Genomic DNA, 56882 nt, shown 5'->3' with positions numbered 1-56882 from the left:
CGCTCAACCCGGTTCTGGCCATCCGCCCGGATACCCGCAGCGCGCATTTTCAGTGGTTCCACTTCAAGGCCAGCGGCCTGCATGTTCATCAAGAGCACTGGTTTCGCCTGGTCAACGCCAGCCAATCCTCCTACAACAAGGCCTGGACCGGCTATCAGGCTGTCGCTTCCTACGACCACGTCAACTGGTTCCGCATTCCCACCAGTTTCGAAGGTGACAGCCTGCGCTTTTGCCTTGAAGCCGAGCAAACCCACGCCTGGTTCGCCTACTTCGAACCCTACAGCCGCGGTCGTCATGACTGGTTGATCGAGCAGGCGCTGACCAAGGCCGGCACCGAACTGCTGGCCACCGGCAAGAGCGTCGAAGGGCGTGACATTCAGTTACTGCGCAAGGGCAGCGGTGCCGAGAGCCAGCGCAAAATCTGGATCATCGCGCAACAGCACCCGGGCGAGCACATGGCCGAATGGTTCATGGAAGGCGTGATCGAGCGCCTGGAACGCCACGACGATCCGGTGCTGAACAGACTGCTGGCCAGCGCCGATTTGTATCTGGTGCCGAACATGAACCCGGACGGCGCCTTCCACGGTCACCTGCGCACCAACGCCATGGGCCAGGATTTGAACCGCGCCTGGCAGAGCGCCAGTCAGGACGTCAGCCCCGAGGTACTTTTCGTACAACAGCAGATGGAAAAGTATGGCGTCGATCTGTTCCTGGACGTACACGGTGACGAGGAAATCCCCCACGTGTTCACCGCCGGTTGTGAAGGCAATCCGGGTTACACGCCGCGCATCGAGCAGCTCGAAGAGCATTTCCGCACGCACCTCAAGCACACCACCAAGGACTTCCAGACCCAGTTCGGCTACACCCGCGACGAACCGGGCCAGGCCAACATGACGCTGGCCTGCAACGCGGTCGGTCAGAAATACGACTGCCTGTCGCTGACCCTGGAAATGCCGTTCAAGGATCACGACGATCATCCGAACAAAGAAACGGGCTGGTCGGGCAAACGCTCGAAACAGTTGGGCAAAGACGTGCTGACCACCATCGCCGACATGGTCGACACCCTGCGCTGATTCCTCCCCGCTCCACCCAAAGATCGCAGCATTGTCTGCGATCTTTTTTTTGCGCGATCAAATGCCATGACCGACAAGGTTGCAAATTAAAACCAGAATGCTTACTTTGATTCGGGTTTTAATTTGAAACCCGAAAAGGAATCAGGGCATGCAACCTCAACCGCTCAAAAGCAGCGTGGTGCTGCTGTTTGCCATTGCCTGTGGTCTGGCCGTGGGCAACGTGTATTACGCGCAACCGCTACTGGACGCCATGGCCGAGGCCTTCGCCATGTCACCGGCAACCATCGGCATCGTCATTACCCTGACGCAGATCGGCTATGGCATCGGTCTGGTATTGCTGGTTCCTCTCGGCGATCTGCTCAACCGACGCCGACTGATCGTCACCCAGACCCTGCTCTCGGCAGTCGCCCTGCTGATGATTGCGCTGGCACCCAACAGTCTGTGGCTGCTGCTCGGCATGTCGTTGACCGGTTTGCTCGCGGTGGTGACGCAAGTGCTGGTGGCCTACGCCGCGACATTGGCCATCCCGGCGCAACGCGGTCGAGTGGTCGGCGTGGTCACCAGCGGCATCGTCGTCGGTATTCTGCTGGCCCGTACCGTGGCCGGTGCCATGGCTGATCTGGCCGGCTGGCGGGCGATTTATCTGTTGTCGGCGGGGCTGACGCTGCTGATGGCGCTACTACTGTTGCGCGTCCTGCCCAGGCGTGAGTCCGCGCAACCGTCCAGCGCTTACGGCGCGCTGATCGTCTCGGTGTTCCGCCTGTTCAAACAAGAGCCGGTGCTGCGCCAACGGGCAATCCTCGCCCTGCTGACCTTCGCCAGCGCCATGGTCCTGTGGACGCCGATGGTACTGCCGCTGGCCGCCCCGCCGCTGTCGTTGTCCCACAGCGAAATCGGCCTGTTCGGACTGGCCGGCGCCGCCGGGGCACTGGCTGCAGCACGCGCCGGACATCTCGCCGATCGCGGTCTGGGCCAATGGGTCAGTGGTGTGTCGCTGCTGCTGATGCTCGCCTCGTGGCTGCCGATCGCCCTCACCCAGTCCTCACTGTGGGCGCTGTTGCTGGGGGTGATCACTCTGGATCTGGGCTTGCAGGCCGTACACGTCACCAGCCAGAGCATGATCTACAGCGTGCGCCCCGAAGCGCAAAGCCGCCTCACTGCCGGCTACATGCTGTTCTATTCGATTGGCAGTGCCGTGGGTTCAATCCTTTCCACGGCGACATACGCGTGGGCCGGCTGGAGCGGCGTGTGCCTGCTCGGCGCCGCTATCAATGCGCTGGCGCTGGGTTACTGGTGGCTGACCCTGAAAAGTGGCGCGCCGCAGCGGTGCGCCACACAGGCCGGTTAATTACGCTGGCGACCGCGCAACATGCTGTCGAGCACTTCGTCGCGGCGCACCCAACCGTGGTACAGCGCCGCCGCCAGGTGTAACAGGACGGTCAGGAACAACAGGTACGCCAGATAACCATGCGCCTTGCGCAACACGGCAAACACCTGCGCATCGGCCGGCAGGATCGACGGCAACTGCAAGGTACTACTGAGCATCACCGGCTCCCCCGACGCACTGACCATCGCCCAACCGAGCAAAGGCAGCACCAGCATCAACGCGTACAACAACACATGCGACGCCTTGGCTGCCATCACCTGCCAACCCGGCAGATCCGCTGGCAGCGGTGGCTGTCGGGTGGAAAAGCGCACCAACAGGCGCACGACCACCAGCAGCAGAATCGCAATCCCCAGCGGTTTATGCAGGTGAATCAGCCATTCATGCCGCTGTGAAACCGAAGTGACCATGCCGGCGCCAATGAACAACATGGCAATGATCATGACCGCCATCAGCCAGTGCAGCAGCCGCGCCAACAGCGCGAAATGAGTCGGTTGCGTGCTCATGGGCGAGCCTCCTGTCTGGCGGCGGGCAATTGGCTGACTTCACTGGTACGCCGCAGGTAGGAATCGGCGTAACCGGCGGAACGCGCAGCGAGCAACGGGTCATCGGAGCCTTCGATACCGGCAGGCAGCACCAGCGGATCGTAATTGATGTCACGGCATTCACCGCTGAGCTGCGGCTGGGTCTTCTCCAGTACCAGCGTGCCGGCGTTGATGACTTTGCGGCCGTCGGGCCAGGTTTTGCTTGCATCGTTCACTGGGTCACCGGGGTTGGCCAAGGTGATGTTCAACTGCCAGCGCAACGGCCCTTCGGCCAGTCGCTGCACCAAATCCTTTTCCAGAAAATCCGCGCCCTCCGGCGCTGTTGCTCCGGCGGCATCGCGCGCCAGTGGCGTGACGCTCCAGCGCACCGCCTGCTTCTGCCCACTGGCGCTGACCAGATAGAACGCATTCACGCTGTTGTAGGTTTCGGTGGCATAGCTGGCCGAGGGTTTGGCGGTCTTCACCCACGTCAGGAACGGCACGGCTTCCGGGTGCGCGGCGAAGAATGCCGGCACCTTCGACGGGTCCGGTTTGCCCGTGACCGGATCCGGCGACTGCGCCTGCTGCAATTGATAGAACGCTTCGGGCGTGCCGACCGGGAACACCGGCATGCTGTTCATCCCGGTGCGCCATTGCTGACCGTTGGCCTGACTGAAACGCAGCGCCAGACTGCGAATCGGCACGCTGCTGTCCGGGGCGTAGGGATTGCCCGCCGGCAATGCGAAGCGCCCGACCACCGGAGTCCGCGCCTCGTTGAACACCTGCGCGGCAGAAAACGCCCGCGCCTCGCCGCTGCTCTCGAAATGCCCGATCACGCATACGCCTTTGGCGTGGTTGCGACGGAACCCGGGATGCACGCCGTTGTTTTTCTCCAGCACATCGACCAGCGCCTTGGGCGTCAGACGTTGTGGGTCAAGGTTACCGTGCACGTAGGCAAACGCCCCGGCGACAGCGGCAACCACCACGGCAATCGCCGTCAGACGCAACACTGTGCTCGCGGCACTCAAGGGTGGGCGCGACGGCCTGCCCGGCGGTGAAGTGCGATCAACCATGAATAACTCCAGGGCCATCGGCCACAAGTAGGAAGAATCAGCAAGACGCACCCCAGCGGGATTTATTCCATGGCCCGGTATTTATTTTTCCGAACGTGGAATAACCTCGAACGGCGGACGTCTCCCTAGTCCACAGCGTAGTGACTGGCAGAAACTCATGAGCGAAATCGACGAACAGTTGAGAGAAATCATTCCCAGATTGCGCCGCTTTGCCGTGTCGTTGACCCGCAACAGCAGCAGCGCCGACGATCTGGTGCAAGCCAGCCTTGAACGGGCCTTGTCCGGCTGGAGCAGCAAACGCGCCGAGGGCGACGTGCGTGCATGGCTGTTCGCAATCCTCTATCGGCAGTTTCTCGACGCCCATCGGCGCTCCCGTCGTTATGCGCGGATGCTCGAATTCTTCACCGGTCGCGATGACGCCGAGCCCTCGACCGAGCGCACGGTGATCGCCCAATCGACCCTGCAAGCCTTCGATCGCCTGCCTGATGAACAGCGAGCCCTGCTGTTGATGGTTTCGGTGGAAGGCTTGAGCTACAAGGAAGTCGCGCAAATCCTTAACGTCCCCAGCGGCACGGTGATGTCGCGTCTGTCCCGCGCTCGTCAGGCCTTGCGCCAGCTCAGCGACGGCGAAATCAGCAGCCCTTCCTTGCGGATACTCAAATGATCAGCATGCCCCCCAGCGAACGCGACCTGCACGCGTACGTCGATCACCAACTCAACGAAGCCGACCGGCGCGTCCTCGACGCCTGGCTGGCCAATCATCCGGACACCGCCGCACAGGTTCGCGCCTGGCAGCAGGATGCCCAACAATTGCGCGCTGCGCTGGGCGGTGCGTTGCAACAACCGACGAATCCGCAGTTGGATCCCGCGCAGATTCGCCAGCGTCTCAAGCGTCAATCACGGCGTCACCTGGCCAGCGCTGCAGTGTTGCTGATCGCGGTCGGCCTCGGTGGTTTCAGTGGCTGGCAGGCGCGGGAAATGACCCTCGTGAGGTCTTCGATGTTGCCGATGACCGACGCCTTGCAGGCCTATCGACTGATTGCACAGCAGGGAATATTGCCGGCAGACTACAAAGTCGACACTGACGGCGACATGCAGCATTGGCTCGACCGCTATTTCACTCAGGCCAGTCGCTTGCCGGATCTGAAATCCGCCGGCTTCGAACCGGTCAGCGGCCGTCTGCTCAGCACCGACGAAGGTCCGGCGGCGATGGTGATGTATGAGGATCGCAGCGGTCACAAGGTCAGTTTCTACGTGCGGCCACCGGGGCCGAAAAACACCTTTCTGCCACGCGGCAGCCGCAGCGACGGCGATCTGCAGGCCGATTACTGGTCCGGCGGCGGGTACAATTATGCGATGGTCAGCCCGACAGACTCGCCGGCGGCGCAGCAATTGAAACAATCAATACAATTCTGAAAGCCCCACTGTAGGAGCTGCGGCACGCTGCGATCTTTTGACCTTGATGTTAAAAATCAAAAGATCGCAGCGTGCCGCAGCTCCTACAGGGGACTGTGTTGGGTCAGAAACCCACGTCGAGCACCACATTGTCCAGGTAAGTCCCCGCCGGCGGCGTGGTCTGGTCGGTGTAGATTTTCGCGTTGTAATTGAAGATCTGGCTCCCGGTGCCCAGACCATTTCCTGGATTGACCTCGGCGTCAGTGCTCGACCGGCGCGCACTGCCGACACTGCCCCAACGAGTAGTCCCGGCGCTTTTGAAGATGTCGTAGGCCAGATAGTTGCTCCCGGAAATCATCCGCCGCCGGCCGCCGACACTGGCCGGGTTCTGCCCGTCGCTCAAACCGACGGTGTAGGCGCTGCCCTTGGTGCAGGCCAGATTGATCGTCTGCCCGGTCACCGGAGTAAAGGCGCTGATCACCGGCGCGCTGCCAAAGGCAATGTTTGGCGCGGTAATCGTGCAGTCGTTGGACACGGTCAGGTTCACTGTCAACGTCGCCGTACCGCTGTTGATGTCGCGCCCCAGGCAAATACTGCCGGCACCGATCCCGGAGCAGTAATTCCAGTTCCAGAAAATACTCAGGGTTTCCGTGTAGACCCCGGCGGCAACGTTGCTGCCAATAGTCGTGCTCAGGTACAGCGGCACGGTTTTCGGGGTGGTGCCGTTGAGCAGGCCCAAGGCGTCGATGATGCCATTGCGGGCGAAGTCGAAGGCGGTGCCGCGGGTCACCGGGTAGCTGGTGCTATTGTTGGCGTAGATCGTGTAGCCGATGACATCGCCGGTCGGCCCGAGCAAGCCGCTCTGGGTCGAGGTGATGGTGGCGTAAAAGTGATCATTGCTGGTCAGCAGGGTCAGCAGCGAACCCGTACAACTCAACCCGGCGTTAAGCGTGGAACTGGGCTGCGTCGTGGTGCGCACGGCAATCGAACTGATCGAACCGAACGCCGCCGCAGTGGTATTGACCACCGAACACAAGGCCTGTGCCGCCCCAGGCAGCAGTAGCGCCAGACACAGGCAAATCCGCGCCGCGTTCATTGGCACACCAACGGGCCGATCAGCGGCACTTGGCTTTGCTGCATATCCACGTCGAATTGCGTCTTGCAGGTCTTGCCGTCCGCCAGCGTCACCAACAACGAGTTCTGTGCCTGCAGGTTTTCCAGGTAGACCAGGCCATCCCAGCCAACCACCGTGTGCGCCCCGCTTTGCTCGTGCAACACGCCCGCGCCCAACGGCAGTTCACGTTGCTGCGCGTCCACCAGCACGATACTCGCAGCGATCACCCGACTCAGTGGAAACTCCAGCAAATAACCGCTGCCCCGGCGCACGGCGATGCGCTGCTCGACGTTGGGGCTGCGCACGTTGGCCGGCAGGTTCAGCGGATCGATTTCATATTTGCCGCGGTAATAGGCGCTGCTCCAAGGCACCAGCAGATGGCCGTTCTTGTCGGTTTGACCGACCTGTTGGTTTTCGTAGCGCACTGGAATGTCGGCAAAGCCGTCGGTACTGACCACCACAAATGCATCGTCGATACGATTGGCCGCGAACACCTGGCGATCCATCCACACCAGCGAGCCACTGGCATCAGCCCAACGGGTTTCGGCGTCTGAAGTGCCGTAGACCCCGGCCTGCAATTGCACCGATTGCAGACGCCAGGTCAGGTCGGCCTGACGATAATCGGGGCCATCACCCTCGGCGTAACCCAGATTGAATCCGACCCCGCCCTCGGTCGGCACCGAACGACTGTAATTGACCCGCTGCTGACTCTGCCCGGTCTTGCTGCGCTCGCTGCTGATCGCCAGGCTGCCGCGCAGATCGAACGGAATCACCAGTTGCGCCTGCACCGCCCAGTGGCTGTCGCCGATCTCGCGGTTGGCTGACAGATAGAAGCTGCTGTTGCGCCACAACGGCTTGCTCCAGCTCAGGTTGAGCAGGCGCGTGCGCGAATCGTCCGCCGCGCGCACGTCGAAATAGCCGGCACCGAGGCTGCCCCAACGGTCGAGGTTGACACTCAGGGTCGCCTGCTCGCTGCGCCGGCTGAGGCTGATGTAAGGCGTGTCGATCACACTCAGGTCGGCGTATTGGTCGCGGCGTTGCAAGCGTTGCCAGGAAAAACTGTAGCGCTGGCTGCTGTACTGATAACCGAGGCTGAACTGGTTGCCCCCCTCGCCTTCGAAACGGCTCTGACTGATGGCGCTGTTGAGCACGCCGAAATTGCCCAGGCGCAGGTTGCCGCCGATGCCGCCGAGGGTCAGCGAATCCGCCGCTTCGGCATGGCTTTCCAGAGTAAAGCTGTCACTTACGCCGTAGCGCAGGCTGCCAGAGGTGACACCGGTGCCGTAGCTGAAGTCCTTCAAACCATAATCGCGGCGCAACGTACCGGCAGCCACGGAAAAATCGCTCAGGCCTTTTTGCAGCAAACTGCTGGTGACATAGAACGGCACCGTCGTCGACACTTGCCGCCCCAGCGCATCGGTGGTCACCACCACCGCCTCCCCGGCGCCGTTGATGAACGGAATGTTGGTCAGGGTATACGGCCCCGGTTGCAGGTCGTTGCTGCTGGACTTGTAGCCGTTGATAAACAGATCTACCGAGGACGGCACCGCCGCTTCCCCGGCGAACTGCGGCAAGGGATAGGTCACCAGATCCGGACGCACGGCAAAGTCCCGCGAGAACTGCACACCGCCCAGACGCACCGAGTTGCTCCAGGGCAAGGCGCCGCTGATCACGTCGCCGCCTTCGTAGGTGAGCATTCGCTCGTCATCCGAGTAACGCCAGGTGGTGTCGTAGCGCAGATAGCCGTTGTCCAGCGTACTGAGCGAATCGCCGGACAAGGTGCGCCGGTACTGCCCGGTGTTGGACAGGGTGCCCCAGCCGTCGAACAGCCGCAGCTCGTTCCAGGCCGCCAGATAGGTGCCGGCGTCGTCGGTATCGTTGAGGTACAGGTCATAATTGAACAGCGCACCGAAGCTGCTCAGCGCCGGAGTGCGCGGATAGTTCTCGCGATTGCCGATGAACTGGTCCGGCAGCCACTGCGGCGGAACATCCAGCAGCAGGCGCTGACCGACACTGTCGTACTCGCTGTGCAGTCCCGGCAGGCCGTCAAGATCGACTTCGTCAGCACTACCGTCAGGCAGTTTCATCCCGGTTTCGCGTAATGCGCTGGCCGGCAGAAACAGATGCCCGTCACGCTGCTGTACCGCCACCACCCGCCCGGTGTTCATCTGATTGACCACCAACTCCAGAAACAACTGTGCATCACTGCCGGCCTCCATGCCGCTGGGAGGCGGCGGCAATTCGCCGGCCCCGGTGGGTTGCACGACCATCAGGCACCACGCGCCAGTCATCAGCCACAACGGACGCTGAATACGACGAGCCCATCCTGAGCTCATACACGTTTTACGTCCGTCAATGGACTGAATCCTCCTGATGCCACTATTGCCAAAGCCAGTTATCTTTCTCTGGAATTTTGACGACACGATGTAATCATTGTGGCGAGGGAGCTTGCTCCCGCTCGGCGGCGCAGCCGTCGTCAGAACTGTTTGAGCGGACTACCTGACACGGCTTGGGGCTGCTTCGCAACCCAGCGGGAGCAAGCTCCCTCGCCACTAAAGTCCACTCGGCATGGCTCCTTTTTCAGCGCTCCGGCGCAATGCTCTGCACCTGCGCCCCGCCATTGACCCGCACCTGCAGCGCCGACTCGCTCGCCAAGGGGCCCGGTGCCGGCCAGCGCATCACCGCCCCCGGCAGCACGTAACCCAACAGGCCCTCGGCCAACGGCTTGCTTTGCCCGCCCTGTTTGATCGCCACGTCAGTCAGCCGCGCATGCACTGCGCCCTGATTGCGCACTTCGACATACGGCCGGCCATCCACCGCCACCGTGCGCCAGCTCAATTGCGGCAGCCCCACGCCTTTGGGATCGCGCGGCCGCGTGCTGTCCTCCTTGCTCCACAGCCCCGCGCCGTAGGCAAACAGCGGCACCGAATAACGCATCTGGAAGCGAATCGCCGCCGCCGTTTTGCCGCCCTCGGCAGCCGGTGGCTGAGCGCCAGGGATTTCGTCGATGATGATCCGGTAAGCCAGTTCCTGTCCCGGCGGCACATCCTTGGTTCGGGTCAGGCGCACCAGTTGTTTCTGGCCCGGTTCGATCTTCGCCACCGGCGGGCTGCCGATCACGTCGCGCTGGTTCTGGTATTGCTCTTCAAAGCCGCTCTGGCTCCAGCCGAACACACGGATCTGCAGGTTGGCGGTTTCCGTGCCGCGGTTCTCCAGCCACAACGCACTGGCCTGTTGATCGGCCTCCAGCACCGGATCGATCGGCCAGATCAGCACCGAACTGGCGGCCTGCGCATTGCCAGCCCCAAGCATCATCAGCGCCAGCAACACGCGCTGCGCAACCGAATGCCGTGAAGTCACTGCCCCCATGAACCTGCTCCTTGTCGGCCATTCAAACGTCGCCTCACCACGACAGTTGCACCTGCAACACGTCGCTGTACGTCCCCCCAGGCTGATTGCCCGGCAACTGCACCTGCCCGTAAATCGGCAGGCTGATGTTGTTCGCATCGCTGTAAGCCACCGCCACGCTCTGACTGATGCCCAGGCTCTGGCTGTAAGCCGCATCGCGAAACAGCGCGTACGCCACCCGCGCACTGCCGCTGTTGAGCTGCATATGCCGACCACTGCTGTTGTACTGGCCGCCATCGACGCTCATGTTCAGCGTCACGCCCGGTGTGCATTGCAACTGCACGCCACCGGTCAGCGCCACTTGCACCGTGCCGGTGCCCAGAGCCGAACTCGTACCGAAATTCAGCCCACCGTAATTCGAGACACCGCCCACCACCAGGCACCCCGGGGTGATGGTGGCGCTGACCTGAAAGCTCTGGCTGGTGGCGGCCCCCAGTGGCAGCGGCACACTGCCCGCACAGAGCAGGAGCAGCGCGGCACAGCCTTGGCGGCGCATGGCATCAGAACGTCAGTTCGACAGCGACGGTGTCGGTGTACGTGCCCGCCGGCAAACCGGCCTTGCCCACCGCCTGACCATAGATATTCACCGTCTGCGCCACGCCGGTGCTGGTCGCCAGGTTGATCGTGCCGTCAATCGGCAGCAGCTGCGAATGCCCGGCATCGGTATAGAAATCGTACGGCACGTAGTTGGCGACACCGTCGTACAACGCACGTGCGCCGCCCGGCGATTGACCGTCGTGGGCGCCGGCGCGCACCTTGACCACCGGCGTGGTGCCGCTCGAGCAAAGAATCGACAGCGCCCCGCCACCACCGCCCAACACTTGCCCGCTGGCGGTGGTAAACAGGCTGTTGGCAGTACCGAAGTTCAGCGCACCGAAGTTCAGCCCGGTGGAGCCACCGGCGCCATTGACCTGACAACTGCTGATCAGGGTCAGGCTGGCGGTGATCTGGCCGGTGACCGTGGTGGCGGCGTGGGCACTGGAAACCAGCGTCAGGCCGAGCAACGACAAACCTATCCTTGATGCAAACGTGCGCATGGTGTCCGTCCTCTACGGGTTACCAGTCGAGCGTCACCGTCAGCGTGTCGGTATAGACACCTGCCGGTACCGCGCGGGTATTCGCCACCACCGTGCCAAAGACCGGAATCGGTATCTGCGCACCGCTGGTGACAGCGAAATTGTGTTGTTGGCCGATGCTGTAGCGTTGGCTGCCGGAGGCATCCAGGAACAGTTGATAAGGCAGGGTCTGGCGTCCGTTGCTCAGGCGGCGGGTGGTACCGTCGCCGTGGGTGCCGCCGTCGATGGTGACCGTGAAACCGGTGACCGAGGGATTGCAGGCCACATTCAGCTTGCCGCTGCTATCGCCGTCGAGACTGGCCTTGATGGGCGAAGTCCAGGTCGGCCCCTGCTGACCGAAATCAAGGGTGCCCAGATTGCTCACCGGGATCGCCGGGGTGGCGCTGTTGGTGACTTCGCACCCGGCGATCAGGATCAGTCGCGCGTTGATCTGCCCGCTGATCGCCGCCTGTGCGTCGTCAGCAAGCAACAGCAGCGTACCCGTGGCGATGACCATCCAGTGCTTGCCTGTCATTGCGTCCGTCCCTACTCCTTCAGGATGCTTGCGTCTCCCGCGTTCAGCATTGAACGCCCCTTCCCTGCGCAGCCCGCCTCCAGCGGATTGCCTGAAATCCTGCACTCACCAGGTCACGGTGACCTTCACCAGATCCGAATAACGCCCGACCTGTGGCATCTGGGCCAGACGCTCGATCCGCGCATACAGCGGCAGCTCCACGGTGCCGCTGTCCGGCACCCGACCGCTGACCGGCACGTTCACCATCAACGGCACCCGGCGCGCCGCGTCCTGAAACAGGTGGTACGGAATCGGCTTGCTCCCGGCCGCTCCCGCCATGTAGCGAACCTCACCGACGCCGCCGTGCAGGCCACCGTCGACACGCAACTGATAAGGTGTGTCGGGGTTGCACTCCAGGCGTGGCAACCGGTGGTTGGTCAGCGCCGCGCCCAAGGGCCCGGCCGGATCATCGAGGCGCGCGGTGTTGCCGAAATCCAGCACGCCCAGTTGTTCGATACCCGACTCGCGCTGCTGGCCGATCAATTGGCAACCACGCATCACGTCAACGCGGACTTCAACCTGAAGATCCGCCGCATATACCGCGCTCCCAAGCACCCCGAGCAGGCCCACCATCACACGTGCAATCACGGTCCCATTCCTTGGCAGGGAACATTCGGATGACGTTACTGTGTTTCAGGTTAGCAACAGTCGACGAATCCGCCAGTCGATTGGATCCATGGATCTTCCGGGATATGTTTCGAAAGGTTGGCAATACAACGAATTACATCGCTGCAAATAGCTGTACGTTCCACACAATGTTGTTCAGTAATCGCCCATTGTCGACAAGCCGCCATGGAGCCTGACGCCGCCTCTGGTTACACTACGGCGCCGCGCTCCCGGGCGCCGGCCTGATGACTACGGAGTGACTGCACTGTGCCCTCTCGAGCGCCCAAACGATCGCCACTGACCCAACGCTGGTCGGCGCTGCGCCGCTGGTTCGCCAAGGGCCGGCCAGCCAGTGCCGGGCATGACGCCACTGCCCGCTCGATCCACGAATACTTCCGGCACAAGGCTCACAGCCAGGGTTACACCCTCAGCCACAGCCAGCAGCGGGTGATCGATTGCATGGCACAACAAGCCAGCCTGTTGTTCGGTGCCAGGCCGCAAACGCCGCCGAGTCTGTACCTGCATGGTGCGGTCGGACGCGGCAAGAGCTGGCTGCTCGAAGGCTTTTTTCAGGCCCTGCCCACCGCGCAGAAACAGCGCGTGCATTTCCATGAATTCTTCGCCCGATTGCATCAGGGCATGTTCGAGCATCGCGAACAGGACGATGCCCTCGGCGTCACCCTCGATGAACTGTTACACGACTGCCGGGTGCTGTGTTTCGACGAGTTTCATGTGCATGACATCGGCGATGCCATGCTCATCACCCGGCTGTTCAACGCCTTGTTTCAGCGCGGCATTGTGTTGCTGGTGACCTCCAACTATCCGCCGGAGGGCTTGCTGCCTAACCCGCTCTATCACGCGCGTTTCAAACCGGTGATCGACTTGATCAACGCACGCATGCACGTGATGGAGGTCGGCGGCCCCCACGATTACCGCAGTCAGGCGAGCAATCATGCGCACCAGGTCTTCACTCAAGGCCATTATGTGTGGCCGGCCACAGCGCCCCAGCGCCAGGCGCTGAATCTGCCGCCCGAGGGTGCGCCAGCCATGGCTCTGCCGGTGGGCAGCCGCCACATTCAGGCACGCCTGTGCGAGGGTCGCCGGGTGGCTTTCAGCTTCAACGATTTGTGCGAGCAACCGACGGCGGTGATGGATTATCTGGAACTGTGTCGGCGTTTCGACCAGTGGATCATCGACGACCTGCCGGAACTGGACGAACGCTCGATCGCCGCGCAACAGCGCTTCATCAACCTGATCGACGTGCTTTACGACCAGGACAAACACCTGACCCTGCTCAGCCGCTTGCCGTTGCGCGAGACCCTGAGCGGCAACGCCATCGATCTGGCCCGCACCCGCAGCCGTCTGGGGCAATTGCAGGAAATCCACTGACCCACTCAAGTCCCTTGTGGGAGCGAGCCTGCTCGCGAATGCGTCTTGTCAGTCAGTATTTCGCCAACTGACACTCCGCCTTCGCGAGCAGTCTCGCTCCCACGGGAATTAGAGGGGCTTGCAGGTCAGATCAATGCAAACCCAGGCTTTGCCGTTATCATGTCGCCCATTCCGAGCGCCCGGCGCTTCTTCATTTGATAGTGAACCTGCACATGCACACCCTTGCTCAATTGCGCGCCGGCGAGTTGTCGGGCATTACCCGGCTGGACCTGTCCTGCGGCCTGACCGAGTTTCCCCGGGAAATTTTCGAGCTGGCCGATACGCTGGAGGTGCTCAATCTCAGCGGCAATGCCTTGAGCAGCCTGCCGGACGACCTGCATCGGCTGACCCGCATGCGCATTCTGTTCTGCTCGGACAACCACTTTACCGAGGTGCCGGAGTGCGTCGGCCAATGTGCAGCGCTGACGATGATCGGCTTCAAGGCCAACCGCATCCGCCACGTGCCGGGCGCTGCATTGCCGCCGCTGCTGCGCTGGTTGATCCTGACCGACAACTGCATCGACACCCTGCCCAGCGAACTGGGCGAGCGCCCGCACCTGCAAAAGTTGCTGCTGGCCGGCAATCGCCTGCAAGCGCTGCCGGCGTCGATGAGCCAGTGCCACCGTCTGGAGCTGATCCGCATCGCGGCCAACCAGTTGCGTGAACTGCCGCAGTGGCTGCTGACCCTGCCGAGCCTGACCTGGCTGGCGTATGCCGGCAATCCGCTGGAAACCGAAGCCGACGCCGCCGCGCTGGAGGCTACGCCGCAGATCGACTGGTCGACGCTGCGTCTGCAACAGCGTTTGGGCGAAGGCGCTTCCGGGGTGATTTTTCGGGCACAGTGGCAACGTAGCGCAGACTCGTCAGTGCCGGTCGCGGTGAAGCTGTACAAAGGCGAGATGACCAGCGACGGTTCGCCGCTGCACGAGATGAACGCCTGCATCACCGCCGGCCTGCACCCGAACCTGATCCGCGTGGAAGGCCGTGTTCACGGTCACCCTGACGGGCAACACGGGTTGGTGATGCAACTGATCGACCCGAGCTTTCGCAATCTGGCGGCGTTGCCGAGCCTGGCGAGCTGCTCGCGGGATGTGTATGCCGAGGACTGCCGCTTCAGTGCCGAAGTGGCGCTGAACATTGCCAAGGGCATCGCTTCGGCAGCCGAACACTTGCATCAACACGGCATCACCCACGGCGACCTCTACGGACACAACATTCTGTTGAACGATCAGGGCGACTGCTTGCTGGGGGATTTCGGCGCGGCATCATTCCATGCCACCACGGACAATCTGGAAACCCGCGCGCTGCAACGCATCGAAGTGCGGGCGTTCGGGGTTTTGCTGGGGGAATTGCTGGCGCGCATCGACTCAGGGCTGAGTGCCGAGCGGCGCGAAGTGCTGCAAGCGCTGGAACAGCGTTGCTGTCAGCCGGATGTGCTGGCGCGACCGGGGTTTGGCGAAGTGATTCAGGTATTGCACACACACTGACAAAAAGATCGCAGCCTGCGGCAGCTCCTACAGGGTTATGTGTACACCTGTAGGAGCTGCCGCAGGCTGCGATCTTTTGATCTTAGCCCGCCAGGCCGACAAACATGTCCTGCACGTCATCGTGGTTGTCGAGGCCTTCCAGGAACGCTTCAACTTCAGCCATCTGCTCGGCACTCAGGCCGCTGACCGGATTCTTCGGCTGATAGCCGAGTTTCGCCGACAACACCGTGAAACCTTGCTCAGGCAGGGCTTTCTGGACGGCATCAAGGTCGGTCGGATCGGTCAGGAACAGGGTCGCGCCCTCTTCACCCGGCTCGAAGTCCTGGGCACCGGCCTCGATCGCGGCCATTTCCGGGTCGGCGTCCGGGGTGTCCGGCGAAGCTTCGATCATGCCGACATGGTTGAAGTCCCAGGCCACGGAACCGGATGCTCCCAGTTGGCCCTTGCGGAACGCCACGCGGATTTCCGCGACGGTGCGGTTGATGTTGTCGGTCACACACTCGACGATCAACGGAACCTGGTGCGGCGCGAAACCTTCGTACGTCACACGGTGGTACTGCACGGTTTCGCCCAGCAAGCCAGCGCCTTTCTTGATGGCGCGGTCCAGGGTTTCCTTGGGCATCGAGGCTTTCTTGGCCTGTTCGACCACCAGACGCAGGTGTGCGTTGGTGGCGGTATCGGCACCGTTGCGGGCAGCGATGGTGATCTCTTTCACCAGTTTGCCGAAGATCTTGCCCTTGGCGTTGGCTGCCGCTTCTTTGTGTTTAACCTTCCACTGTGCGCCCATTACTCACTCTCTTGATCTGTGGCGCCGAGACATCTATTGGCCGACGCGTGGCGCCAAGTTTATACGGCCTAAAGTCGGCAATCGACCAAAAAAATTCTTTGTTGAATCGACATCTTCACCGCGACTTGTAGGGCGATTCTGAAAAGCCCACCAGCCACGACCATTAATGCTCGCGTTTTCGTACCCTCTGCCGTCCGTATTGCCCGACAGAGCCCGTATGAATGCTCAATGACCAGCAAAGCCCGTTCACCCTGACCCTGACCGATGGCCCACTGTGCCTGCCGGTCCTGTGTTTCAGTGGCAAGGAAGCACTCAATCAGCCGTTTCGTTTCGAGATTGAAGTGATCGCCCTGGCCCCGGCCTTGGCGCCGGGCAGCCTGCTGCGACAACCGGCGTTCCTGCGCCTGGGCGACGCTCACGGCATTCACGGCCTGATCCACAGTGTCAGTTGTGAGCATCGCGCCAGCCACCGCATTGGCTACCGATTGACGCTGGTGCCGCACCTGCAACGTCTGGCGCAGTCACCGCAGCGTCGGGTCTTCGTGCAAGCGAGCGTGCCGGCGATCCTTGCGCAACTGCTCGAAGAGCATGAGCTGCCAGCCGACAGTTACCGGATCGAAATGAGCGTCGGCCATTACCCACCACGGGAATTTTGCCTGCAATACGAGGAAAGCGACCTGGCCTTCCTTCACCGTCTGTGTGAGGAGGAAGGCATTCACTATCACTTCGAACATCGCCCGGACGGGCATGTGGTGGTATTTGCCGATGACAACCTGAGCCTGCCACAAACACCGCTGGCAGTGCCGTTTGCCGTGACCGACGACACGCCCTCACCGCGCATCAGCACGCTGTTACAGCGCCATGACGCGACACCGGTCATGGCCGCGCCCGGCATTCGCAATCGGGGCCAGGCAGTCATCAGCGCCGACGCGGCCAACCACCCCGTGCCTGCGCCCACACCGCTGAACCTGTCGAGCGACCAGCGTCACACCGAACAACGCAGCCGGCGTCATCTGCAGCGCCAGCGCTGCCAGTCGCGCACGATTCGCGGATCCGGCGATTGCAGCGCGTTGCGCAGCGGGCATCTGCTGCAGATCAGCGAACACCCGATCAATGCGTTCAACGAGCAATGGCTGATCACCGAACTGCACCATCAAGGCCGGCACCCTTCGATCCTTGATCCGACAACCGAGGTGCATGATTACCGAAACGACTTCAGCGCCCTGCCCTGGTCGAGCGACTTTCGCCCGCCCCTGGCGCAGCCGCGCCCGAACATCGGCGGCTATCACCAGGCACGAGTGCTGGGATCGCCTGGCCAGCCAGCGCCACTGGATGATCGCGGGCGCATCGGCGTCAGTCTGTGGCCGACGCAGATACCCGAGTCTGCATGCCTGTGGCTGCCGATCGCGCTGACCGGCGCCGGCCGGCTCGCCCTCCACCAACTGCCCCGCGCCGGCAGTGAGGTGTGGGTGAGCTTCCTCGACAGCGACCCGGATCGACCGATCCTCTGCCTCGCCCATCCACGCCCGGCGCCACCGAACGAAACGCCACCACCGCGCGACGACAGCCTGTTGCTCGACTGGCTGCTCCACGGGGCCGATCCGTAAGCACCGCAGACATTGGAATTGAGTACAGCTGCCGGAAAGTGGTTGGCCGTCAGGCCGCCATCGCTGGCAAGCCAGCTCCCACAGGTGGATTGGGTGTGGGCAGTGGGAGATTGGTCGGCTGTAAGGCCGTCTTTCGCGAGCAGGCTCGCTCCCACAGTGGGAATGGGTGTTAGCAGCTGGAGACTGGTCGGCTGACAGGCCACCATCGCTGGCAAGCCAGCTCCCACAGGTGGATTGGGTGTGGGCAGTGGGAGATTGGTCGGCTGTCAGGCCGCCTTCGCTGGCAAGCCAGCTCCCACAGTGGGAATGAGTGTATTCAGTTGGAAATTGGTCGGCTGTCAGGCCGCCTTCGCTGGCAAGCCAGCTCCCACAGGTGGATTGGGTGTGTTCAGTTGGAAATTGGTCGGCTGTCAGGCCGCCATCGCTGGCAAGCCAGCTCCCACAGTGGGAATGAGTGTATTCAGTTGGAAATTGGTCGGTTGTCAGGCCGCCTTCGCTGGCAGACTCGCTTCCACAGAAAAGCAAAGCAGTCCAGTCAGACCGCATGCTTTTCACCACTCAACAGGATGAGCGTTAGCTCGGCTGCAGCTCTTGATCTTGCCGTGCCGGCCCCATCGGCAGGCTGAGTGGAGGGGTTTATCCGGGGGTGGGAGCGCAGCGACCGTTCGACGCAGTCGAACACATCGAGAGGAGGTGCAGCGAAGCAAACCGGAGGCGATGCCCCCGGATGAACCCCGCAACGAAGGAACCCGAGCCTAAGCGAGGGCCGAACGCCGGGGCCAAGCCTTTTGCTTACTTTTCGGCGTCTGGAAAAGTGAGTCGCTGTAAGAGCGAAACCATAAGAAGCCGTTACCGCAGAAACGGATATGTACTCGGTAACCCAAAAGAACGCAGCGCTCGCCAGCCACCAATCACCCCTTGTCAGCCTTCCCCGCCGCCGCCGCAAACTTCGCCAACCGCACATCCAGATGCCGCGGCCGCCGCCCATGATCCTCAGCCCGCTCCTTGCGCCGAATCGCATTACGCACCATCAATGACCCCAGATACCGAATCGGCTCCGGCGGAAAATACCCCAACGGCCCGTTCACCAAGGGCGAACGGGTCCACGGGTTATCGAGCCCCTGCACCAGCGAGGCAAGAATCTGCCCGCCCATGTGACACGGCCCGACGCCACTGCCGGAATAACCAAAACCATAAAACACATTGCCACTGGCACTCATCTGCCCAAAAAACGGCAACCCGGTCACCGAACGATCCGACGGCCCGTTCCAGGTCGCATCCACCTTGACCTCGGAAAACGCCGGAAAAAACGCCCCAAGGCTGCGCTTGAGCAAATCCGCATAGGGCGATGGCTGATCGAACACCGGCAGCATCCGCCCGCCAAATGCAAACGTGTTGCCACCCTTGCCAAGCATGATCCGTCCGTCCGGCGTGTTGTGGTAGTAGTGCACGAAAATCCGCGAGTCGAGCACAGTGACGCCACTGGTCAAACCGATGTCCTGCAGCAGATCCGGGCGCGGTTCGGTGATCAGCATGTCGCTGGAAACGATCGCCACGCTGCGTTCGAATTGTGGGAACGCACGGGCCATCCACGCGTTCATCGCCAGCACCACGCGGTCGGCAATCACGCAACCATGGGCGGTGTGGATTCGCGCCGGGCGGCCCTCTTCCAGACCGGTCATCGCGGTGTTTTCGTGGATCTTCACGCCCAGTTGCAACGCCACCCGGCGCAACCCGCGCACCAGTTTGCCCGGTTGCACACTGGCGGCTGCCGGCGAGAACCAGCCTTCCAGATGTTGGCTGGAACCGGCCATACGCTGTACGTCGGCCACCGGCCGCTGGGTGAACGAGTTGATGCCGTTACGCTCCAGCGCCGCGATCACGGCGTCGGTCGAACCGACCTGCGCCTTGTTGGTGGCGGTGTACAACGTGCCGTCGAGGCGGTAATCGGCATCGACGCCGTACTGTTCGCAGAACTCGCCGATGGCGTGGATACTGCGCTCGGATTCCTTGACCAGGCGCACTGCCTCCTCGACACCGAACAGGCGCTCGAGGGTGAAATACTTGGCCGACCACGACAGCGCACAACCACCGTTGCGCCCACTGGCACCGGCGCCGCAGATGTCGGCTTCGATCATCAGCACGTCGAGCTCAGGGTTCTGCTGCTTGAGCATGATCGCCGTCCACAACCCGGTGTAGCCACCGCCGACGATGCACACGTCGGTGCGCACTTCACCTTGCAGCGGCGGGCACGTCGGGGATGGGTCGGCCTGCAAGGCTTGCTCGAGCCAAAAAGGTCGCATGGGATTCTCCAGTCAGATGGCCACGACACAGCCTGCCGCGAGCACCGCAGCAGGCCGCGAGGCAAGGGTTTTCAGTTACGCAGGGGTTTGATGGTCAACGGGCAATTGGGAATGGACGCGCGCGGTTCCATCACCCCGACCGGGCGGCTGTTCCAGTGCGGAATCAGCACCAGCGCCGAGAACAAGGCGCAGCCGGCGAAGACAATGAACACCGTCACCGAATCGAAGTAACCCGGCAGCAATCCGCCGAGCACCGCGCCAACCGAACCGCAACCGTTGACGAAACCGGCCGCCGTGGCGCCGGCCTTGGCCTTGCCGAAGTCGATGGCTGCGGCGCCGCTGATCATCGAATCCGGTCCGTACAGGGTCAGGCCCATGACAAACAGCAGCGCCACCACCAGCATCACGCTGCCGGTGTGCAACGCGCCCATGAACAACGCCAGGGTCACGGTCAGGGCCAGCAGACTGAGGACACAGGCCGGCATGCGCCGGGCGCCGAACAGCTTGTCCGAGGCCAGGCCGATCATGATCGGCCCGAGCAGACCGGCCAGTTCAAACGAGGTGGGAATGATTGCCGCGCCGACCTTGCCGACACTCGGCATCTGCTCGAAGACGATCACCGGGCCCCACAACAGAATCGCGTAACGCGCCGGTTTCAACATGAAATACGCCAGGCCCAAGACCAGCACCGTGCGGTTGCGCAGGATTTCCTTCAACGGCTCCCAGACGCTGAGCTTACTGTTGGCCTCGGTTTCTTCTGCACTGAGTTCCGGCTCCGGCTCCACGGCCGGCAGGCCGACGTCTTCCGGTTTGTTGCGCTGAAAAATGAAGAACAACAGCGCCACCGCCGCGACCACCGCGGCGCTGGATATGAACGCTGCGTGCCAGGTGCCGATCAGCGTATACGCCCACCAGCCGGCGAACGGCGAGGCTACCAGACCGCCGAACGCATAGCAGGAGCTCCACAATCCGAGCACCCGCCCGCGCTGCTGCGCCGGGAAGAAACTGCCGAGGTTCTTGCACAATCCCGACCAGCCGGTGGACTGCGCCAGGCCCTGAATCAGCATGCAAGTGGCGAAGATCGGTAGCGTGGCAAAACTGCCCATCACTAACGCCGCCGCGGCGGAAATCAACAGCCCGCCGAGCACCACGACCCTTGGGCCGAAGCGGTCGGCGAGCATGCCCCAGGTGAATTGGCCGATGGCGTAGGCCGCCAGATAGATCGCATCGAGGTTGGCCATGGCCATCTTGTCGAGCATGAAGGTCGGGTCTTCCGCGATGCCCAGTTTGGCCACGGAAAACGCTTTGCGGGTGAAGTAGAAAGCGGCGTACGCGAGCCAGGTGATAGCGAAAATCTGCATGCGCCAACGCGCAAGGGTGCCGATGTGCTTGTTCATTGTGGTTCTGACCTCAGGGTGTGAGTGTGCCGGCAGAATCGTTAAGTAAACGCCTGTGTTTTTTATTGTTGAGCACTGCGCCAGCGCCCCGTCCCTATGGCGATAGCGGTCAGATGAGTCCTGTTATTGCACGCACAGGCTCATCGCCAGCGTTGCTGTCCGAGCGGGCAGTCAGCGATGGCGTGAGCGGATCAAAGCAATTACTGTTTAATAAATAAAATCGATTTATCGTATTTCACACATAAGCTCAGCTTGTTATTGGAGGCTGCATGTCGGTGTCCCACGCCCAGCTCAAAGCCTTTCACGCCGTGGCTGTACACGGAAGCTTCACTAAAGCGGCCGAACGGCTTTTTCTCACGCAACCGGCGATTTCCGACCAAGTGCGCAAACTGGAAGAGCGCTTCGGTGTGTTGCTGTTTCATCGCAACAAGCGTTCGGTGCGCCTGACCGATCTGGGCGAGCGCCTGCTGGCGATCACCCAGCGGCTGTTTGTGATTGAGGCTGAAGCCCAGGAGCTGCTGCAGGAATCTCAGGCGCTGCAGACCGGCAGCTTGATTCTGGCGGTGGATGCCCCGGTACACGTGCTGCCGCTGATTGCGCGGTTCTGCGAGCGCTACCCGGGGATCAGCGTGAAGATCGAGACCGGCAACACCGATGAATCGCTGTTTCGCCTGTTCAACTATCAGGCCGATCTGGCGCTGCTCGGGCGTGATGTCAGCGACGAACGTCTGCTGTGCGTGCCGCTGCGCAATGACCCGATGGTGGCGTTCGTTTCGCGCCATCATCCGTGGGCAGAGCGTGAGTCGATCTGCCTGGCGGATCTGGATGACACGCCGCTGGTGCTGCGCGAGCACGGCTCGGTGACCCGGCAGACCCTGGAAGAAGAAATGGCCGGCGCCGGGTTTCGCATTCGTCCGGCAATTCAGGTCGAAGGCCGGGAAGCGGCGCGCGAGGCGGTGGTGGTGGGAATTGGTGTGGGGGTTGTTTCAGCGGCAGAGTTCGGCGCGGATTCGCGGGTGTGTGCGTTGCCGATCACCGACTGCACCCGGCGTTTGACCGAGACTCTGGTGTGCTTGCGCGAGCAGAGTTCGCGGCGGGTGGTGGCAACGTTTCTCGATATGGTGCGCGAGAGCCTGGTGTAAACCGGTCTGGCCCCTTCGCGAGCAGGCTCGCTCCCACAGTTGAAATGCATTCCAATGTGGGAGCGAGCCTGCTCGCGAAGGGCCATAACTCGGGGTATCAGGCCGGCGCCAGAGCGAAGAACGCCTGAATCAGGCGCAACTCCCGCCGCCGCTCCATGCAGCCGATCATGTGCCGGTTCACCAGCCCGTCCCCGACAATCGGCAGCGCCACCACCCGCGGGTCATGACTGACCTCTACCGACGACACCACGCCCACCCCCAGCTCCGCCGCCACCGCCTCGGTCACCGCCTCGCGACTGTCCAGCTCCAGCAACACTCGCGGATGCACCGCCGCCTGATTGCAGGCCTGATCGAAGGTGCGCCGGGTGATCGAACTCGGCTCGCGCAACACCATGATCACCTGATCCAGCTCCTTGAGCCGCACCTCGCCGCTACGCTGCGCCCACGCATGCCCGGCGGGCACCAGCGCGCAGATCCGCGATTCGCTCAAGGCTTGCAGATGCAGGCCCTTGCGCGGTTCGACCTCGGTCAGCACCGCCACGTCCGCGTGTTCCGATAACAGCGCGGCGAGGGTTTCCTGGGCATTGCCCAGACGCAGATTCACCGTGATCCCCGGATACCGCGCGCGCAGGCTTGCAAGCATCGGCATGACCATGTGCGGACCGTCCGCCGCCACTTCCAGACGCCCGGTGAGCAACTGACGGTTGGCCTCGAGCAGGGTCTGCGCTTCTTCGGCCAGGCCGAACATGGCGCGGGTGATCGCCGCCAGTTTGGTGCCCTCCTCGGTCAGCTCCACCCGGCGCGCGGTGCGGCGCAACAAAGTGATCTGGTAATGCTCCTCCAGCGCCTTGATGTGCCCGGTCACCGCTGGCTGGCTGATGAACAGGCGCGCGGCGGCGCGGGTGAAGCTGCCTTCCCGGGCCACGGCGTCGAAAGCGCGCAGTTGGAACAGATTCATGGATAACCCTCACTGATGACTGGCATAACAACAAACAATTTGATTGATGACTCGGCGAATTGCAACGTATGCCCCGTAGCTTCATCCCACAGCGCTATCGCGAGGACACACGAATGAGTACTGCCGCACCCATCCTGCTCACTCCCGGCCCGTTGACCACCTCGGCCCGCACCCGCCAGGCAATGCTGGTCGATTGGGGGTCATGGGATGACCGCTTCAATCAACTGACCGCCAGCCTCTGCGAGCAATTGCTGGCGATCCTCAACGGCGCCGCCACTCACCATTGCGTGCCATTGCAGGGCAGCGGCACCTTTGCCGTCGAAGCCGCCATCGGCACCCTGGTGCCACGTGACGGCAAGGTACTGGTGCTGATCAACGGCGCCTACGGCAAGCGTCTGGCGAAAATCTGCGAAGTGCTCGGCCGCTCGTTCAGCACCTTCGAAACCGCCGAAGACGAACCGACCACCGCCGCCGACGTCGACCGCCTGCTGCGCGCCGATGGCGACATCACCCATGTCGCGCTGATCCACTGCGAAACCAGCACCGGCATCCTCAACCCGCTGCCGGAAATCGCTGACGTCGTGCAGCAGCACGGCAAGCGCCTGATCATCGACGCCATGAGCTCGTTCGGTGCGCTGCCGGTGGATGCGCAAAAAGTCCCGTTCGATGCTCTGATCGCCGCCTCGGGCAAGTGCCTGGAAGGCGTACCAGGGATGGGTTTTGTCTTCGCTCGCAAGGAATCGCTGGCCGCAGCCGCTGGCAACTCGCACTCGCTGGCGATGGACCTGTATGACCAGCACACCTATATGCAGAAGACCGGTCAATGGCGTTTCACCCCGCCGACCCACGTGGTCGCGGCGCTGCACGAAGCGTTGCTGCAATACAACGAAGAAGGTGGCCTGCCCGCTCGCCATGCGCGCTACGCCGCCAACTGTCAGGCACTGATGGACGAGATGGGCAAACTCGGCCTGCGCAGCTTCCTGCCGGCGGCGATCCAGGCCCCGATCATCGCCACCTTCCATGCCCCGCAAGACCCGCGCTACCAGTTCAAGGACTTCTACGAACGGGTCAAGGCCAAGGGTTACATCCTCTACCCCGGCAAGCTGACCCAGGTGGAAACCTTCCGCGTCGGCTGCATCGGCCACGTCAGCCCGGATGAAATGCGCCAGGCCGTGGCGGCAGTGGGCGAAGTGCTGCGCGAAATGGAAGTGCTGGAGATCTAAGCCCAAACACAAATCCCCTGTGGGAGCGAGCCTGCTCGCGAAAACGGTCACACATTCAACATTGATGTCGACTGACACGACGCCTTCGCGAGCAGGCTCGCTCCCACAGTTTTGAATTGCATTGCCAACACAGGATTCTTATTGCCATGAACTACGTAAACCCAAGCAAGCTGCAAGCCGCGATCCTCGACTGGGCCGGCACCGTGGTCGATTTCGGCTCGTTCGCGCCAACGCAGATCTTCGTCGAAGCCTTCGCCGAGTTCGACGTTCAGGTGTCCATCGACGAAGCCCGTGGCCCGATGGGCATGGGCAAATGGGACCACATCCGCACCCTGTGCGATCAGCCGCAGGTCGCCGAACGCTATCGCAAAGCATTCGGCCGCACCCCGACCGACGATGACGTGACCGCCATCTACAATCGCTTCATGCCGCTGCAGATAGAAAAGATCGCCGAACACTCGGCGCTGATTCCCGGCGCACTGGAAACCATCGCCCACCTGCGTCAGCAAGGGATCAAGATCGGTTCCTGCTCCGGTTACCCGAAACAGGTGATGGACAAGGTCGTGGCGCTGGCTGCCACCAACGGCTACGTTGCCGACCACGTGGTCGCCACCGACGAAGTGCCGAACGGTCGCCCATGGCCGGCTCAGGCGCTGGCCAACGTGATTGCGCTGGGCATCGATGACGTCGCGGCCTGCGTGAAGATCGACGACACCGTGCCGGGCATTCTCGAAGGTCGTCGCGCCGGGATGTGGACGGTGGCGCTGATCTGTTCGGGCAACGCACTGGGCCTGGACTACGCCGGCTACCGTGCGCTGGGCAGCGACGAACTGGCCAGCGAACGCAAACGCATCCACGCATTGTTCGCCGATTCCCGTCCGCACTACATGATCGACACCATCAGCGACCTGCCGGAAGTGATTGCCGACATCAACAAGCGTCTGGCCAACGGCGAGATGCCGCAAAACAGTTAAAGCAGTATAAGAAACCGCCAGCTGACAAACAGCTGGCGGTTTCTTATTTGACTCACTTTATAGGCTCAGCCCGACACCTGCTTATTAATCCCAGACGCTCCAACAACATCTAAACAGCAACTATCACTCAGCAACAAGATTGCCCTCTGCGTCATATTTCAATCCGCTCGCATTACGAACCGAACCGTCCGCGAACAGTTCGGTGCCGTCAGCCCAGACGACACGACCGTCCGGATATTGAACAGTCTCATCCGGCCAGACGATACGTCCATCGAGATGTTCTACCCTGCCGTCAGCATGTTGAATGATGCCGTCCGGTCGGGTGACTCTATCCTGCTCGGCATTGACGACGCTGCCATCGATTAAAGTAGTCGACCCGTCAGGCTTGCGAATACTGCCCAAGGCGTTCACCAGATTGATCAGTGCCACGGGATCAATATTGATGTTCAAAGTAGGCCAAGGCATGGGCGGACGGGCGTTCACGGGCGGCTTGCCCCCAGGCGATACAGGCTTGACGGGGGCAGTGATGCCTGGCGAAACCGGCTTGACTGGAGGCTTTACCGGCTGTTTGACCGATGGTTTTGCGGGGGGGTTGACCGGCGGCTTGACCGGGGCAGGCTTGACCGGTACTACGGGGGGCTTGACCCCAGGTTTGGTGGGGGGCTTCACTGGCGGTTTGGTGAGCACGGGCTTCGGTCGAGATACCGGTGGTTTTGCCATCGCTTTTTTCACAGTGTTTTTAGTCTGTTTACGGTCCAGAAGAATACTGAAAGCCATCTTTAAATCCCTTTATGAACATACCCTGGCGTTGATACGCCACTTGTTAAATCAACCAACTTAAAAGTAACAACTGACCGCAACACTAACCCCTTCAACACGGCCAATCAAACTCACTACAGATTCAAAATATAAACAACAACCGGTTACACCCGAGCAACTAAAATCAGGCCACAGACACTAAAAGCACCAACACCAAGGCACATGAAAAAACTTCTGCTGCGCTCAGGCAGAAATGCTCAAGGGCGTTTACAGTTAACGCATGCCGTCGGAGAAACGGCACGCTGGAATCCTGAATCAAGAGGAATACCGTATGCCGTGGACAAGTTCCGAATCGCGCTACAGCACCGTGTCCGTGCTGCTGCATTGGCTGATGCTGATCCTGTTGATCCTGGTCTATGCCAGCATGGAGTTGCGCGGGATCTTTCCCAAGGGCAGCGGCGGCCGCTCGCTGATTCGTGAAGTGCATTACATGCTCGGCCTGACCGTGTTCGTGCTGGTGTGGTTTCGCCTGGTGGCCCGCAGCATCGGCCCGGCACCGAAAATCTTCCCGGCCTCGCCGCAGTGGCAAACCCTGCTGGCGCGGGTGATGCACTGGCTGTTGTACCTGTTCATGATCAGCATGCCGATCCTCGGCTGGCTGATCACCAGCGCCGAGGGGCACCAAGTGATGTTCTACGGCTTCGATCTGCCGTTGCTGGTCCACGAAGACAAGGCATTGGCCAAACAGGTGGAGCACTGGCACGTACTGATCGGCAACATCGGCTATTGGCTGATCGGCCTGCATGCGCTCGCGGGGCTGTATCACCATTATGTGGTGGGTGATAACACCTTGTTGCGGATGATGCCCAAGCGCGCGCCACGCTGAGGCCCGGTTTTGACCATTGTGGTGAGGGGATTCATCCCCGATGGGCTGCGAAGCGGCCCAGAACCTGTGCACGCGGTGGATCAGACTCAATGCGTGCTCAATGAGGGGCCGCTGCGCAGCCCATCGGGGATAAATCCCCTCACCACAGGGTTACTCATTCATCCTGTGGTGAATCCTCGCCGCCCTTGCAACCCACCCGTGTGCACGAAGATCAACCGTGTACCTGACGCGAATCCGCCCGCCTCGATCCGCTCCTTGAGCGCCAGCAACGCCTTGCCGGTGTACAGCGGCTCCAGCGCAACACCGCTACAGCGTTCAATGCTCTCGATGAATGCAAGTAGCTGCGTGTCAACCTTGGCGAAGCCACCGCGACTGGCGTCGAGCAGCTCGTAGTCGGCAGCAGCGACACCTGCCTCCTGCATAATCGCCTCCACCTGCGGCGCCACGCCATGATCTTCGGGCACCGCCAGTGCGCCATACACCGGATGCGCACCGGCCTCGACGAGCACCAGCCCTGCCAGCGTCGTCCCGGTGCCGCAGGCCAGCCACCAGCCGTGATAATTGCTCCAGCCCAGGTTGCCCAGTTGCGCGATCACCTGCTCCTTCAACACCTTGCAGCCCAATGCGCCCGCCAATCCGCCACCGCCTTCCGGCACCGCATGAAAATCTGGATACTGCGCCCGCCACGGCTCCCAGAACCCCGGTTCATGCCGCGCCCGATAGCCGCCGTAACCGAGCCAGTGCAGCTGCATGCCGAACGCTTTCAAGTCCGTCACAGTGGGCGTTTGTTGCGGATGGCCGCGCAACAGGCCAACCGTTTCGAAGCCAAGACGCTTGCCCGCCGCCGCGAGCGCATGCAGATGATTGGAATGCGCACCACCGAGGCTGATGACGCCCTGCGCGCCAGCGCGGTCGGCGGCCTTGAGATGCTCGACGAGTTTGAACCATTTGTTGCCGCTGATCAGCGGGTCGATCTGGTCCAGACGCAGGATCGCGACCTCGATTCCGGCGCGGGTGAGCCAGTCGAGTTCAAGCAATTCGAGGGAGGCTTGGGGCAGCCAGTGGGCGGGAGGAAGAAGCATGGGCGACTGATCGTTCTGGGCTGAGGCCCGCATTCTAGTCGCTGATAAGCAGCCATCGCGAGCAGGCTCGCGCCTGCATTGGTTCGATGTTGTTCACTGCGTCTGTAAACAACACAATCCCTGTGGGAGCGAGCCTGCTCGCGAAGGCGTCGTGTCAGTCGACATGTGTATTGGCTGACACTCCGTTTTCGCGAGCAGGCTCGCTCCCACAGGTCAAACGATGGGGCTTAGATCTCAGCCGCCAGGCGCGAACCCTGGTTGATCGCGCGCTTGGCATCCAGCTCAGCCGCGACATCGGCACCACCGATCAGGTGCACGTTCTGCCCCGCCGCGACCAGACCTTCCTGAAGGTCCCGCAGTGGATCCTGGCCGGCGCAGATCACGATGTTGTCCACCGCCAGCACTTGCGGCTCGCCGGTTTCGCCGATGCGGATGTGCAGGCCTTCGTCGTCGATCTTCAGGTATTCGACGCTGTTGAGCATCTGCACCTGCTTGTTCTTCAGACCGGTGCGGTGAATCCAGCCGGTGGTCTTGCCCAGACCATCACCGACCTTGGATTTCTTGCGCTGCAACAGGAACACTTCACGGGCCGGTGCGTGCGGCGCGGCCTTGATCCCGGCCACGCCACCGCGCGCTTCCAGGTTCGTGTCGATGCCCCACTCTTTCCAGAACGCGGTGCGATCCAGACTGGTGGCCACGCCTTGGTGCACAAGGAATTCCGAGACATCGAAACCGATGCCGCCCGCGCCGATCACCGCCACGCGCTTGCCCACCGGTTTGCGCTCAAGGATCACGTCCAGGTAACTCAGCACCTTGGCGTTGTCGACGCCAGGAATTGCCGGCACACGCGGCGCGATGCCGGTGGCGAGGATGATGTCGTCGTAACCACCTTCAACCAGTTTCGCCACGTCGACGCGGGTGTTCAGGCACACCTCGACATTCGTCGTCTGCAGCTTGCGCTTGAAGTAGCGCAGGGTTTCGAAGAACTCTTCCTTGCCCGGCACCCGCTTGGCGATGTTGAACTGGCCGCCAATTTCGCTGGCCGAATCGAATAACGTCACCTGATGTCCGCGCTCGGCGGCCACGGTCGCGGCGGACAGACCGGCAGGACCGGCACCGACCACAGCGATCTTCTTGATCTGCTGTACCGGCAGATAGTTGAGCTCGGTTTCATGGCAGGCACGCGGATTGACCAGGCAACTGGTGAGCTTGCCGCCAAAGGTGTGATCGAGGCACGCCTGGTTGCAACCGATGCAGGTGTTGATTTCGTCGGCACGGCCTTCAGCGGCCTTGTTGACGAAGTCCGGATCGGCGAGGAACGGCCGCGCCATCGAGACCATGTCGGCATCGCCTTCGGCGAGGATCTGCTCGGCGATTTCCGGGGTGTTGATACGGTTGGTGGTGATCAGCGGAATGTTCACCGACCCGCGCAGCTTGGCGGTGACCTTGCTGAACGCCGCGCGCGGCACCTTGGTGGCGATGGTCGGGATCCGCGCTTCGTGCCAGCCGATGCCGGTGTTGATGAGGGTCGCGCCGGCCTGCTCGATGGCTTTGGCCAGGGTCACGATCTCTTCCCAGGTGCTGCCGCCCTCGACCAGATCGAGCATCGACAAACGGAAAATGATGATGAAGTTCGGGCCGACCGCTTCACGCACCCGACGGACGATTTCCACCGGCAGACGCATGCGGTTTTCGTAGCTGCCACCCCAGCGGTCGGTACGGTGGTTGGTGTGCGCGGCGAGGAACTGGTTAATGAAGTAACCTTCCGAGCCCATGATTTCCACGCCATCGTACTCGGCCGTCTGCGCCAGTACCGAGCAGGTGACGAAGTCGCTGATCTGCTTTTCGATGCCCTCCTCGTCCAGTTCTTTGGGCTTGAACGGGTTGATCGGCGCCTGAATCGCGCTTGGCGCAACCTGTTTCGGACTGTAGGCATAACGCCCGGCGTGAAGGATCTGCATGCAGATCTTGCCACCCGCCTCGTGCACCGCGCGGGTGACGACGCGGTGCTTGAGCGCTTCTTCCTCGGTGGTCAGCTTGGCTGCGCCGGAGTACACGCCACCCTCGTCGTTCGGGCCGATACCGCCGGTGACCATCAGGCCGACGCCGCCACGAGCACGTTCGGCGAAGTACGCGGCCATGCGTTCGAAGCCACCCGGTTTCTCTTCAAGGCCAGTGTGCATCGAGCCCATCAGGGTGCGGTTGCGCAGCGTGGTGAATCCCAGGTCCAGCGGGGCCAACAGGTGCGGGTAATGAGCGGCGGTCATCGGTAACTCCACAACGAGCGATCACGGAAATTGCGGGAGCTCTGCGTCCCCCGTCAGTCATGTTCGACAGACTAAGAGTCGCACTGCTGTCACTCAATGACCGAAACTGACAACTTATTGATCCAAATGCGCAGCGCCCCTTGGCAAGCGCAGGCATGCGCCCTACCCTAGTCGCCACACCCTGTATCCGGTTGTTGTTGGTTTTCATGCGCAAACTTCTGTACCTGTTTTTCTCCATGGCCATCGTTGCCGCCCTCACCACCTACGCCATGTGGGCGGCGGACCGGCCGGCGGGACATTACCTGTCGGATCTGCGCATCAAACTGGCAGTCGATCAGGGCACGCCCGGCGACCGTGGCAACTTGCTGGGTATCCAGCCGGAACTGTTCCCCACCGACTACCAAAGCCCGGAGCGCCTGCACCGCAAACTCGCGGCTTATCTGCAGCAAGCGCAGGATCAGGGGCTGCTGAACGAAAAAACCGTGGTGGTGCTGCCCGAGCATGTCGGTACCTGGCTGATGATCAGCGGCGAGAAAGACGAGCTGTATCAGGCGCCGACCCTTGTCGAAGCGATGAATTGGCTGGCGGCGAGCAATCCGTTGCTGTTCGCCCGCGCCTGGCTTACTGCCAAGGGCGACAATCGCCTCGACGACGCGCACTTGCGGATGAAGTCCAAAGCCATGGCCAAGGATTACCAGGCACTGTTTGGTGGGCTGGCCAAGGAATTCCACGTGACGCTGGTGGCCGGCTCCATCGTCCTGCCCGAACCCAGCATTCGTGATGGCCAGCTCAAGCCCGGTAGCGGCGCGCTGTTCAACAGTAGCGTGGTGTTTGGCCGTGATGGTGTTCCGCTGGGCCAGCCCCAGCGGCAGATGCACCCGATCTTCGAACAGCGCGATGTAATCGAGGGCGAAGACGCCCACACGATCAACGTGGTCGACACGCCGGCCGGACGCCTGGGCGTGCTGATCGGCAGCGACAGCTGGTACCCGGACAACTATCGCCAACTCGACGAACAAGGCGCGCAACTGGTAGCGGTGCCGGCCTTCGTCGTGGGTCACGGTGCGTGGAATCAGCCGTGGGCCGGTTATAAGGGCTCAAGTACACCGGGGTCGGTCAGCCTCAAGCCCGGGGAAATCAGTGAAGGTCAGGCCTGGCATCGCCTGACGCTCACCGCACAGCCGCCGAGCAGCCGTGCGATCGCCGGCATGAGCGTGTTCCTGCGTGGGCAGTTCTGGGACAAGCCCGGCTCGGGGCAAAGCTTCCTCAGCAGCAACGGCCAGCAATTCGCCGATGGCGAAGCCCGTGGCGCGCGTCTGCTGAACATCTGGTTGTAAGCCATGAAACCGCTGCCGATGCGCCTTGGGGATCTGTCGGTAGGCTTCGTGCACAGCCTGGCTGATGCCGTGCGCAGCCACGGCGTCGAGCCGCAACCGCTGCTCGAACAATATGGCCTGGATGCCGCGCGATTGGCCGAAGCCGGCGCGCGACTGTCGATCCCGCGTTACATGCGGCTGGGGCACAGCGCGATCCAGTTGACCGGCGATCCGGCGCTGGGCCTGAGCATGGGCCAACTCAGCCGCTTGAGTCAGGCCGGGCTCGCCGGGGTCACCGCTGCACAGGCACCGACCGTGCGCGAAGCGGCCCGCTGCCTGATCCGTTTCGAGCCACTGTACGGTTCCAACTATCGCGGGCAGTCGAGCTTTCACGAGGATGCCCATGGCGCGTGGCTGCGCTTCTATTCGATCAGCCCGTACAACGCTTATAACCGCTTTGTGGTGGATTCGATCATCGCCGGCTGGCTGCATCAGCTGTCCAGCGTCAGCCGCGAGCCTTTGCGCGCCGAGCGCATCGACATCGAATTTGACGCGCCGGACTATCGCGACGCCTACAGCGTGCTGGGCGATTGCCCGATCCAGTTCGGCGCCGAACGCAATCAACTGCGCTTGAGCCTCGCCAGCCTCGCTTTGCGCAACCCGGAACACTGCCCAAGCACCTGGAAACACTTGCTTGTGTTGTGTGAACGGGAACTGGAGCAATTGACCCGCACCCGCAGCCTGCGCGAACGCATCACTCAGCTGTTGGGGCCGTTGCTCAATGGTGGCCGGGAACCCGACCTGGAAGAAGTGGCGGCGCGCCTGAAGCTGCCGACCTGGACCTTGCGGCGCAAACTGGCCGAGGAAGGCACACAGTTTCGCGCCATACTCAACGACACCCGCCGCGACCTGGCAATGACCTACATCCGCGACACCGAACTGGCGTTCGGCGAGATCGCCTATCTGCTGGGCTTTGCTTCAGCCGAGGCGTTTCAACGCGCCTTCAAACGCTGGAGCGGCCAGACCCCCGGCGAGTTTCGCCGCAGTCACCGCAAAACCGCCTGACGCCTTACAACTCGGTGGCGTCTTCGGCCGGTTCTGGCTGATCGAGTTCATACGCGTGGTATTCGAGCAGTTCTTCTTGATAATCGTCCATCGTCTCATCCCCCTACTGCCCGCTAAAAAAACAGCCCGGTCAAGTGACCAGTGCCTCGAGCGTATCGTGCCCGTATGAAGGGAAAGTGACACCCCGCCTTCATGAATAAAACGTAGCAGGTGGTCAGGAATTTATCGCTGGAATTTTGTCGGGGGAATGTAACGGAATTTGAGTGCGCCACAACACAAATGTGGGAGCGGGCCCCCCCGCTCCCACAGCAGAGCCCCGCGCGGCTCACTGCATCGCCGGAATCGGCTCCGATGGCGGCGGGATATTGGTCGGGTTGGCCGGCGGCGTGATCGTTTCGGCAGCCGGTGCAGGATCTGCACTCGGTGCCGGGGTGATCGGCGCGGACTCCGCAGGCGGCACCACAGGTTCGGAACCCGCTGGCGTCGGAGCAACCGTGGCCGGCGCAGGCGTCACCGCCGGAGTGGCCGGCGTCATGGTCTGGGCTGGCTCGACAATGCCGGCTGGCGGTGGCGCTGGCGCTGTCTCGACTGCCGGGGCAGGTGTTGTCGGCGCTACAGCCGCAGGCTTCGGCTCCGGGACACCCAGATCAGTCTTGGGTTTTTCTTCGATGTGCGCGGCTTTCTTCGCATCGGCTGGCAAAAACAGCTCAACCAGGGTGAAGAAACGCTCGTAGAACTTCTGCGACGTCACGGTCTCACTGGCCACCTTGACCATCGAATCATCGGACGAGCCGATCGGCATCGACACCGAACCCAACACGCCGACCCCGAGGCTGGCAGAGTTGTTGGTCTTCTTCAACGCGTAGCGATCCTGCAAGGCATTGGCGAACACCGTGGCATGGTGTTTGGAACTGCCGTCTTCGGTACACACCACGTTGAAACTGATTTCCAGGTGGGTTTCCCCGGTCTGCTGGAAACTCTTGTGGCCACTGACCAGTTTCGGGTCACTGCTGGTGATGATGTAGCCCTGGCTGAGCAACGCACGACGGGCCGCCTCGCAACTCGCAGTGTCGGCCACCGGATAATTGCGCGAGAACGTGCCGGAATCATCGAAGTTCTCATGCTCATAGATCGGCTTGTCCTTCGAACAGCCAGCGACAGCGGTCAACAACAGCGCCAACCCAAAGACACGCATGGGAATTGAAATCAACATTGAACATCCTGAGGAAAAACAGTCCGGGGCGTATTGTGCAACAGAACTTGGCCCTGCGGCGCATGGATTGTGTCTTAAAGCCGTTACAACCCTATTGACCCTTGTTTACCGGAAAAAGTCGCAGCGCCAAGTGATCGATGAAGACGCGCAATTTGGCCGTGGCATGGCGGCTGGACGGCCACAACACCCAGAACTGACCGACATGTTGCAGATGCGCATCCAGCACTCGCTGCAAGCGCCCCTGCGCCACATCCTCATGGGTCATGAAATCCGGCAGGCAGGCGATACCCATCCCTGCCAGGGCCGCATGATTGACGGCTTCGATGGAGGTGGTGACCAGCCGCGCCGGCAAGCTCGGCTCCGGCGCGCCCTCCTCGCCAATCAATGGCCATGGCTCCAGCTTGCCAGTGGCATGAAAGGTGTGCCGCAAGCAGGCGTGCTCCGCCAGATCGGCGGGGATTTGCGGCACGCCGTGCTCCCGCAGATACAACGGGCTCGCCACCAGCACCATGTGAAACTCGCCCAAGGGCCGCGCCATCAGCCGTGAATCTCGTGGTTGACCGGTACGAATCACCGCATCAAAGCCCTCCTCGACCACGTCGACCATGCGATCGGTCAGGTCCAGATCCAGCTCGATCTGCGGGTACAGCGCCATGAACTCATTCATCACCGGCATTACCAGCCCGTGCACCTGCGGCAGGCTGATGCGCAGTTTGCCATGGGGTTGTGATGCGGAATCGCAGAGTTCGAACTCGGCGGCTTCCACCTCGGCAAGAATTTTGCGACAGCGTGCAAGAAACAGCGCGCCCTCGCTGGTCAGGGTGATGCTGCGGGTGGTGCGATGAAACAGCCGCACGCCCAATCGCGCCTCCAGCCGGGCGATACTTTTGCCCACCGCTGAAGCCGACACGCCCTGCAGCCGCCCAGCCTCGGTAAAACTGCGGGTCTCGGCGACTTGAACAAACACCGAAATACTGCCCAGACTGTCCATTCCACCCCTCCAATTCACGACATCCATGTCCGATATGTTCGGAACCGTAACCCATTTTTCTCCAATGCGCAGCGCCCTAGCCTATGGCCTTCACCCACTTCGGCACATGGACGCTGACTCATGAACGACGCACAACTGACCTCGGCCCTCACTCAGCCAGTCGACACCCCCGAACGATTGCCCCTCGGCGCCCTGCTGGCCCTGGCCACCGCCGGTTTCATCACGGTGCTGACCGAAGCCATGCCCGCCGGCCTGCTGCCACAAATGAGCGCGGGGCTGAATGTCTCCCAGGCACTGATCGGGCAACTGGTCACCCTGTACGCGATTGGCTCGATGCTCGCCGCCATCCCGCTGACCATCGTCACCCGCAGCTGGCGTCGTCGGCCATTGCTGCTGTCAGCTATCGGCGGCTTCGCCATCGCCAACAGCATCACCGCCGTGTCGGAATGGTACTGGCTGACTTTGACCGCACGCTTGCTCGCCGGGATATTTGCCGGGCTGCTGTGGGCGTTGCTGGCAGGCTACGCCAGCCGCATGGTTGCCCCACACCTGCAAGGCCGCGCGATCACCGTCGCCATGCTTGGCGCGCCGCTGGCACTCTCGCTGGGCATCCCGGCCGGCACGCTACTCGGCACGCTGGTCGGCTGGCGCCTGAGCTTCGCCATCATGACTGCGCTGACGCTGTTGCTGGTGATCTGGGTGCGCTGGCAAGTGCCGGACTTTGCCGGAGAACACACAGGAAAACGCCTGCCTCTGCGTCAGGTCTTCACCCTGCCTGGCGTACGCTCGGTGTTGTTCGTGACCTTGACCTACGTGATCGCCCACAACCTGCTGTACACCTACATCGCGCCATTCCTGCAACCGTCGGGACTGGCCAGCGATATCGACCGGGTGCTGCTGGTGTTCGGCCTGGCCTCAGTGCTGAGCCTGTGGATCGTCGGCAGCCTGATCGATCACTGGCTGCGCGAACTGATGCTGATCAGCACGCTGCTGTTCATGCTCTCCGCCATCGCCTTGGGCCTGTGGCGGGAATCGGCGACCGTGGTCTACCTCGCCGTCGCCGTGTGGGGCCTGGCGTTTGGTGCGATGCCTTCGCTGCTGCAGACTGCCTCGGCGAAAACCGCTGGAGAGGCTGCCGATACGGCGCAGTCGATGCTGGTGACCCTGTGGAATGTCGGGATTGCCGGGGGTGGTTTGGCGGGTGGTTTGCTGCTGGGGAGTCTGGGGGTTGGGGGTTTTCCGTGGATTGTTGTGGGGTTGCTGGTTTTGACCTTGTATGCGGCGCTCATTGCGCGAGGTCATGGGTTCGCGGGGGTGAGGTGATGGGTTTGCCTGTCGCGGATTGGTTGACCGATCGACCGCCTTCGCGAGCAGGCTCGCTCCCACAGGGATTGAGGTGGGCAGGCAGAGATTGGTCGCCTGTCAGGCCGCCATCGCTGGCAAGCCAGCTCCCACAAGATCAAAAGATCGTCCGAACGCGGCCCGAGCCTTCGGCAACTCCTACACAGGATGAGCGTTAGCTCGGCTGCAGCTCTTGATCTTGCCGTGCCAGCCCCATCGGCAGGCTGAGTGGAGGGGTTTATCCGGGGGAAGGAGCGCAGCGACGTTTGGCGAAGCCAAACACATCGAGAGGAGGTGCAGCGAAGCAAACCGGAGGCGATGCCCCCGGATGAATCCCGTAACGAAGGCACCCGAGCCACGGCGAGGGCCGAACGCCGGGGCCAAGCCTTTTGGGTTACCTTTTCGGCGTCTGGAAAAGGTGACTCGCTGTAAGAGCGAGACCGCCAGAAGCCACACCCGAAGCAACGGATATTCACCCAATCCACAAGAGCATGGTCGGCCCGAAGGCCGCCAAGCTCAAAACCCAAGCCCCAAAAAAAACCCCGACCATAAGATCGGGGCTTTCCAGTTACCACTCAGTCAACCATCAATACCGCTTGATGTCCGCCTGACTCTCCAACTGCTTACGGAACGCCGCGAAATCCTGCTGACCTTCACGCGAAGCCAGGAAACGACGGTACTGCGCCTTCTCTTCATCAGTCGGCGCTACTGCTTCATTCACACCGTCCAGGCGCACGATCATCAGGCTACCGTCCTGCAAGGTCACGCTGCTGAACGTCGGCTTGCCCTTGGCCGCCGGTTTCGGCATACGGAACAACGCCTGCAGCACAGTCGGATCAACCCCTTCCTGAGCGCGAGTGGCCGCCGTGACAACCTTCCAGTTCTGCCCCTCGACAGCCTTGTCCAGCGGAGTCTTGCCATCGCGCAGACTGGCGATCAGCTGGTCAGCCTTGGTCTTGGCCGCAGCACTGGCATGCTCTTTGGTCAACTGCGCGCGAATCGCCGTATTGACGGCTTCCAGAGGCAACTGCTCAGGCTTCAGGTGTTCTTTGGCACGCAGCACGACCACGGTTTCCGGGTCCAGCTCGATGCCGGTGCTGTTGGCGTTTTCTTCCAGCACTTCCTGGCTGAATGCAGCGCTCACCACAGCACGGTTGGCCGCAATGCCTTCGCCACCTTCACGGCCGAACGGCTTGGAGGTGTGCACAGTCAGTTTCAGATCTGCCGCTGGCTGGGCCAGGTCAGACGCTTCGAACGCCGAGTCTTCCAGTTGCTTGGTCGCCTCGACAAAACGCTGCTCGACCTGTTGAGTCTTCAGCTCGCGGGTCAGCTTGTCTTTCAGGCTGGCCAGGGTCGGAACTTCCGGCGCTTCAACACCCAGCAGCTTGATCAGGTGGTAACCGAAGTCGGTACGCACCGGCTCGGACACCTGATCCTTGTTCAACGCGTACAGGGCTTTTTCGAAGGCTGGGTCATAGACACCAGGACCGGCGAAACCGAGATCACCGCCATTGTTGGCCGAACCCGGATCCTGCGAGAACTCCTTGGCCAGCGCTTCGAATTTTTCGCCCTTGGCCAGACGCGCCTGGACTTCTTCGATCTTGGCCTTGGCCTGAGCGTCGGTGGTCTTGTCGTTGACTTCGATCAGGATGTGCGCCGCACGACGCTGTTCCGACAGGTTGGCGATCTCTTTCTGATACGCCGCCTGCAGGTCTTCGTCCTTGACCGCAACCTGGTCGAAGAACGAAGACTTCTTCAGCTCGACATAATCGACGACCACTTGCTCAGGGGTCATGAACTCCTTGGCGTGCTCGTCGTAGTAAGCCTTGACCTCATCGTCGGTCAGCTTGACCGCGGCCGGATCGGCCTTGACGTTCAGCGAAGCGAAATCGCGGGTCTGCTTTTCCAGACGGGCGAATGCCAGCACTTCAGCGTCGGTGACGAAACCGCTGCCGGCAACACCGGCACGCAACTGACCGATCAGCATTTCCTGAGCCAGCATCTGGCGGAATTGCATGCGGGTATAGCCCAGTTGACGGATCACCTGATCAAAGCGCTCGGAGCTGAACTTGCCGTCCACCTGGAATTCAGGGGTCTGCAGGATCACCTGATCCAGTGCACCTTCGGAGAAAGCGAATTTCGATTGTTCTGCGCCTTGCAACAGCAGCTTGCGATCGATCAGCCCCTTGAGAGCCGACTCGCGGAGCATTTTTTCGTCAAGCAAGGAAGCATCGAAATCCTTGCCCAGCTGTTGCATCAGCTGACGGCGTTGCATGTCAACGGCCTGGCTCAGCTCGTTCTGGCTGATTTCTTCACCATTGACCTTGGCCGCATCGTTGGTGTGCGTCGTGGCCTTGAAAATAGCGTCGAAACCGGTCAGAGCCATCAGTGCAACGATGACCCCGATAATGGTCTTGGCAATCCAGCCTTGTGAATTGTCCCTGATATTCTGCAGCATGCGTCCCCCAGAAACGGTTGAACTTCAAAAATTTGGCAACCGTGGAGCGTGGGTAGAATCCGGATAGAAGAAAGGCGCATCCGAGGATGCGCCTTCTCGTAACTGGCGGAGCGGACAGGGCTCGAACCCTCGATCCCGGCGTTACAGGCAGCTGTTCCAGCGACCTGCTCTACCGCTCCGCTGCCAAGTCAGGCATGACCCCGACCCGGATGGGTAAAAACCTGAAACAAACTAACTTAGTTAACAGCTTCTTTCAGTGCTTTACCGGCTTTGAAACCTGGCTTTTTAGCAGCAGCGATTTGCAGCGTCTTGCCGGTCTGTGGGTTACGACCAACGCGAGCTGGACGATCAGTCACGGAGAAAGTGCCGAAACCAACCAGAACAACGGAGTCGCCGGCCTTCAGAGCGCCAGTGACGGATTCGATAACAGCGTCCAGCGCACGGCCAGCAGCAGCTTTCGGGATATCAGCGGATGCAGCGATAGCATCAATCAGTTCCGACTTGTTCACTCTAAGTCCCCTTATATCTATTTTGAGATGATTCTAAGTTTTTTGGTGAAAGCAAAAACGAGTGCTGAATGGCCTACAGACACTTAAGAGCCGCTTTATAACAAGGGCTCTAAAAAGCTGTCAAGGAAGCCCCCCAGGCAAAAACGTATTAATGCGTGCTAATTCTTTCCTTTGAATCAGACTCACGTTTTTCGTCCTTGGAAACTATCTCCGGAGCCACATCCGGCAAGGGCTCCGGCGCGTATTGCAGCGCAATTTGCAGGACCTCGTCAATCCATTTAACCGGTTTAATCTGCAGATCCTGCTTGATATTGTCAGGAATCTCCTTCAGATCGCGCACGTTCTCTTCCGGAATAATCACAATCTTGATTCCACCGCGGTGAGCGGCGAGCAGTTTTTCCTTCAGACCACCGATTGCCAGCACTTGACCACGCAGGGTGATTTCGCCAGTCATGGCGACATCGGCGCGCACCGGAATCCCGGTCAATGCCGATACCAATGCCGTGCACATGCCTACACCCGCGCTTGGACCGTCTTTCGGCGTCGCGCCTTCCGGCATGTGAATGTGGGTGTCGCGCTTCTCGTGGAAGTCCAGCGGAATGCCCAGACTCTTGGCACGGCTGCGCACAACAGTCAGGGCTGCAGTGATCGATTCGACCATTACATCGCCCAACGAACCGGTCTTGATCAGTTGACCTTTGCCCGGAACCACAGCCGCTTCGATGGTCAGCAATTCGCCGCCCACCTGCGTCCACGCCAGGCCAGTCACCTGACCGATCTGATCCTGCTGCTCGGCCAGACCGTAGCGGAATTTACGTACACCCAGGAAATGCTCCAGCAGATCAGCTGTCACTTTTACCGAGAAGCGTTTTTCCAGCGCATGCTCTTTCACAGCCTTGCGGCAGACCTTGGCGATCTGACGTTCGAGGCCACGCACACCGGCTTCCCGGGTGTAGTAACGGATGATGTCGCGGATCGCTTCCTCGTCGAACTCCAGCTCACCCTTCTTCAGACCGTTGGCGGCGACCTGCTTCGGCGACAGGTACTTGACGGCGATGTTGATCTTTTCGTCTTCGGTGTAACCCGGCAGACGAATGACTTCCATCCGGTCCAGCAGTGCTGGCGGGATGTTCATCGAGTTCGAGGTGCACAGGAACATCACATCGGACAAGTCGTAATCGACTTCCAGGTAGTGATCGTTGAAGTTGTGGTTCTGCTCCGGATCGAGCACTTCCAGCAACGCCGACGCCGGGTCGCCGCGCATGTCGCTGCCCATTTTGTCGATTTCATCGAGCAGGAACAGCGGGTTGCGCACGCCCACTTTTGTCATCTTTTGAATCAATCTTCCCGGCATCGAACCGATGTAAGTCCGGCGATGACCACGAATTTCCGCCTCGTCACGCACGCCACCCAGGGCCATCCGCACGAATTTGCGGTTAGTGGCGTGTGCAATCGACTCCGCCAGCGAGGTTTTACCCACGCCAGGAGGACCGACCAGGCACAACACCGGGCCACGGATCTTCTTCACACGTTTTTGCACGGCGAGGTATTCAAGGATGCGTTCCTTGACCTCTTCAAGGCCGTAATGATCGGCATCGAGAATGTCTTCCGCACGCGCCAGGTCGAGGCGTACCTTGCTCTGCGCCTTCCACGGCACCTGCACCAGCCAGTCGATGTAGGAGCGCACCACGGTGGCTTCAGCGGACATCGGCGACATCTGCTTGAGCTTGTTCAGCTCGGCAGTGGCTTTGGCCAGGGCATCCTTCGGCAGGCCGGCCGCATCGATGCGCTTTTTCAGCTCTTCGATTTCGTTGTGACCTTCGTCACCGTCACCCAGCTCTTTCTGAATGGCTTTCATCTGCTCATTCAGGTAGTACTCGCGCTGGCTGCGCTCCATTTGCTTTTTGACGCGGCCGCGAATGCGTTTTTCGACTTGCAGCAGATCGATCTCAGCATCCAGCAAGGCGAGCACGTGCTCGACACGGGCTGACAGGTCGATGATTTCGAGGATTTCCTGCTTCTGCTCGATTTTCAGCGCCATGTGCGCGGCCATGGTGTCGACCAGACGCCCCGGCTCATCAATGCTGTTGAGCGACGACAGGACTTCAGCCGGGACTTTCTTGCCCAACTGCACATATTGTTCGAACTGCGACAGCAGGCTGCGCACGAAAACTTCCGATTCGCGCTCGGCGGCGTCGACTTCGTCGATCAGCGAGACTTCGGCACGGCAATGCCCGTCGACTTCGCTGAAGCGCTCTACAGCACCGCGCTGCTCACCTTCGACCAGAACCTTGACGGTGCCGTCTGGCAGCTTCAGCAGCTGCAGCACCGTTGCAATCGTACCTACGCGATAGAGAGCGTCTTCACCGGGATCATCGTCAGCCGGGTTTCTCTGGGCCAGCAGCAGGATCTGCTTGTCGCCCGTCATCGCGGCCTCGAGGGCTTCGATGGATTTCTCGCGCCCCACGAACAGCGGGATAACCATGTGCGGATAAACCACGACATCACGCAATGGCAGGAGAGGCAATTCGATGGTTGTCTTCATGATTTCGCCTCTACGGCGGCCATATGGCCGTAATCAGATGGAATTAAGCTTGAAACCAAGATGGGGGCTGCCTTGAAAAAAAACAAGCGCAAAGCGGATGTAAAAAACGACATAAAAAAAAAGAGGCCCGAAGGCCCCTTCTTTGTTCCGGCAGTATGGACACTTACGCGTCCGGCGCTGCCTTGGCCGTCGGCTCACTGTTTTCGTAGATATACAGTGGCTTGGACTTGCCTTCAATCACGCTTTCATCGATGACGACTTTGCTCACTTCAGACTGCGAAGGGATTTCGTACATCGTGTCGAGCAGCACACCTTCGAGAATCGACCGCAGGCCACGGGCACCGGTTTTACGCTCCAGAGCACGCTTGGCGACCGATTTCAGTGCGTCGGTCCGGAATTCCAGATCCACGCCTTCCATCTCGAACAGCTTGGCATACTGCTTGGTCAGAGCATTTTTCGGCTCGGTGAGGATCTGCATCAGCGCAGCCTCGTCGAGCTCGTCCAGCGTCGCAAGCACCGGCAGACGACCGACGAATTCCGGGATCAAACCGAACTTGACCAGATCGTCAGGCTCGACTTCACGCAGGGATTCACCGACTTTCTTGCCTTCTTCCTTGCTGCGCACTTCTGCGTTGAACCCGATGCCGCCCTTGGTGGAGCGGTTTTGAATAACCTTTTCCAGACCGGAGAACGCACCACCGCAGATGAACAGGATGTTACGGGTGTCGACCTGCAGGAATTCCTGCTGCGGATGCTTGCGGCCACCTTGCGGCGGAACGGAAGCAACCGTGCCTTCGATCAACTTGAGCAAGGCCTGTTGCACGCCTTCACCCGAAACATCGCGGGTGATCGACGGGTTGTCGGACTTGCGGGAAATCTTGTCGATTTCGTCGATGTAGACAATGCCCATCTGGGCCTTTTCCACGTCGTAATCACACTTTTGCAGCAGTTTCTGAATGATGTTCTCGACATCTTCACCTACGTAGCCAGCCTCGGTGAGGGTGGTGGCGTCGGCGATGGTGAACGGAACGTTCAGCAGGCGGGCCAGTGTTTCGGCCAGCAGGGTTTTACCAGAGCCTGTCGGGCCGATCAGCAGGATGTTGCTCTTGCCGAGTTCGACGTCGTCAGCCTTCTTGTCACGCTGGTTCAGACGCTTGTAGTGGTTGTACACCGCTACGGCCAGAACCTTTTTCGCACGCTCCTGACCGATTACATACTGGTCAAGGATGCCGCTGATTTCTTTAGGCGAAGGCAATTTATGCGCGCTGCTTTCGGCCTGTGCTTCCTGCACCTCCTCGCGGATGATGTCATTGCACAAGTCGACGCACTCGTCGCAGATAAAGACCGAGGGGCCGGCAATCAATTTGCGTACTTCATGCTGGCTTTTGCCACAGAAGGAGCAATAGAGCAGCTTGCCGTTGTCCTCGCCGTTGCGGGTGTCAGTCATTCGTTCGATCCAAATCCGATAGGCTTGCAACACAAGATGAAGGCTATTGCGGGCTTTTTCAAGCCCGCTGGTGGTCGGACCTGCCGACCCACCTTATTTTGAGCTGCTTATTTTACGCAGGACGCTGGTTGATGACTTCGTCGATCAGACCGTATTCCTTCGCAGCTTCTGCACTCATGAAGTTGTCGCGGTTGGTATCGCGCTCGATTTCTTCAAGCGTACGACCGCTGTGCTTGGCCATCAGCGTGTTCAGACGCTCGCGGATGAAGAGGATTTCCTTGGCATGGATTTCGATATCCGAGGCCTGGCCCTGGAAACCGCCCAGCGGCTGGTGAATCATCACACGCGAATTCGGCAGGCAGAACCGCTTGCCTGGAGCACCGGCCGTCAGCAGGAATGCACCCATGCTGCACGCCTGACCAATGCACGTCGTCGATACGTTTGGCTTGATGAACTGCATGGTGTCGTAGATCGACATGCCCGCTGTCACCGAACCGCCCGGGGAGTTGATATAGAGATGGATGTCCTTGTCCGGGTTTTCCGCTTCAAGGAACAGCAATTGCGCACAGATCAGGTTGGCCATGTAGTCCTCTACAGGACCCACCAGAAAGATTACGCGCTCCTTCAGAAGGCGCGAGTAGATGTCATAGGCGCGCTCGCCACGAGCAGATTGCTCGACAACCATCGGGACCAGGCCGCCGGCGGCCTGGATATCAGAGTTCTGCTGAATATACGAATTACGGAACATGCTCTGCAGTCACTCCCAAATAGTTATGTCTTGAATACGCATAAGCCAGCTCGAAGGCTGGCTTATGTGTGTACTTCTTAACGCAAAAACAATCAGTCGGCTTTTGGAGCTTCTACCGGCTTGACCGCTTCTTCGTAAGAGACCGATTTGTCGGTCACGCTAGCTTTCTGCAGAACAGTATCCACAACTTGTTCTTCCAGCACAACCGAACGGACTTCGTTCAGTTGCTGCTCGTTCTTGTAGTACCAGGACACAACCTGCTCAGGTTCCTGGTAAGCCGAAGCCATTTCCTGAATCATTTCACGAACGCGGGCTTCGTCAGGCTTCAGGTCGAATTGCTTGACCACTTCAGCCACGATCAGACCCAGCACTACACGGCGCTTGGCTTGCTCTTCGAACAGCTCGGCCGGCAGTTGATCAGGCTTGATGTTGCCACCGAACTGTTGAACAGCCTGCACGCGCAGACGGTCAACTTCGTTGGACAGCAGAGCCTTAGGCACTTCGATCGGGTTGGTGGCCAGCAGACCGTCCATTACCTGATTTTTTACCTTGGACTTGATGGCCTGACGCAGCTCACGCTCCATGTTCTTGCGAACTTCGGCGCGGAAACCGTCGATGCCGCTTTCCTTGATGCCGAATTGAGCGAAGAACTCTTCGTTCAGCTCTGGCAGCTTAGGCTCGGACACGGTGTTTACAGTCACGGTGAACTCGGCGGTTTTGCCGGCCAGGTCCAGGTTCTGATAGTCCTCAGGGAAGGTCAGGTTCAGAACGCGCTCTTCGCCCGCCTTGGCGCCAACCAGGCCTTCTTCGAAGCCCGGAATCATGCGACCGGAACCCAGCACCAGCTGAGTACCCTTGGCGGAGCCGCCGGCGAATGCTTCGCCGTCAACCTTGCCAACGAAATCGATGTTCAGCTGGTCTTCGTTCTGGGCAGCGCGATCGGCCACTTCAAAACGGGTGTTCTGCTTGCGCAGGATGTCCAGCATCTTGTCCAGATCAGCGTCAGCCACGTCAGCGCTCAGGCGCTCGACAGTGATGCCGTCGAAACCGGCAACGGTGAACTCAGGGAACACTTCGAATACGGCAACGTATTCCAGGTCCTTGCCAGCTTCCAGCGACTTCGGCTCGATCGAAGGCGAACCGGCAGGGTTCAGCTTCTGCTCAACCACGGCTTCATAGAAGGAGGACTGGATGACATCACCAACAGCTTCCTGACGAGCGTCAGCACCGAAACGGCGCTTGATTTCGCTCATTGGCACTTTGCCTGGACGGAAGCCAGCAATCTTGGCCTTTTGGGCAGTCTGCTGCAGACGCTTGTTGACCTGGCTCTCAATGCGCTCAGCCGGCACGGTGACGCTCATGCGGCGCTCAAGAGCAGTAGTATTTTCAACAGAAACTTGCATGGATATTCCTCGTTGCACAGACGTTAGCCGGCCGTTTCCGACCCCAGAATCAAGGGCATGCATTCTAGTGGGTCAAACTCAAGAAGTCACCCTACTGAAAACGGGTAAAAAAACAGCAGGCCATTTATAGGTGTGAATGCAGCAATGCATTCCACCCCGAAGACGAATAAAGACCATCACGCCAGGGCTCTGCTTCAACCGCTTCTATATATAGAAGAGACTGCGAGCCATCTCCCTGACGGCCGATCCAGCGAACATGGCCGGTGGTCGACACGCAGGCTGCAAGCCCGTAAACACGACGAAACGCCCTGCCCTTCGACCTGAAACCCAGCACAACAAACCACAAACCGTAAAACAAAAAAGGCGCCAGACTGTTAAATCTGGCGCCTTTCGAAATATGGGGTGGACGATGGGGATCGAACCCACGACAACGGGAGTCACAATCCCGTGCTCTACCAACTGAGCTACGCCCACCATATTGCGTCACAAAAAAGCCATTCAACTTCTTTGCTGAACTTCATCAGGCCTGCGGCAAGAATGAAGCTTTAATTGGTGCGGATGAAGAGACTCGAACTCTTACGCCTCGCGGCGCTGGAACCTAAATCCAGTGTGTCTACCAATTCCACCACATCCGCAGATGAAGCTTTTAAAGCAAAGGCGCCAGACTGTTACATCTGGCGCCTTTCGAAATATGGGGTGGACGATGGGGATCGAACCCACGACAACGGGAGTCACAATCCCGTGCTCTACCAACTGAGCTACGCCCACCATATCGCGCTACTTGTGCCAAAGCTGCCTAATGGCGCACCCGGCAGGACTCGAACCTGCGACCATCCGCTTAGAAGGCGGATGCTCTATCCAGCTGAGCTACGGGCGCCTTATTAATCTGTACTCTTGGAGGACTACAAACTAAATGCTTTCCAGCCTCGCAGAACGCTAATTCCGCTCAACCTTCTTAACCAGTGCTAGGCTGTGCCCGACAAGTGCGACGAATAGTATAGAGCGCTCCCAAGGTCGTCAAATCCTTTTTGAAAAAAATTCATTTAATTAAAGGAGTTAGGGGAATTTGCTGACCAAGCGCCTTTGCCCTCACCGTCTGACATGCGAGAATGCGTTCTCTTTTTTTCCCCTCTCGATGGTTAATCACGCGCAATGACTGCACAACTAATCGACGGCAAATCGATCGCCGCCAGCCTGCGCCAGCAGATCGCCCAACGAGTTGCCGAGCGTCGCCAGCAAGGCCTGCGCACTCCCGGCCTCGCGGTGATCCTGGTCGGCAGCGATCCTGCCTCTCAGGTTTATGTCTCGCACAAGCGTAAAGACTGTGAAGAGGTAGGCTTCCTCTCTCAAGCCTACGACCTGCCCTCCGACACCACTCAAGAAGCGCTGACCGATCTGATCGATCGCCTCAACGACGACCCGGCCATCGACGGCGTGCTGCTGCAACTGCCCCTGCCCGAGCATCTGGACGCGTCCAAATTGCTGGAGCGCATCCGCCCGGACAAAGACGTCGATGGCTTTCATCCTTATAACGTCGGCCGCCTGGCCCAGCGCATCCCGCTGCTGCGTCCGTGCACTCCGAAAGGCATCATGACCTTGCTGGAAAGCACGGGGGTGGACCTTTATGGCCTGGACGCGGTAGTGGTGGGTGCCTCCAACATCGTCGGGCGCCCGATGGCAATGGAACTGCTGCTGGCCGGTTGCACCGTGACCGTCACCCACCGCTTTACCAAGGATCTGGCCGGCCACGTCGGTCGCGCCGATCTGGTGGTGGTCGCCGCCGGCAAGCCGGGCCTGGTCAAGGGCGAGTGGATCAAGGAAGGCGCGATCGTTATCGACGTCGGCATCAACCGTCAGGACGATGGCAAGCTGGTCGGTGACGTGGTGTACGAAACCGCTCTGCCCCGCGCCGGCTGGATCACTCCGGTGCCGGGCGGTGTTGGCCCGATGACCCGCGCCTGCCTGCTGGAAAACACCCTCTACGCGGCAGAAACCCTGCACGCCTGAGAGGTTTTTCCGCGATAAAAGAACCCCGCTTTGTGCGGGGTTTTTTGTATCTGAGAAAAAACACTAACCGTTCGCCGGAAACCCCTCTTTTTACAGGCCTTTTCACGAGATTTTCAGGTCATTCAAACAACCATCGACAGATCTTCAGCCATACTCCTAGAATGCGACGCTTTGAAGAAATAACCCGTTACAAACTAACGGAATATCCAACCTTTATGAGTTCGCCCGCGTGAAAATTCGTCTTTCGATCCTGAGCCTGGTTTTTGCTTTTTCAGGCACATTCGTCACGCCAACCGTCAACGCCGCCGAAACCACTGCTGCGCCACGCGATGCTTCGCAACTGAAGATCGCCTCCGGCAGCGCCCTGCTCATGGATTTGCAGACCAATAAAGTCATCTATTCGAGCAACCCGGACGTGATCGTACCCATCGCGTCGGTCAGTAAGCTGATGACCGGGCTGGTGGTCGTTGAAGCGCACCAGAACATGGACGAATGGATCGACGTCGACATCAGCCACACGCCGGAAATGAAAGGCGTGTTCTCCCGAGTCAAACTGAAGAGCGAACTGCCGCGCCGGGAAATGTTGCTGATTGCCCTGATGTCCTCGGAAAACCGTGCAGCCGCCAGCCTTGCGCATCACTACCCTGGCGGTTATGCAGCCTTCATCGCGGCGATGAATGCCAAGGCCAAGGCACTGGGCATGACCAACACCCACTATGTCGAACCGACCGGCTTGTCGGAACGTAACGTTTCCACCGCCCGCGATCTGAGCAAACTGTTGGTGGCCGCGAGCAAGCACCCGATCCTCACTGAACTGACGACCACCAAGGAAAAAACGGTGTCGTTCCGTAAACCCAACTACACCTTGGGCTTCCGCAACACCGATCACTTGGTGAACAAGGCCGACTGGGACATCAAAATCACTAAAACCGGCTTCACCAACCCGGCGGGTCATTGCCTGGTGCTGGTGACACGGATGAGCAACCGCCCGGTTGCCCTGGTGATTCTCGATGCGTTCGGCAAGTACACACACTTCGCCGATGCCAGCCGTATCCGCAGCTGGATGGAAACCGGTCGCAGCACCAACGTCCCGGCAGTGGCCCAACAATACAAGGCCGAGAAAAACCTCAAGGCGCGCCAGAGCGGCGTGGTCGAAGCCTCCAAGTAGTTCGCGAAACAAAAAAAGCCCCGACATTTCGGGGCTTTTTAATGCCTGCGTCTCAGTCATTGGGCAGCGGCATCTGTTCGTCATCGGGAATGCCGTCACCGGCACTCGGGTCGCGATGCTGCTCCGGGGTCAGCACATTAGGCCGGGCCAATGGATCACGCAGCGGGCTGTCCGGATCCAGTACCGGGTCTACGTCATCCTCAGGCGTGGTCGGCACGCTGTCCGGTTTTTTATCGTCAAAGCTGGAATCGGTACTCATACGCACCTCACTTAGGGTTTCAGGTCAGCCAACGGATCGTAAGGCTTGGCCGGACGCTTGCTGTCTTCGCCGGTTTCCACGTCCTTCGGCGCCTTGGCAGGGCCGACCGGATCAACCTGCGGGTCGTCGAGATCCGGGGAATCCGGATCGAAACCCAGATCATGACCGGACGAATGCTCGCTTGAGTGTGGGCCTTTCGGGGATGGGGAATCTGCCATGCTCGCCTCCTGATTCACCCGCACATTCGGGCTCTATCGTTAAGAGGCGTGCCGGGCGTGAGGGTGCCCGGCAAATGACGAACGGAGACTTAATGTGCAGCCAGAGCCTTTTTGGCTTGCTCCGCTTCACGTTCCTGCCCGGCCTGCGCCAACTCATCGGCCGCCTTTAGCCAGCGCTGACGATCAACCTCGGCGGGAATCTGCGAGGGCTTTTGGATCAGCACGGCCCAACCGCCCGACTTTTCGAACGCCGACTCGAAGGAACTGAAACTCATGAGTTCGCGGCGATTCATTCCGGCGCGCAACAATACTTTCTGTTTCAAGCGGTCGTAACCGGAAAGAATGGCGTAACGCGGTTCAGCCCAGAACGCCGAGCCTTCGCTAAAGCGCACCATCACCGGATATCCGGCCGCGACCTGGGTGAGCAAGGCTGGCAGGTTCTTGTCCAGCGGATAGACCACCATGCCGTAATCGCGGGCCAGGTTCTGCAGATTCTGCTGCAACTGATCCTGTGCACCCGGCAGCTGCAACGGTTTTTCCAGCAGCCCCGGCGTGATCATGATGCCCTGCTGCGACAACAGACTGGCCAGCACTTGCGGACCACTCTGATTGGCTTCACCGCGATAGAACGTACCGCTGAGTTCGACCCGCTCCGGCAGGCGCTTGACCTGCGGCGCGACAGTGCCCGCACACCCCGCCAATACAGCCGCGCAACCGGCCACCAGCAACGCCCCTCGCAATCGAGTCAATACCTGCACCATTGTCACTCTCTGATCAGACGCCGGTCATCGTGTTCCGGCAACGCCTGCGATCATAGGGCGACGCACGGCTGCGGTATAGCCTTAAACCGCAGACCGATCGATTGCATAGAGCGAACTGATTGGTCATCACCGACCTTTGGTCAATAGTCTGAAACACCCCATTGTCTAGACTGTCACTGAAACAGAGCGAATTGAAAAAGTGTGTGCCCGACGCAGGGCAAAGAGGAGGCACCGATGAGCCTGACCATGACCATCGTAATGTTGATAGCCGGCTGGCTGGCCGTTGCCAGCGCCATGCTGTGGGGCGTGCTGCGCATTGCGCGACGCCATCATCATCCGGTCGATTCGACCCCGAATCACAAGCCAGAAAAGCACCGCCACGCGACTGCGCACTGACAGGTCAGTTGATATAAAACCTCTGCAGGAGCTGCCGAAGGCTGCGATCTTTTGAGTCTTGCTCTAAAAAATCAAAAGATCGCAGCCTTCGGCAGCTCCTACATAAGGCACAAGCCGTATGGCATGAGGCATAAGCAAAAAGGCCGGCTGAACTCGATGAGTCCAGCCGGCCTTTTGGTTTGCTGCAGATTAAGCCTGCTGAGCCAGCTTCTTCTGCTTCGCCCGGCGCGACATCATGTTCAGCACTTCAATCGCTGCCGAGAAGGCCATGGCCGCGTACACATAACCTTTCGGTACATGGGCACCGAAGCCTTCGGCGATCAGCGTCATGCCGATCATGATCAGGAAGCCCAGGGCCAGCATCACCACTGTCGGGTTGTCGTTGATGAACTTGGCCAGCGGCTCCGCTGCGAACAGCATCACCATTACCGAGACCACCACCGCGATCACCATGATCGGCAAGTGTTCAGTCATGCCCACCGCAGTAATGATGCTGTCGATGGAGAACACCATGTCCAGCATCAGGATCTGACCGATTGCGGCAGCGAAGCCCAGGGTCACGGTCGAAGTCGCCGTTTTCGGGTCTTCCGGGGCCGGGTCCATGCTGTGATGGATCTCGGTCGTGGCTTTCCACACCAGGAACAGACCACCGGCAATCAGGATCATGTCTTTCCAGGAGAACGCCTGGCCCATGATTTCGATTACAGGTTCGGTCAACTGCACGATGAAAGCGATGGTGCTCAACAGGGCCAGACGCAGGATCAGCGCCATGCCGATACCGATGCGGCGCGCCTTCTGCCGATGCTGCACAGGCAACTTGTTGGTCAGGATCGAAATAAAGATCAGGTTATCGATGCCGAGCACGATTTCCATCACCACCAGTGTGGCCAAAGCAACCCAGGCGGCGGGGCTGGCGGCGAGTTCTAACAGATATTCCATGGGTCAGTCCTGACTCTTGTGTGACGGTTTAGATGGTCTTGGAGGAAGATTCGGATTTTTCCGCGTCTTTTTCCGGTGCTTCTTTTTTCTCGATCAAGCCGCCCGTGGCGTCGCTGAGCGCTTGTTCAGCAGCTTTGTGCGTATCGTCGATCGCCTGTTTGGCGCTTTCAGCGGCCTTGCCCATCAATTGCTGGGCACTTTTCTCGGCCTGATCGCAACCGGCCATGAGCAGTAAAGACGTAAACATCAATGCAGGGATTGTGTATTTCATGAGACTTCCTTCGAATGAACAGACAGGGTCACAGACCACCCGTCGATGGCTGGGCATTCTAGGGAGACAAACACTTCAGGAAAATTCGTATTTTTAGCGGCTATACTTCGGCTTTAACGAACTATGACCATCAGTGTAGAAGCTGCCGAAGGCTGCGATCTTTTGATTTTTTAAAGCAAGATCAAAAGATCGCAGCCTGCGGCAGCTCCTACAGGGGGGGGTAACCTTAGAGTGCTGAATTACCGACAACTGCATTACTTCTGGGTGGTCGCCAAAACCGGCAGCATCGTGCGTGCCTGCGAGCAACTCAACCTCACACCGCAAACCATCAGCGGGCAGATTTCGCTGCTCGAACAAACCTACGGTATCGAACTGTTTCAACGGGTCGGCCGCCAGCTGGAACTGACCGAAGCCGGACGCCAGGCCCTGCCCTACGCCGAGCAGATGTTCCAGTTGGGCGGCGAACTGGAGTTGATGCTGCGTGCCCAGCCCAACGAACAGCAGATCCTGTTTCGCGTCGGCGTGGCCGACGTGGTGCCCAAGTCCATCGTCTATCGGCTGATCGCGCCGACCATGGAGTTGCACGAACCGCTGCGCATCACCTGCCGCGAAGACAAACTCGAACGCCTGTTGGCGGACCTGGCCATCCAGCGTCTGGATCTGGTGATTTCCGACAGCCCGATGCCGTCGCACCTCGACATCAAGGGCTACAGCCAGAAACTCGGCGAATGCGGGATCAGTTTTTTCGCCACCGCGCAATTGGCGGCGCAATACGGGCAGGACTTTCCGCGCAGCCTCAACGGCGCACCTTTGCTGATTCCCGGCGCGGAAACCGTGGTGCGCAGCCGTTTGCAGCGCTGGTTTGCCGAACAGCAGATCCAGCCACAAATCGTTGGGGAATTCGATGACAGCGCCCTGATGCAGGCCTTCGGCCAATCGGGCAGCGGGATTTTCATCGGTCCGAGCGTGATTGCCGATGAAGTCAAACGCCAGTACGGCGTCGAGGTGATTGGCCAGACCGACGCGGTGACCGAGTCGTTCTATGCCATTTCCGTGGAACGCAAGGTCAAGCACCCCGGCATCGTGGCGATTACCGAAGGTGCCCGACGCGAGCTGTTTACCGCGTTATGAGGTCTGGGCGCAGTCTTCGCGCGGCTTGAGCGTCATCAAGACCATGGCGAGGAATACCGACAACAGAATGAATCCGGCAGCGGCGAAGCCGAGAAAGCTCAGGCCAGCACTGTCGATCACCCGCCCGCCGATCATCGCGCCCAGGCCAATACCGAGGTTGGCGCCGGCGATGTTCAGCGACGCGGCAAACGCAGGCGCTTGCGGCGCGGCTTTCATCAGGCGCACATGGCTGACCAGAAACAGCGCCGCCTGGGTGATTCCCCAGATGCCCATGGCCACCGCCAGGCCCAGCGTCGAGTGAATATTCGGCACCAGCGAGACCATGCCGGCAATCATGAACGCGCAGAACAGCACGGACGCCCCCAACGGATGACGATCCACTGCACGCCCGCCCAGCGAGTTGCCGATCAGCCCGACCGCACCGAAGCCCATCAGGCACCAGCCAACCACGGTGCCGTTAAAACCCGCCAGACGCTCGAGAATGTCGGCCAGATAGGTGTAGGCGGTGAACATGCCGCTGAACACCAGGATCGACAACAGCACATGGCCGAGCATCAGCGGGCTGCGCAGGATCTTGAATTGCGAGCTGAAGCTGACCTGATGCTGATGCAGGCTGGTTTTCGGCAGATAAACAAACAGCAGCAAGGCCTTGGCAAAAGCGATCACCGCCAGAATCGCGAACGCACTGCGCCAGCCGAACGCATCGGAAATCAACGTGCCCACCGGAATGCCGAACACCGTCGCGCAAACAATGCCGAAGCCGATCTTGGCAATCGCGCGGCCGGCGTGATCCGGGCCGACGATGTCCACCGCTGTCTCGCTGGCCAAGGCCCAGAACACCGGCAGGCCGAGGGCCGGGATCAAGCGCGCAATGGCCATGACCCAGATGTTCGGCGCCAGCGCGGCAACGGTGTTGGCCAGGCCGAACATGATCAGGATGGTGATGAACAACTTGCGCCGCTCGAAGCGGGCGAAATAGGCGGTCAAAAACGGGCCGAACATCGCCACCGTGAAAGCGAATAGCGTCACCAGCAGGCCGGCCTGAGGAATGGTAACCGCCAAGTCTCGGGCAATGGCCGGCAACAGGCCGACGATGACGAATTCCGTGGTCAGCACCGTGAATCCGGCAGCGGACAACAGAAGAATGGGCAACAGCATGAGCAACTCCAGCAAAACGACGACACCAGCGATGACCGGAAGGCCCGCTGGCAACGATTAAAATGAGGATGGCGAATCTTAACAGAGTGTTTCAGCAGTGACTTGCATAAACCTGCCGACTTGGCGATCAATCCGGTGGCAGATCGTCACAGGCCTGAAGGATAACGCCTACGCTGTGATAAAGTCCGCGCCCTGAAAAACGTACACCCTGTTCAGCGCCCCGTTTAACAGCGTTGATCGCGCGTCAGCCCTTTCGGTTCGTGCCGGTGACCTGCCCCCTTGATGTATCACCGGTTTCACGCAACCTTGCACCCTATAAAAAATCAGAGATGCCGTTATGACCGCTTCATCCCCTTCTGTACTGCAACGCCTGAAAAACCTCAGTCTGGTCACGCAGATCCTGATCGGCCTGATCGCCGGTATCGCTCTGGCGTTGTTCGCCCCGGAAGCGGCAAAAGGCTCGGCGTTCATCGGCAAAGTATTTGTCTCGGCGCTGAAAGCCGTGGCGCCGATTCTGGTGTTCGTACTGGTAATGGCGTCGATTGCCAACCACAAGCACGGTCAGGAAACCCACATCAGACCCATCCTGTTCCTGTACCTGCTCGGCACTTTCGCCGCAGCCGTGGTCGCGGTGGTTGCCAGCATGGCGTTTCCCTCGCATCTGGTGCTGTCCACCGACAATGTGGCAGTCACCGCGCCGGGCGGCATTGCCGAAGTGCTGCAAAGCCTGCTGTTGAGCGTGGTCGACAACCCGGTCAGCGCGCTGATGAATGCCAACTTCATCGGCATTCTGGCCTGGGCGATCGGCATGGGTGTCGCGATTCGCCATGCCGGCGACACCACGCGCGAGGTGCTGGGCGACCTGTCCAACGGCGTGACCGTGATCGTGCGCGTAGTGATTCGTTTCGCCCCACTGGGCATTTTCGGTCTGGTGGCGTCTACCCTCGCCACCTCGGGCTTCGGCGCGCTGATCGGTTATGCGCATCTGCTGGCCGTGCTGTTGGGCTGCATGCTGTTTGTGGCGCTGGTGATGAACCCGCTGATTGTGTTCTGGAAGCTGCGCCGCAACCCGTACCCGCTGACCCTCAAGTGCCTGCGCGAAAGCGGCATCACTGCCTTCTTCACCCGCAGTTCGGCAGCGAACATTCCGGTCAACCTGGAACTGAGCAAGCGCCTGGGCCTGCATGAAGACACTTACTCGGTATCGATCCCGCTGGGTGCGACCATCAACATGGCTGGCGCAGCGATCACCATCACCGTGCTGACCCTGGCTGCCGTGCACACGCTGGGGATTGCCGTGGACATCCCGACCGCGATCCTGCTCAGCGTCGTCGCGGCGATCTGTGCCTGTGGCGCCTCGGGCGTGGCCGGTGGCTCGCTGCTGCTGATTCCGCTGGCGTGCAGCCTGTTCGGCATTCCCAGCGAGATTGCCATGCAGGTGGTGGCGGTGGGTTTCATCATTGGTGTGCTGCAGGACTCGGCGGAAACAGCGCTGAATTCGTCCACTGATGTGCTGTTTACTGCCGCGGCTTGCTTGGGTGAAGAGGCGAAAGTTCAGCGCTCAGTCTAAAGATCAAAAGATCAAAAGATCGCAGCCTGCGGCAGCTCCTACATGAGGAATGCGTTTCCCTGTAGGAGCTGCCGCAGGCTGCGATCTTTTGCTTTATCCAATAAAAAGCCCGCCAAGGTGTGAACCTTGGCGGGCTTTTTTGTAGCTGGGTGTTTTAGTACGCGCCCATGTAATCGCGTTTACCCACTTCAACACCGTTGTGGCGCAGCAGCGCGTAGGTGGTGGTGACGTGGAAGAAGAACTGCGGCAGACCGTAGCTCAGCAGGTAAGCCTGACCGCTGAAGCGCTTCTCTTTCGGCGTGCCCGGACGGGTCACGATCTCGATGCCTTCCTTGCCGTTGATCTGCTCCGGCTTGATCTCGCCGATGTAGGCCAGCACCTTGGCGATCAGCGCCTGCAGTTCGGCGAACGTGGTTTCAGTGTCGTCATACTTCGGGATTTCGACTTCGGCCAGACGCGAGGAAACGCCCTTGGCGAAGTCGACGGCGATCTGCACCTGACGCACCAGCGGGAACATGTCCGGGTACAGGCGCGCTTGCAGGAAGGCGTTCGGGTCGATGTTTTTCTCGGTGGCGTGGGCTTCAGCCTTTTTCAGGACATCGCTCAGGGCGTTGAGCATTTGTTGAAAAACCGGGACGGATGCGGCGTAAAGGGAAATGGTCATGGCAGTCTCGTGTGGTGGCTGGGTGGAACGTGGAGGCGATTATAGCCATGCTTGATGACCACACGGCTTGCCTTTTGTTAGCCAAGGATTAGGCTAGGCGCCTTCGACTGCTGAGGGAACGCGCGATGACCACCGAACTTGCAACCACCACCGACGAACCACGGCTCAACGCCACGGAAATCCGCATTCTGGGTTCGTTGATCGAAAAACAGGCCACCAGCCCGGAAACCTATCCGTTGACCCTCAATGCATTGGTGCTGGCCTGCAATCAGAAGACCAGTCGCGAGCCAGTGATGAACCTGACTCAGGGCCAGGTCGGCCAGAGTCTGCGGGCGCTGGAAAGCCACGGTTACACCAAACTGGTCATGGGCAGTCGCGCTGATCGCTGGGAGCATAAGCTCGACAAGGCGCTGGAGCTGGTGCCGGCCCAGGTGATTCTCACCGGTTTGATGTTCCTGCGTGGTCCGCAGACAGTGAATGAGTTGCTGACCCGCAGCGGCCGCATGCATGATTTCGAAGATGCCGAGCAGGTGGTGCATCAACTTGAACGCCTGATCGCCCGTGGGCTGGCGGTGTTGATCCCGCGTCAGGCCGGACAACGCGAAGACCGCTACACCCATGCACTGGGCGATCCGGCGGACATCGAGGCGATCCTGGCGGCGCGGCAGAATCCTGGGGAGCGCGCGACCAGCGGCGTTTCCGTCGAGCGCATCGAAGAGCTGGAAGCACGGATTGCCGCACTGGAAGAGCGCCTGGCGCGCCTTGAATAACCCCCAAAATCCTACGTGGGAGCGAGCT

At 60.4% G+C, this 56882-nt stretch carries 51 protein-coding genes and 4 tRNA genes (1 of these 55 running past the window's edge); 20 read left to right on the top strand and 35 right to left on the bottom strand.

Annotation, left to right across the window (positions count from 1 at the left end; translation table 11 throughout):
* Together ACM6HV_RS04075 and ACM6HV_RS04070 are read left to right on the top strand one after the other, a co-directional pair.
* Positions 1 to 1073, top strand: partial view of a M14-type cytosolic carboxypeptidase gene (locus ACM6HV_RS04075; RefSeq protein WP_414903575.1) — the 3' portion only. It extends 79 nt beyond the left edge of the window; the window shows 1073 of its 1152 coding nt (coding positions 80–1152); its start codon lies off the left edge, out of view; the stop codon is at positions 1071 to 1073.
* A gap of 148 nt (positions 1074 to 1221) precedes the next feature.
* Positions 1222 to 2421 carry an MFS transporter gene (locus ACM6HV_RS04070; RefSeq protein WP_414903574.1) on the top strand — a complete coding sequence of 400 codons (1200 nt, stop codon included), beginning with the start codon at positions 1222 to 1224 and terminating at the stop codon, positions 2419 to 2421.
* On the opposite strand, the gene ACM6HV_RS04065 is transcribed toward ACM6HV_RS04070, so the two are convergent.
* Both ACM6HV_RS04065 and ACM6HV_RS04060 read right to left on the bottom strand, forming a co-directional pair.
* Complete coding sequence (locus tag ACM6HV_RS04065; protein WP_414903573.1) at positions 2418 to 2963, bottom strand: cytochrome b; 546 nt, start codon at positions 2961 to 2963, stop codon at positions 2418 to 2420. The genes ACM6HV_RS04070 and ACM6HV_RS04065 overlap by 4 nt on opposite strands.
* A complete protein-coding gene (locus ACM6HV_RS04060) occupies positions 2960 to 4054 on the bottom strand; it encodes a catalase family peroxidase (protein ID WP_041068765.1) in 1095 nt (364 codons plus the stop codon). The genes ACM6HV_RS04065 and ACM6HV_RS04060 overlap by 4 nt, the downstream gene beginning before the upstream one ends.
* Positions 4055 to 4211: 157 nt before the next feature.
* Between ACM6HV_RS04060 and ACM6HV_RS04055 the strand changes: the two genes are divergently transcribed.
* Positions 4212 to 4718: an RNA polymerase sigma factor gene (locus tag ACM6HV_RS04055; RefSeq protein WP_414903572.1), complete on the top strand. Its 507-nt coding sequence runs from the start codon at positions 4212 to 4214 to the stop codon at positions 4716 to 4718.
* Entirely contained in the window at positions 4715 to 5470 is a 756-nt protein-coding gene (locus ACM6HV_RS04050; protein ID WP_414903571.1) for an anti-sigma factor family protein, read from the top strand. The genes ACM6HV_RS04055 and ACM6HV_RS04050 overlap by 4 nt, the downstream gene beginning before the upstream one ends.
* 103 nt (positions 5471 to 5573) lie before the next feature.
* Here the strand turns inward: ACM6HV_RS04050 and ACM6HV_RS04045 are convergent, their stop codons facing one another.
* The 7 genes from ACM6HV_RS04045 to ACM6HV_RS04015 form a co-directional block, all read right to left on the bottom strand.
* Positions 5574 to 6545 (bottom strand): spore coat U domain-containing protein, encoded by a 972-nt coding sequence (locus tag ACM6HV_RS04045; protein WP_145596583.1) that lies wholly within the window; start codon positions 6543 to 6545, stop codon positions 5574 to 5576.
* Positions 6542 to 8899 carry a fimbria/pilus outer membrane usher protein gene (locus tag ACM6HV_RS04040; protein ID WP_414903570.1) on the bottom strand — a complete coding sequence of 786 codons (2358 nt, stop codon included), beginning with the start codon at positions 8897 to 8899 and terminating at the stop codon, positions 6542 to 6544. Before ACM6HV_RS04040 ends, ACM6HV_RS04045 begins: the two co-directional genes overlap by 4 nt.
* A 244-nt stretch (positions 8900 to 9143) precedes the next feature.
* Positions 9144 to 9932, bottom strand: coding sequence for a molecular chaperone (locus ACM6HV_RS04035; protein ID WP_414903569.1), 789 nt, complete (start codon positions 9930 to 9932; stop codon positions 9144 to 9146).
* A gap of 34 nt (positions 9933 to 9966) precedes the next feature.
* A complete protein-coding gene (locus ACM6HV_RS04030) occupies positions 9967 to 10467 on the bottom strand; it encodes a spore coat U domain-containing protein (RefSeq protein WP_041068749.1) in 501 nt (166 codons plus the stop codon).
* A gap of 4 nt (positions 10468 to 10471) precedes the next feature.
* Positions 10472 to 11008: a spore coat U domain-containing protein gene (locus ACM6HV_RS04025; RefSeq protein WP_007961145.1), complete on the bottom strand. Its 537-nt coding sequence runs from the start codon at positions 11006 to 11008 to the stop codon at positions 10472 to 10474.
* 19 nt (positions 11009 to 11027) lie between these two features.
* On the bottom strand, positions 11028 to 11561 hold the full coding sequence (locus ACM6HV_RS04020; RefSeq protein WP_041068745.1) for a spore coat U domain-containing protein: 534 nt from the start codon (positions 11559 to 11561) through the stop codon (positions 11028 to 11030).
* 105 nt (positions 11562 to 11666) lie between these two features.
* A complete protein-coding gene (locus ACM6HV_RS04015) occupies positions 11667 to 12173 on the bottom strand; it encodes a spore coat U domain-containing protein (RefSeq protein WP_414903599.1) in 507 nt (168 codons plus the stop codon).
* A 300-nt stretch (positions 12174 to 12473) separates the two neighbouring features.
* Here ACM6HV_RS04015 and zapE point away from each other — a divergent pair, with 300 nt between their 5' ends.
* On the top strand, positions 12474 to 13595 hold the full coding sequence (zapE, locus tag ACM6HV_RS04010; protein WP_414903568.1) for a cell division protein ZapE: 1122 nt from the start codon (positions 12474 to 12476) through the stop codon (positions 13593 to 13595).
* A 212-nt stretch (positions 13596 to 13807) separates the two neighbouring features.
* Positions 13808 to 15121, top strand: a complete 1314-nt coding sequence (locus tag ACM6HV_RS04005; protein WP_414903567.1) for a leucine-rich repeat-containing protein kinase family protein — start codon at positions 13808 to 13810, stop codon at positions 15119 to 15121.
* A gap of 82 nt (positions 15122 to 15203) precedes the next feature.
* On the opposite strand, the gene ACM6HV_RS04000 is transcribed toward ACM6HV_RS04005, so the two are convergent.
* Complete coding sequence (locus ACM6HV_RS04000) at positions 15204 to 15908, bottom strand: YebC/PmpR family DNA-binding transcriptional regulator (protein WP_027614601.1); 705 nt, start codon at positions 15906 to 15908, stop codon at positions 15204 to 15206.
* Positions 15909 to 16129: 221 nt separating this feature from the next.
* On the opposite strand from ACM6HV_RS04000, the gene ACM6HV_RS03995 reads away from it, so the two are divergent.
* Entirely contained in the window at positions 16130 to 17515 is a 1386-nt protein-coding gene (locus tag ACM6HV_RS03995; RefSeq protein ID WP_414903566.1) for a type VI secretion system Vgr family protein, read from the top strand.
* Positions 17516 to 18426: 911 nt separating this feature from the next.
* Here ACM6HV_RS03995 and ACM6HV_RS03990 read toward each other — a convergent pair.
* Together ACM6HV_RS03990 and ACM6HV_RS03985 are read right to left on the bottom strand one after the other, a co-directional pair.
* On the bottom strand, positions 18427 to 19818 hold the full coding sequence (locus ACM6HV_RS03990) for an FAD-dependent oxidoreductase (RefSeq protein WP_414903565.1): 1392 nt from the start codon (positions 19816 to 19818) through the stop codon (positions 18427 to 18429).
* A gap of 71 nt (positions 19819 to 19889) precedes the next feature.
* Complete coding sequence (locus ACM6HV_RS03985; RefSeq protein ID WP_145596562.1) at positions 19890 to 21215, bottom strand: MFS transporter; 1326 nt, start codon at positions 21213 to 21215, stop codon at positions 19890 to 19892.
* Between the two features lie 269 nt (positions 21216 to 21484).
* Between ACM6HV_RS03985 and ACM6HV_RS03980 the strand changes: the two genes are divergently transcribed.
* Entirely contained in the window at positions 21485 to 22357 is an 873-nt protein-coding gene (locus tag ACM6HV_RS03980) for a LysR family transcriptional regulator (RefSeq protein WP_414903564.1), read from the top strand.
* Positions 22358 to 22454: 97 nt separating this feature from the next.
* Here ACM6HV_RS03980 and ACM6HV_RS03975 read toward each other — a convergent pair whose 3' ends face one another.
* Complete coding sequence (locus ACM6HV_RS03975) at positions 22455 to 23315, bottom strand: LysR substrate-binding domain-containing protein (protein WP_182401076.1); 861 nt, start codon at positions 23313 to 23315, stop codon at positions 22455 to 22457.
* A gap of 113 nt (positions 23316 to 23428) precedes the next feature.
* Here ACM6HV_RS03975 and ACM6HV_RS03970 point away from each other — a divergent pair, with 113 nt between their 5' ends.
* Together ACM6HV_RS03970 and phnX are read left to right on the top strand one after the other, a co-directional pair.
* The gene (locus ACM6HV_RS03970; protein WP_222015256.1) at positions 23429 to 24538 is read left to right on the top strand and encodes a 2-aminoethylphosphonate--pyruvate transaminase; all 1110 of its coding nucleotides are present in this window, start codon (positions 23429 to 23431) and stop codon (positions 24536 to 24538) included.
* Positions 24539 to 24684: 146 nt separating this feature from the next.
* Complete coding sequence (gene phnX / locus ACM6HV_RS03965) at positions 24685 to 25512, top strand: phosphonoacetaldehyde hydrolase (protein ID WP_414903563.1); 828 nt, start codon at positions 24685 to 24687, stop codon at positions 25510 to 25512.
* A 123-nt stretch (positions 25513 to 25635) separates the two neighbouring features.
* Here phnX and ACM6HV_RS03960 read toward each other — a convergent pair whose 3' ends face one another.
* Positions 25636 to 26289: a hypothetical protein gene (locus ACM6HV_RS03960; RefSeq protein ID WP_414903562.1), complete on the bottom strand. Its 654-nt coding sequence runs from the start codon at positions 26287 to 26289 to the stop codon at positions 25636 to 25638.
* A 313-nt stretch (positions 26290 to 26602) separates the two neighbouring features.
* On the opposite strand from ACM6HV_RS03960, the gene ACM6HV_RS03955 reads away from it, so the two are divergent.
* Entirely contained in the window at positions 26603 to 27157 is a 555-nt protein-coding gene (locus tag ACM6HV_RS03955; protein ID WP_108182278.1) for a cytochrome b, read from the top strand.
* A gap of 158 nt (positions 27158 to 27315) precedes the next feature.
* On the opposite strand, the gene ACM6HV_RS03950 is transcribed toward ACM6HV_RS03955, so the two are convergent.
* Together ACM6HV_RS03950 and ACM6HV_RS03945 are read right to left on the bottom strand one after the other, a co-directional pair.
* On the bottom strand, positions 27316 to 28239 hold the full coding sequence (locus ACM6HV_RS03950) for a 1-aminocyclopropane-1-carboxylate deaminase/D-cysteine desulfhydrase (protein WP_414903561.1): 924 nt from the start codon (positions 28237 to 28239) through the stop codon (positions 27316 to 27318).
* A gap of 227 nt (positions 28240 to 28466) precedes the next feature.
* Positions 28467 to 30506 (bottom strand): FAD-dependent oxidoreductase, encoded by a 2040-nt coding sequence (locus ACM6HV_RS03945; protein ID WP_414903560.1) that lies wholly within the window; start codon positions 30504 to 30506, stop codon positions 28467 to 28469.
* A gap of 206 nt (positions 30507 to 30712) precedes the next feature.
* Here ACM6HV_RS03945 and ACM6HV_RS03940 point away from each other — a divergent pair, with 206 nt between their 5' ends.
* The gene (locus tag ACM6HV_RS03940; protein ID WP_414903559.1) at positions 30713 to 31843 is read left to right on the top strand and encodes a nitrilase-related carbon-nitrogen hydrolase; all 1131 of its coding nucleotides are present in this window, start codon (positions 30713 to 30715) and stop codon (positions 31841 to 31843) included.
* Positions 31844 to 31846: 3 nt separating this feature from the next.
* A complete protein-coding gene (locus ACM6HV_RS03935) occupies positions 31847 to 32887 on the top strand; it encodes an AraC family transcriptional regulator (protein ID WP_414903558.1) in 1041 nt (346 codons plus the stop codon).
* Positions 32888 to 33212: 325 nt separating this feature from the next.
* Here ACM6HV_RS03935 and ACM6HV_RS03930 read toward each other — a convergent pair whose 3' ends face one another.
* Positions 33213 to 34100 (bottom strand): DUF2242 domain-containing protein, encoded by an 888-nt coding sequence (locus ACM6HV_RS03930; RefSeq protein ID WP_414903557.1) that lies wholly within the window; start codon positions 34098 to 34100, stop codon positions 33213 to 33215.
* Between the two features lie 91 nt (positions 34101 to 34191).
* The gene (locus tag ACM6HV_RS03925; RefSeq protein WP_414903556.1) at positions 34192 to 35091 is read right to left on the bottom strand and encodes a LysR family transcriptional regulator; all 900 of its coding nucleotides are present in this window, start codon (positions 35089 to 35091) and stop codon (positions 34192 to 34194) included.
* Between the two features lie 120 nt (positions 35092 to 35211).
* On the opposite strand from ACM6HV_RS03925, the gene ACM6HV_RS03920 reads away from it, so the two are divergent.
* On the top strand, positions 35212 to 36414 hold the full coding sequence (locus ACM6HV_RS03920) for an MFS transporter (protein WP_414903555.1): 1203 nt from the start codon (positions 35212 to 35214) through the stop codon (positions 36412 to 36414).
* Between the two features lie 604 nt (positions 36415 to 37018).
* Here ACM6HV_RS03920 and ACM6HV_RS03915 read toward each other — a convergent pair.
* The 10 genes from ACM6HV_RS03915 to ACM6HV_RS03870 all read right to left on the bottom strand — a co-directional run bounded on the left by ACM6HV_RS03915 (position 37019) and on the right by ACM6HV_RS03870 (position 46419).
* Positions 37019 to 38890 carry a SurA N-terminal domain-containing protein gene (locus ACM6HV_RS03915; protein WP_047291588.1) on the bottom strand — a complete coding sequence of 624 codons (1872 nt, stop codon included), beginning with the start codon at positions 38888 to 38890 and terminating at the stop codon, positions 37019 to 37021.
* A 236-nt stretch (positions 38891 to 39126) separates the two neighbouring features.
* On the bottom strand, positions 39127 to 39399 hold the full coding sequence (locus ACM6HV_RS03910; protein ID WP_008077714.1) for an HU family DNA-binding protein: 273 nt from the start codon (positions 39397 to 39399) through the stop codon (positions 39127 to 39129).
* Between the two features lie 148 nt (positions 39400 to 39547).
* Positions 39548 to 41944, bottom strand: coding sequence for an endopeptidase La (gene lon, locus ACM6HV_RS03905; protein ID WP_414903554.1), 2397 nt, complete (start codon positions 41942 to 41944; stop codon positions 39548 to 39550).
* 163 nt (positions 41945 to 42107) lie between these two features.
* Positions 42108 to 43391 carry an ATP-dependent Clp protease ATP-binding subunit ClpX gene (gene clpX, locus ACM6HV_RS03900; protein WP_003223632.1) on the bottom strand — a complete coding sequence of 428 codons (1284 nt, stop codon included), beginning with the start codon at positions 43389 to 43391 and terminating at the stop codon, positions 42108 to 42110.
* Positions 43392 to 43503: 112 nt separating this feature from the next.
* A complete protein-coding gene (gene clpP, locus ACM6HV_RS03895) occupies positions 43504 to 44139 on the bottom strand; it encodes an ATP-dependent Clp endopeptidase proteolytic subunit ClpP (protein ID WP_007951559.1) in 636 nt (211 codons plus the stop codon).
* Positions 44140 to 44231: 92 nt separating this feature from the next.
* A complete protein-coding gene (gene tig / locus ACM6HV_RS03890; protein ID WP_414903553.1) occupies positions 44232 to 45542 on the bottom strand; it encodes a trigger factor in 1311 nt (436 codons plus the stop codon).
* Positions 45543 to 45940: 398 nt separating this feature from the next.
* Positions 45941 to 46016, bottom strand: a tRNA-His gene (locus ACM6HV_RS03885).
* A 76-nt stretch (positions 46017 to 46092) separates the two neighbouring features.
* Positions 46093 to 46177 (bottom strand) — tRNA-Leu (locus ACM6HV_RS03880).
* Between the two features lie 57 nt (positions 46178 to 46234).
* Positions 46235 to 46310, bottom strand: a tRNA-His gene (locus ACM6HV_RS03875).
* A 32-nt stretch (positions 46311 to 46342) separates the two neighbouring features.
* A tRNA-Arg gene (locus ACM6HV_RS03870) sits at positions 46343 to 46419 on the bottom strand.
* 275 nt (positions 46420 to 46694) lie between these two features.
* On the opposite strand from ACM6HV_RS03870, the gene folD reads away from it, so the two are divergent.
* Both folD and pbpG read left to right on the top strand, forming a co-directional pair.
* Positions 46695 to 47549: a bifunctional methylenetetrahydrofolate dehydrogenase/methenyltetrahydrofolate cyclohydrolase FolD gene (folD, locus tag ACM6HV_RS03865; RefSeq protein WP_041074114.1), complete on the top strand. Its 855-nt coding sequence runs from the start codon at positions 46695 to 46697 to the stop codon at positions 47547 to 47549.
* Between the two features lie 229 nt (positions 47550 to 47778).
* The gene (pbpG, locus tag ACM6HV_RS03860) at positions 47779 to 48717 is read left to right on the top strand and encodes a D-alanyl-D-alanine endopeptidase (RefSeq protein WP_041074112.1); all 939 of its coding nucleotides are present in this window, start codon (positions 47779 to 47781) and stop codon (positions 48715 to 48717) included.
* Positions 48718 to 48769: 52 nt separating this feature from the next.
* On the opposite strand, the gene ACM6HV_RS03855 is transcribed toward pbpG, so the two are convergent.
* The 3 genes from ACM6HV_RS03855 to ACM6HV_RS03845 all read right to left on the bottom strand — a co-directional run bounded on the left by ACM6HV_RS03855 (position 48770) and on the right by ACM6HV_RS03845 (position 49955).
* Positions 48770 to 48976, bottom strand: coding sequence for a hypothetical protein (locus tag ACM6HV_RS03855; protein ID WP_414903552.1), 207 nt, complete (start codon positions 48974 to 48976; stop codon positions 48770 to 48772).
* Positions 48977 to 48987: 11 nt separating this feature from the next.
* Complete coding sequence (locus tag ACM6HV_RS03850; protein ID WP_041074110.1) at positions 48988 to 49194, bottom strand: DUF6021 family protein; 207 nt, start codon at positions 49192 to 49194, stop codon at positions 48988 to 48990.
* Positions 49195 to 49283: 89 nt separating this feature from the next.
* Positions 49284 to 49955: a lipoprotein gene (locus tag ACM6HV_RS03845; RefSeq protein ID WP_041074108.1), complete on the bottom strand. Its 672-nt coding sequence runs from the start codon at positions 49953 to 49955 to the stop codon at positions 49284 to 49286.
* 234 nt (positions 49956 to 50189) lie between these two features.
* Between ACM6HV_RS03845 and ACM6HV_RS03840 the strand changes: the two genes are divergently transcribed.
* Positions 50190 to 50351, top strand: coding sequence for a hypothetical protein (locus ACM6HV_RS03840; protein WP_174377378.1), 162 nt, complete (start codon positions 50190 to 50192; stop codon positions 50349 to 50351).
* 189 nt (positions 50352 to 50540) lie between these two features.
* Here ACM6HV_RS03840 and ACM6HV_RS03835 read toward each other — a convergent pair whose 3' ends face one another.
* Together ACM6HV_RS03835 and ACM6HV_RS03830 are read right to left on the bottom strand one after the other, a co-directional pair.
* Positions 50541 to 51290, bottom strand: coding sequence for a TerC family protein (locus ACM6HV_RS03835; RefSeq protein ID WP_041074106.1), 750 nt, complete (start codon positions 51288 to 51290; stop codon positions 50541 to 50543).
* Between the two features lie 28 nt (positions 51291 to 51318).
* Positions 51319 to 51561 carry a hypothetical protein gene (locus ACM6HV_RS03830; protein ID WP_025108906.1) on the bottom strand — a complete coding sequence of 81 codons (243 nt, stop codon included), beginning with the start codon at positions 51559 to 51561 and terminating at the stop codon, positions 51319 to 51321.
* Between the two features lie 231 nt (positions 51562 to 51792).
* On the opposite strand from ACM6HV_RS03830, the gene nhaR reads away from it, so the two are divergent.
* Positions 51793 to 52692, top strand: coding sequence for a transcriptional activator NhaR (nhaR, locus tag ACM6HV_RS03825; RefSeq protein ID WP_145596531.1), 900 nt, complete (start codon positions 51793 to 51795; stop codon positions 52690 to 52692).
* On the opposite strand, the gene ACM6HV_RS03820 is transcribed toward nhaR, so the two are convergent.
* Entirely contained in the window at positions 52687 to 53850 is a 1164-nt protein-coding gene (locus ACM6HV_RS03820; RefSeq protein WP_414903551.1) for an MFS transporter, read from the bottom strand. The genes nhaR and ACM6HV_RS03820 overlap by 6 nt on opposite strands.
* A 337-nt stretch (positions 53851 to 54187) precedes the next feature.
* Between ACM6HV_RS03820 and sstT the strand changes: the two genes are divergently transcribed.
* The gene (sstT, locus tag ACM6HV_RS03815; protein ID WP_414903550.1) at positions 54188 to 55420 is read left to right on the top strand and encodes a serine/threonine transporter SstT; all 1233 of its coding nucleotides are present in this window, start codon (positions 54188 to 54190) and stop codon (positions 55418 to 55420) included.
* Between the two features lie 154 nt (positions 55421 to 55574).
* Here the strand turns inward: sstT and ACM6HV_RS03810 are convergent, their stop codons facing one another.
* The gene (locus tag ACM6HV_RS03810) at positions 55575 to 56084 is read right to left on the bottom strand and encodes a DUF1993 family protein (protein WP_007965386.1); all 510 of its coding nucleotides are present in this window, start codon (positions 56082 to 56084) and stop codon (positions 55575 to 55577) included.
* Between the two features lie 125 nt (positions 56085 to 56209).
* Between ACM6HV_RS03810 and ACM6HV_RS03805 the strand changes: the two genes are divergently transcribed.
* A complete protein-coding gene (locus tag ACM6HV_RS03805) occupies positions 56210 to 56854 on the top strand; it encodes a YceH family protein (RefSeq protein WP_047291562.1) in 645 nt (214 codons plus the stop codon).
* Positions 56855 to 56882: the final 28 nt, after the last annotated feature.

The sequence above is a fragment of the Pseudomonas sp. IT-P260 genome, from assembly GCF_949768395.1.
Classification (GTDB): domain Bacteria; phylum Pseudomonadota; class Gammaproteobacteria; order Pseudomonadales; family Pseudomonadaceae; genus Aquipseudomonas; species Aquipseudomonas parakoreensis.
This window is presented reverse-complemented; position numbering and strand designations above follow the sequence as displayed.

Coding starts and splice junctions, on each gene's coding strand:
- ACM6HV_RS03830 (WP_025108906.1), bottom strand. CDS start 51,561: ATGAAATACACAATCCCTGCATTGATGTTTACGTCTTTACTGCTCATG.
- ACM6HV_RS03945 (WP_414903560.1), bottom strand. CDS start 30,506: ATGACCGCCGCTCATTACCCGCACCTGTTGGCCCCGCTGGACCTGGGA.
- ACM6HV_RS04060 (WP_041068765.1), bottom strand. CDS start 4,054: ATGGTTGATCGCACTTCACCGCCGGGCAGGCCGTCGCGCCCACCCTTG.
- ACM6HV_RS03820 (WP_414903551.1), bottom strand. CDS start 53,850: ATGCTGTTGCCCATTCTTCTGTTGTCCGCTGCCGGATTCACGGTGCTG.
- phnX (WP_414903563.1), top strand. CDS start 24,685: ATGAACTACGTAAACCCAAGCAAGCTGCAAGCCGCGATCCTCGACTGG.
- ACM6HV_RS03840 (WP_174377378.1), top strand. CDS start 50,190: ATGAGCCTGACCATGACCATCGTAATGTTGATAGCCGGCTGGCTGGCC.
- ACM6HV_RS03855 (WP_414903552.1), bottom strand. CDS start 48,976: ATGAGTACCGATTCCAGCTTTGACGATAAAAAACCGGACAGCGTGCCG.
- ACM6HV_RS03915 (WP_047291588.1), bottom strand. CDS start 38,890: ATGCTGCAGAATATCAGGGACAATTCACAAGGCTGGATTGCCAAGACC.
- ACM6HV_RS04030 (WP_041068749.1), bottom strand. CDS start 10,467: ATGCGCCGCCAAGGCTGTGCCGCGCTGCTCCTGCTCTGTGCGGGCAGT.
- ACM6HV_RS04065 (WP_414903573.1), bottom strand. CDS start 2,963: ATGAGCACGCAACCGACTCATTTCGCGCTGTTGGCGCGGCTGCTGCAC.
- ACM6HV_RS04050 (WP_414903571.1), top strand. CDS start 4,715: ATGATCAGCATGCCCCCCAGCGAACGCGACCTGCACGCGTACGTCGAT.
- ACM6HV_RS03940 (WP_414903559.1), top strand. CDS start 30,713: ATGCGCAAACTTCTGTACCTGTTTTTCTCCATGGCCATCGTTGCCGCC.
- ACM6HV_RS04005 (WP_414903567.1), top strand. CDS start 13,808: ATGCACACCCTTGCTCAATTGCGCGCCGGCGAGTTGTCGGGCATTACC.
- ACM6HV_RS03975 (WP_182401076.1), bottom strand. CDS start 23,315: ATGAATCTGTTCCAACTGCGCGCTTTCGACGCCGTGGCCCGGGAAGGC.
- ACM6HV_RS03845 (WP_041074108.1), bottom strand. CDS start 49,955: ATGGTGCAGGTATTGACTCGATTGCGAGGGGCGTTGCTGGTGGCCGGT.
- clpP (WP_007951559.1), bottom strand. CDS start 44,139: ATGTTCCGTAATTCGTATATTCAGCAGAACTCTGATATCCAGGCCGCC.
- ACM6HV_RS04035 (WP_414903569.1), bottom strand. CDS start 9,932: ATGGGGGCAGTGACTTCACGGCATTCGGTTGCGCAGCGCGTGTTGCTG.
- ACM6HV_RS04015 (WP_414903599.1), bottom strand. CDS start 12,173: ATGGTGGGCCTGCTCGGGGTGCTTGGGAGCGCGGTATATGCGGCGGAT.
- ACM6HV_RS03850 (WP_041074110.1), bottom strand. CDS start 49,194: ATGGCAGATTCCCCATCCCCGAAAGGCCCACACTCAAGCGAGCATTCG.
- folD (WP_041074114.1), top strand. CDS start 46,695: ATGACTGCACAACTAATCGACGGCAAATCGATCGCCGCCAGCCTGCGC.
- ACM6HV_RS04070 (WP_414903574.1), top strand. CDS start 1,222: ATGCAACCTCAACCGCTCAAAAGCAGCGTGGTGCTGCTGTTTGCCATT.
- ACM6HV_RS03935 (WP_414903558.1), top strand. CDS start 31,847: ATGAAACCGCTGCCGATGCGCCTTGGGGATCTGTCGGTAGGCTTCGTG.
- tig (WP_414903553.1), bottom strand. CDS start 45,542: ATGCAAGTTTCTGTTGAAAATACTACTGCTCTTGAGCGCCGCATGAGC.
- clpX (WP_003223632.1), bottom strand. CDS start 43,391: ATGACTGACACCCGCAACGGCGAGGACAACGGCAAGCTGCTCTATTGC.
- sstT (WP_414903550.1), top strand. CDS start 54,188: ATGACCGCTTCATCCCCTTCTGTACTGCAACGCCTGAAAAACCTCAGT.
- ACM6HV_RS04045 (WP_145596583.1), bottom strand. CDS start 6,545: ATGAACGCGGCGCGGATTTGCCTGTGTCTGGCGCTACTGCTGCCTGGG.
- ACM6HV_RS03930 (WP_414903557.1), bottom strand. CDS start 34,100: ATGTTGATTTCAATTCCCATGCGTGTCTTTGGGTTGGCGCTGTTGTTG.
- ACM6HV_RS03925 (WP_414903556.1), bottom strand. CDS start 35,091: ATGGACAGTCTGGGCAGTATTTCGGTGTTTGTTCAAGTCGCCGAGACC.
- ACM6HV_RS03980 (WP_414903564.1), top strand. CDS start 21,485: ATGTCGGTGTCCCACGCCCAGCTCAAAGCCTTTCACGCCGTGGCTGTA.
- ACM6HV_RS03950 (WP_414903561.1), bottom strand. CDS start 28,239: ATGCTTCTTCCTCCCGCCCACTGGCTGCCCCAAGCCTCCCTCGAATTG.
- ACM6HV_RS03985 (WP_145596562.1), bottom strand. CDS start 21,215: ATGAACAAGCACATCGGCACCCTTGCGCGTTGGCGCATGCAGATTTTC.
- ACM6HV_RS03835 (WP_041074106.1), bottom strand. CDS start 51,290: ATGGAATATCTGTTAGAACTCGCCGCCAGCCCCGCCGCCTGGGTTGCT.
- ACM6HV_RS03805 (WP_047291562.1), top strand. CDS start 56,210: ATGACCACCGAACTTGCAACCACCACCGACGAACCACGGCTCAACGCC.
- ACM6HV_RS04055 (WP_414903572.1), top strand. CDS start 4,212: ATGAGCGAAATCGACGAACAGTTGAGAGAAATCATTCCCAGATTGCGC.
- ACM6HV_RS03990 (WP_414903565.1), bottom strand. CDS start 19,818: ATGCGACCTTTTTGGCTCGAGCAAGCCTTGCAGGCCGACCCATCCCCG.
- ACM6HV_RS03960 (WP_414903562.1), bottom strand. CDS start 26,289: ATGGCTTTCAGTATTCTTCTGGACCGTAAACAGACTAAAAACACTGTG.
- ACM6HV_RS03970 (WP_222015256.1), top strand. CDS start 23,429: ATGAGTACTGCCGCACCCATCCTGCTCACTCCCGGCCCGTTGACCACC.
- ACM6HV_RS04025 (WP_007961145.1), bottom strand. CDS start 11,008: ATGCGCACGTTTGCATCAAGGATAGGTTTGTCGTTGCTCGGCCTGACG.
- ACM6HV_RS04040 (WP_414903570.1), bottom strand. CDS start 8,899: ATGAGCTCAGGATGGGCTCGTCGTATTCAGCGTCCGTTGTGGCTGATG.
- ACM6HV_RS04020 (WP_041068745.1), bottom strand. CDS start 11,561: ATGACAGGCAAGCACTGGATGGTCATCGCCACGGGTACGCTGCTGTTG.
- ACM6HV_RS04000 (WP_027614601.1), bottom strand. CDS start 15,908: ATGGGCGCACAGTGGAAGGTTAAACACAAAGAAGCGGCAGCCAACGCC.
- ACM6HV_RS03955 (WP_108182278.1), top strand. CDS start 26,603: ATGCCGTGGACAAGTTCCGAATCGCGCTACAGCACCGTGTCCGTGCTG.
- ACM6HV_RS03995 (WP_414903566.1), top strand. CDS start 16,130: ATGCTCAATGACCAGCAAAGCCCGTTCACCCTGACCCTGACCGATGGC.
- ACM6HV_RS03920 (WP_414903555.1), top strand. CDS start 35,212: ATGAACGACGCACAACTGACCTCGGCCCTCACTCAGCCAGTCGACACC.
- lon (WP_414903554.1), bottom strand. CDS start 41,944: ATGAAGACAACCATCGAATTGCCTCTCCTGCCATTGCGTGATGTCGTG.
- ACM6HV_RS03810 (WP_007965386.1), bottom strand. CDS start 56,084: ATGACCATTTCCCTTTACGCCGCATCCGTCCCGGTTTTTCAACAAATG.